Below are 57,671 nucleotides of genomic sequence, written 5' to 3'. Positions count from 1 at the left end.
CGCAGCTCCTGCTTCTCGGTGGCCTGGCCCTTTTTCACCACGCTGGCGTAAAGGTCGTGCGATACCGCCGACGCGCCCGCCAGCGTCAGCCCGGCGACCACCGCCAGAATCGTGGCGAAGGCCACTGCGGAAATAAAGCCCAGGAACAGGCTGCCGCCAACGGCATCGGCCAGATGCACCGCCGCCATATTGTTTCCGCCAATCAGCAGGCCGGTGGCATCCTTAAACGCCGGATTAGCGCCGACCAGCAGAATAGCCCCGAAGCCGATAATAAAGGTCAGGAAGTAGAAGTAGCCCATAAAACCGGTGGCGTAAAACACGCTTTTACGCGCCTCGCGGGCATCGCTGACGGTAAAGAAGCGCATCAGGATATGCGGCAGGCCGGCCGTACCAAACATCAGCCCCAGCCCGAGCGACAGCGCGGAAATCGGGTCGTGCACCAGCCCGCCGGGACGCATGATCGCCACGCCTTTTGGATGCACCGCCATCGCCTGGGTAAAGAGATTATTAAAGCTGAAGCCCACGGTTTTCATCACCATGATTGCCATAAAGCTGGCGCCGAACAGCAGCAGCACCGCCTTGATAATCTGCACCCAGGTGGTCGCCAGCATGCCGCCGAACAGGACGTACAGCACCATCAGGATCCCCACCAGCACCACGGCGACGTGATAGTCCAGGCCAAACAGCAGCTGGATAAGCTTACCCGCGCCGACCATCTGCGCAATCAGATAGAGCGCCACCACCACCAGCGAGCCGCAGGCGGAAAGCGTGCGAATAGGCAGCTGTTTCAGACGATAGGAGGCAACGTCGGCAAAGGTATAGCGTCCCAGGTTGCGCAGCCGTTCGGCGATCAGAAACAGGATAATCGGCCAGCCGACCAGAAAACCCAGCGAATAGATCAGGCCGTCGTAGCCGGAGGTATAAACCAGCGCGGAGATCCCCAGGAATGAGGCGGCGGACATAAAGTCGCCCGCCATCGCCAGGCCGTTCTGAAAACCGGTGATATTGCCGCCTGCGGTATAATAATCGCTGCGCGAACGGGTGCGTTTGGAGGCCCACCAGGTGATACCCAGCGTGGCGGCCACGAAGATCAGGAACATCACGATCGCTTCAACGTTGGTGGGCTGTTTTTCAACCGCGCCGCTAATCGCATCGGCGGCGCGGGAGGAAACAGGCAGCAGCAGGGCGAAATAAAGGAAAAGTTTCATCCTTTCACCTCATCCAGCAGCGCTTTGGTTAAGCGGTCGAATTCGCCATTGGCTCGCCAGACATAAATACCGGTTAAAAGAAAAGAAATAACGATCAGCCCAATGCCAATCGGAATACCACGGGTCACATTGGTATTAGCGTCAAGCGGCGTACCCAGCCAGCCTGGCGCAAAGGCGATTAATAAAATAAAGCCGACGTAGAGAATAAGCATTATTACCGAGAGCAGCGTGGCGAAGGCCTGGCGTTTTCTGACCAGCTCTTTAAAGCGCGCGCTTTTTTCAATCCGCTGATATCTATCGTTCATCACAGAGTCTCCAGAGATAATTGCAAGAGCTGTTATGAGATCCGGCTTGACTGAGCGACCGCGCCGGTAATGCCTCATCATCGGGAAGCTGATAAATAAAGGGCAGCGTGATAATCATTACGCTGCCCGATAAAGCTATACTGCCTTTTGCTTATTTTCAGGGCATGGCAATACCCTGTTTCTCCTCCAGCAGTTTTTCCACCACGCCCGGATCGGCCAGCGTCGAGGTATCGCCTAAATTGGTGGTATCGCCAGCGGCAATTTTGCGCAAAATACGGCGCATAATTTTCCCGGAGCGGGTTTTCGGCAGGGAGTCCGTCCAGTGCAGCACGTCCGGCGTGGCGATAGGGCCGATCTCTTTGCGCACCCAGCTGCGCACCTCGCTGTAAAGCTCGGGCGTCGGCTCTTCGCCGCTGTTCAGCGTGATATAGGCGTAGATGGCCTGGCCTTTAATGGCGTGAGGAATGCCGACCACGGCCGCCTCGGCGATTTTAGGATGGGACACCAGCGCGGATTCTATCTCCGCCGTGCCCAGCCGATGGCCGGAAACGTTCAGGACGTCGTCCACGCGGCCGGTGATCCAGTAATAGCCGTCCTCGTCGCGTCGCGCGCCGTCGCCGCTGAAGTACATGTTTTTAAAGGTAGAGAAGTAGGTCTGTTCAAAGCGCTCGTGATCGCCGAACAGCGTGCGTGCCAGGCCTGGCCAGGCGTCAACGATCACTAGGTTGCCCTCGCAGGCACCTTCCAGCGCGTTGCCTTCGTTATCGACCAGCGCGGGCTGCACGCCGAAAAAGGGTTTGGTGGCCGAACCGGCCTTCAGCTCCGTCGCGCCAGGCAGCGGCGCGATCATAAAGCCGCCCGTTTCCGTCTGCCACCAGGTATCGACAATCGGGCAGCGGCTATTGCCAATTTTCTGGTAATACCACTCCCAGGCTTCCGGGTTAATCGGTTCGCCGACGGAACCCAGAATACGCAGCGTGGAGCGATCGGTGCCGCTAATGGCCTTGTCGCCCTCCGCCATCAGCGCGCGAATTGCCGTAGGCGCGGTATAGAGCAGCGTGACTTTATGTTTATCCACCACTTCCGCCATCCGGCTCGGCTTCGGCCAGTTCGGCACGCCTTCAAACATCAGCGTGGTCGCGCCCAGCGCCAGCGGGCCGTAAAGCAGATAGCTGTGGCCGGTGATCCAGCCGACGTCGGCGGTGCACCAGTAGATATCGTCGGCATGATAATCAAAAACGTATTTGAAGGTGGTCGCCGCGTAAACCAGATAGCCGCCGGTAGTATGCAGCACGCCCTTCGGCTTGCCGGTGGAACCGGAGGTGTAAAGGATAAACAGCGGATCTTCCGCGCCCATCTCTTCCGGCTGGTGGTGCGCGCTGGCCTTGTTCACCAGCTCATGCCACCACAGATCGCGGCTGTGCCAGTCGATATCCGCGCCGGTGCGGCGGAAAACCACCACGTTGCTTACCGTGGTGACACTGGGATTAGCCAGCGCCTCGTCGACGTTTTTCTTCAGCGGGATGGCGCGCCCGGCGCGAATGCCCTCATCGGCAGTCACCACCAGCTTCGCGGCGGAGTCGACGATACGTCCGGCCACGGCTTCCGGCGAGAAACCGCCAAAAATCACCGAGTGCACCGCGCCGATACGCGCGCAGGCCAGCATGGCGACGGCGGCTTCCGGCACCATTGGCATATAGATCGCCACCACGTCGCCTTTACCTATGCCCAGCTCTTTCAGCGAGTTGGCGAAGCGGCAGACTTCGCGATGCAGCTCGCGAAAGGTCAGCGTCTTGCTTTCGCTGGCGTCGTCGCCTTCCCAGATAATCGCCGGATGGTCGCCCCGGCTGTGCAGGTGGCGATCCAGACAGTTGGCTGCCAGATTGAGCGTGCCGTCTTCAAACCAGCGGATATTAATATTGCCCGGCGCAAATGAGGTGTTCTTCACGCGGGTGTACGGTTTTATCCAGTCGAGGATTTTACCCTGTTCGCCCCAGAACGCCTCGGGATCCTGTACGGACTGCTGGTACATCGACTGATACTGCTGGGCAGTGATCAGCGTATTTTCCGCGATATTCGCGGGAACGGGATGTCGGTGTTGTTGGCTCATGGCTACTCTCCTTGAAGATGTTAATAATATGTCAATCAAAGGTTGGATGGAGCGAGCCGCCGGGCTTTGTTTGCTTTTTGCGCCATGGATCACGCCATAACGTCAGGTGATGAAAATGGTCAAAAAGTTGCCGTAATACGGTGGAACTTTCTGCAACCGTCGCCCACTCATTCGCCGCATAACGCAAACGGGCTGTACAAAAGGCGCACAACTAAACCTGGCTGTTCGCCAGGCGTCTGGCGAGCAACTGCATAGCTATGCGCAAGTATGGAGATATATTGCTAATTATAACAAAGAGTTAGTCGTACACGTCGATTCCAGAGCTTTATCCTGTTCGGCGATGATAGTTTAGCCGTATATCACTTAGGGTTGCATTTATACCCGTGAAAATGGTACTGATTACGCGCCTGTAAATCAGGTATCAACCATCCATTATCCGCGCATTCGCCGACATCGGCCTGCTTCCCTTGAGAGTGATCGCTCCGCATTAAAGACGCGGAGAGCGGGTTTTGTTAAGGAAAAAACTATTATGAAAGCTGCAAAATTCAGCCTTGCCTGGCAAATATTGACGGCGTTGGTACTGGGGATCGTCGTTGGCGCGATACTGCATAATCAACCGGAGGATCGTGAATGGTTAATCGCTAACATTCTTAGTCCTGCCGGGGATATCTTTATCCATCTGATCAAGATGATTGTGGTTCCCATCGTGATTTCCACGCTGATCGTCGGTATCGCCGGCGTGGGCGATGCGAAAAAACTGGGGCGGATCGGCGTCAAAACCATCCTCTATTTTGAAGTGATAACCACCATTGCCATTGTGGTAGGGATTACCCTGGCGAATGTGTTTCAACCTGGCTACGGCATTGATATGTCGACGCTGGCAACGGTGGACATCTCTAAGTATGAAGCCACGACGGCGCAGGTTCAGGGCGGCCCGCACAGCCTGGTGACCACTATCCTGTCGCTGATCCCGCAGAATATTTTCGCGGCGATCGCGAAAGGCGAGATGCTGCCGATCATCTTCTTCTCGGTGCTGTTTGGTCTGGGGCTGTCATCGCTGCCTGCGGAACATCGCGAGCCGTTGGTGAAGGTGTTTCGTTCCACCTCGGAAACCATGTTTAAAGTCACCAATATGATTATGCGTTACGCGCCGATTGGCGTGTTTGCCCTGATCTCGGTGACTATCGCCAACTTTGGTTTCGCCTCGCTGTGGCCGCTGGCTAAGCTGGTGATCCTGGTGTACGTTGCCATTCTGTTCTTTGCCTTTGTGGTGCTGGGAACGGTCGCGCGCATCTGTAAGCTGCGCATTACCACGCTGATGCGCATCCTGAAGGATGAGCTGATCCTCTCTTACTCCACCTCCAGCTCCGAAACGGTGCTGCCGAAGATCATGGAGAAAATGGAGGCTTACGGCGCGCCCAAGTCCATCACCAGCTTTGTGGTGCCGACCGGCTATTCGTTTAACCTGGACGGCTCCACGCTCTATCAGAGCATCGCGGCGATCTTTATCGCGCAGCTGTACGGCATTGACCTCTCTATTGGTCAGGAGATCGTGCTGGTGCTGACGCTGATGGTGACCTCAAAGGGGATCGCGGGCGTGCCTGGCGTTTCCTTTGTGGTGCTGCTGGCTACGCTGGGCAGCGTAGGCATTCCGCTGGAAGGCCTGGCGTTTATCGCCGGCGTTGACCGTATCATGGACATGGCACGTACCGCGCTAAACGTGGTCGGCAACGCGCTGGCGGTGCTGGTGATCGCCAAGTGGGAAAACCAGTTCGATGCCGAACAGGCAGTGGCCTACGAGGCGCGTCTGGCATCCGCTTCCTGATCGCTCCGGCGCGGAAGAACAGCAAAAATGAAAATGGCCTTCGGGCCATTTTTTTTGTTTTTTGCAAGGCGCAAACGCAGCGGTTATGCGGTTGCGTAATCATAAATGAGATTATTTAAGTCGCCGCTGAATAACGTTTCATACTGATTTTTAATAGTAAATATTTATGGCGTTGACCGTTAAATTTTATCTTCTCATTTTTTCTCTTATCGCGAGCTGCATCTATTTGGCAAGACTATAATTATATTTTACGTTAAGCCTGAAAAGGCGGCGATTCCTTTTAGCAATCAGGCCTGTAGAGTTTAATAAAGGGCCGGTAATTAATATGATTATTTACGGCACTATTCTTATTTTTTCGGGGATGTCGTTTGCCGCCATAACTTTATATGGATCTTTCTTTTCAGTAGTGATGTGATTGTTATTAACAATTTTTAATTATTCGTCACGCCGCCTGCCGTCTGCAATCGCATTTTTACGGCGAGATGTTTTTTACTTTTTTCTTCAGCTCTGGAGGAAATATCCTTGTTTAAATTACATCCCCTTTTGTTAAGCCTTATTGCGGCACAGGGCGCGATAGCGCCTGCTTTTTACAGCCAGGCGGCGACGCTGAAACCCTTTTCACCCTATGTTAATGATAATAAAGTCGGCGCTTTTTGCGTCTGCAACGGCTCCACGCAAACGCTTAGCGGCAACCAGCAGTTTTCGCCGGGGCTGAGCGGCGAGCAAAGCTTTACGCTGAGAGAGCTACAGGGCCGTGTGAATAACCCTGACCTGTCGCTGGCAGAAAGGCCGGGCCTGGATCCCGGTACAGGCGGTTACACCATTTATGTCCCGGACTGGGAGAACGGCGGCTATCGTCCCTTTGACGTTTTTAATTCCGCCAGCATGGTCGAAATACCGCCGCTCGGGCTGGATACGCCGCTGCCAAACTATGTTGACGTCAAAGGCGGGCAATATATTAACGCCCGCGTGGCGCAGGTCAGTAAAGGCACCATTAACGTGGCAATCGGCCAGGCCGGTGCGGCAACGACGTCAGAAACCAACGGCTGGCGCATGGCGGCCAAACAGAGTCGGCTTTTTGCCGCCACCGGCAGCGGCAACATGAACTGGAATGGCGATAACCGCCTGACCTTTACCGCTGCGCTTCCACCTTCTGGCGGGCCTTATCTGACCCTTCCCGTTGACAGCGTGGCTGATTACAAAGGCGAGTTCAGCGTCGCCACCAGAAATAACGTCATCACGCGATTCAACGTGACCAACTTTGATGATTTTAAAAACTATAACAACTGGCTTATCGGGCAGCTGGAAACGGGCCAGCTCAATCCCGACAGCTACCGTGACGAGCTGGATAAAGCCGTAACTCTCACCAGCGGGCAAATCGTTTACGGCATAGTGGCGCAGGATGCGGATGACGAAGCGGCGCAGCCGATTGGCGAACTGGTGGTGCTCAGCGCAGACGGCGCGCAGGCCAGGGTTACGGTTAATAAAACGCTGGAGGTGGCGAACGCCAGCAGCGCGGTGCTGGCTGCAAACGGCGGCACGGCGATTATCAACGGTAAGGTCGCCAGTACCGGTAACGGCATCACCGATGGCAACGCGCTGGAGCTGCTTAGCGGCAGTACCGGCGTTAATAACGGCGTTATTAATGCCGGCTTCTTCAATAATGCCGATGGCAGCGGCGTGGACAGCAGCACGGTCGGCCAAAGCCGCAATGCGGTACGGCTACAGGACGGCAGCCGTTTCACCAATAACGGCGTCATCAACATCGCAGGCAGCGGCACTGGCCTGGGGATTTTTAGCGGCAGCGCGATCAATAACGGCAACATTAATACAGGCGCGGCGGACGGCGCCAGCGGCGTGTTCGTTAACGGCCCGCAGGCGAGCTTCACCAATGCTGTGGACGGCACGCTCTGGCTGGGGCGATCGCCGCAAAATGCTCTGACGGATGAAGCCTTCGATACCCGGCTGTCCGGCGCCGTCGGCATTAATATGATTGGTGATGGCAGCGCCGTAAATGACGGGCATATCGTACTGGGTGCACAAACTCAGAACAGCACCGCCATGAAGGTGGTGAATGGCCCGAACGCCCGCCTGCAAAATAACGGCGTGATTGACGTTAACGGTCAGGCGGATTTTCGCCCGGAGGAGAATATCGCGCTGCTGGCGATCGACTCCGGCAGCGGCGGGCTGGTCGGCAACGCCGGGACGATCAATCTGAATGGCGATAACGGCACCGGGATCAAAGCGATCGCCAGCAGCGGCAGCTTTGCCAGCGTTTACTCGGACGGGATCGTCAACGTTAACGGCAGCACCGGGCCGTCAGGCGACACCCACAATACGGCGGTGTGGTTAAGAAGCGAGGCGGGCGGCAACGCTTATGCCTACCTCACTGGCCCAATCACTCTGGGGGGAGAAGGCGCCGTCGGCATCCGCGCTGACGGCGCAGGTACATCGGTTTACGATAGCGGCAGCGTTTCTGGCGGTGGCGCTAACGCAACCGCTTTTCAGATAACCAACGGCGCGAGGATAACGCTGGGAGACGCTTCGTTGGTTAAACTAACCGGCGACAACAGCACCGGCGTACGGATACAAAACGGCGGCTCTTTTTTGATGCAGGGCGGTCTGGTCGCTGCTACCGGTATCGCGTTTGATGTGAGCGAAGGCACCGCGCAATTTTTTCCCGAAAGCGCCCAGCTGGAGTCAGGTGGTACGGCAGCGGTACGCGTGGGCCATAACGGTAATTTTGCGCTGTATGGCGACGGCATCTTCCGTAACAGCATTACGGGCAACGGCAGCGCCGACGCCGTTCTGCTGGAAGAAGGCGCCGCCGGGCTGTCGATTGACGGCGCTACGCTGACGGTAAACGGCAGCGGCAGCGCCATCAATAACCTGGCGGAAACCCCCAACATTTCCCTGGCCAACACCTATATCTATGCCAGGGGCAGCGGCAGCGGCATTCGTTCCGCCACCACTTTCGATTCACTGCTTGCCGTTGGTATCGAACCTTCCGACGGCGCAACGGGCTACACCTTTGCTAATGCCGATGGCTCGACCACGCAGGCCGACATGCTGGTGCCACGCGGCATGGTGATCCTTGTCGGCAGCGGCGGGACGGGGATCCGCGCCAATACCACGGGGAAAGTCATCTCAGAGGGAAACATCTATATCACCACTGAAAGCGGCGGTTCGGCAATTGTCAGCCAGACCGCCAGCGAAGTGGTAAACCGGGGCGACATCTTCTCGTGGGGTACGGTGGCGCCCGTTATCGATCTGCGCGGCGGCAGCACGGTATTTGTTAACGAAGGCACGATTGGCGCGCAATATGCCGATACGGTTATCGTGGCGGGCGGCGCGACGGACGATCGGATCGCCCTGATCGGTGGAGCGGTGCAGGGCGATGTGAACACGGGGAACGGCACCGATACGCTGACGCTGACCGGCGGCACCCTCAACGGCAGCCTGACGATGGGCAGCGGCATCGATAACCAGGCCTTTGTGCAGAACGTCAGCCTGGCTAACGTTAGTCATATCACCACGGCGGGCGGCGAAGGCAGCACGCTCAGCCTGAGCGAGATCGCGGCCCGTGGCGGCTCCTTCGCCAGCGACGACGCAGGCCGGGGCGTCAACCTGGGCGCGGGCTGGAGCACCATCAATTTCTACCATACCGACTGGACGTTGACCGACAATCTGCAGCTGGCGCACAGCACCCTGAATATCGATCGCGAGTCCACGCTCTATGCCGGAAACCTTGTAGATCCCGTACTGAGAGGCGGCACCAGCGATTCGCTGGTGGTAAATAACGCCGGTACGCTGGATCTGACCAACGGCTCCGGATCGCCGGGCAACATGCTGACCATCAACGGCACGCTGAACTCGCTGAACGGCACGCTGAAGCTCGCCAGCGCGCTTAACAGCGGCGGCGCGCCCGCCAACCAGCGCAGCGACATCCTGCGCGTAAACGGCGATGTTAACGGCACCACGTTGATTAACGTCACGCCAGCGGCAGGCAGCACCGGCGCGCTGAACGATGCTAATCAAAATGGCGTTATTGAGGCGAACGAAGGCATCTCGCTGGCACAGGTGGCAGGCAGTGCCAGCGCCAACAGCTTTGCGCTCCAGGGCGGCTATCTGGCAGCCGGGCCGTGGCGCTACGATCTCTACAGCTTTGCGCCGGGCAGCAGCGATGCCGCCCAGCGGCAGGTCGACGGCAGCGGCAGCCAGTTTCGCGACTATCGTCTGGCTAACGGCCTCGTCAGGAATAACGGCGTTTCCCGTGCGGCGGTAGTGCCGCAGGTGCCTGCTTATCTCTCCGCTCCGACCGGGCTGGCGTACTATTCCGCAGCCACGCTTAACGATCTGCATAACCGGCTGGGCGAGCTGCGTCAGGGCCAGGGCGAGGCCGGCGGGGAAATGTTCCTGCGCTATACCGGCGCCAACATGCGCTACAGCACCAGCCAGAGCTTCCAGAATTTCGGCTACGACCTGGATATGGATTACAGCGCGCTGCAGGTAGGCGGCAACGTCGTGCAGCTGGATGGGGACAACGGCAGCCTGCGCGGCGGCGTCGCCTGGACACGCGGTAACAGCCGCATCCGTCCGGACGCGGCCGACGGCTACAGCAGCACCACGTTCGACAGCGATACGCTGGCGCTTTATGCCACCTGGCTACAGGAAAGCGGCTTCTACCTGGACGGCACGCTCTCCTACAGCTGGCATCGTGGCGAAACGGATATTGCACGCAGGCAGAACGTGGCAAAGATCAAAGGCAAAGGCTGGAGCGCCTCGCTGGAGAGCGGCTATCCGTTTGCGCTGGGCGGCGGGCTGCGGCTGGAGCCTTCAGCCCAGCTGACTTACCTGCATCTGGGGCTGGATAACTTCAGCGACAGGGATAACCTGACGGTCAGCTACGACGATTCGCACCAGACCATTGGGCGCGTCGGCGCGAAGCTGGATCGACGCTGGAGCGATAACAGCGGCCGCCAGTACACGCCTTATCTGCGCACCAACTATTACAAAGGCTGGGACAGTCAGGCTAAAACCACAATAGGCGCTAAAGGCGTGGACGGCCTTGAGCAGAGCTTCCGCAGCGGTAAGTTCGGTCAGATGTGGGAAGCCGGCGTCGGCGCCACCACCGTCTTTAAAAATAACGTGTCGCTCTATGCGGAAGCGGACTATCGGAAAGAAATCGACGGCAACGGCGGCAAAGGCTGGGGCTATAACGCGGGCGTAAGGTGGCGTTTTTGATCTTTCAGCGGGCGTGATCCGTTCACCATACTAAAACATCTCTGCATAATAATGACTTGTCGTCGACAGGGTTTTGCGGGCGGCTGGAACCGGTTCTTTTCTCGCCAGATGGCTGTCCGTAAGGCTTTGCGGTTTTTTAACCTTTGCATGGAATTTAGCTTTAGCAACTAAAGTTCAGGCGGAACGGGCCGAAAATATAACGAATGATAATTTATCCACTCAAAGCCCAATCCTGGTCACCGCTTCAAGGATTTACGCCATGCGCAGCAATCAACCCGTAACACAGCAGGAATTTGCGTTTGATGAGAACGCCACGCTGATGTCAACCACCGACGCCAGCAGCCATATCACCTACGCGAACGACGTATTCATCAAAGTCAGCGGCTTTACGCCGGAAGAGATCAACGGGCAGCCTCACAATATAGTGCGCCATCCTGATATGCCGCCGGAAGCGTTTGCCGATATGTGGGCGACGCTGCAACAGGGCGAACCCTGGTCCGCGCTGGTGAAAAACCGTCGTAAAAACGGCGATCACTACTGGGTACGCGCCAATGCCGTGCCGATCGTGCGCAACGGTAAGATACAGGGCCATATGTCCGTACGCACCCGTCCCGCCGCGCAGGAGATCGCGCAGGCTGAAAAATTGTATAAAGAATTTCGCGAAGGCAAGCGTAAGGGCTGGCGCTTCCATAAAGGGCTGCTGGTGCGTACCGGGGCGCTGCGCTGGGCCTCGCTGCTGAAAACCATGCCGCTGCGCTGGCGTATTCGCTCTGCGCTGCTGGCGCTGTGGCCGCTCTCCGTGGCGGGCGTCTGGGCGCTGGGGCTGCCGGGCCAGCCGCTGGCGATATTCAGCGCCATCATGGCCGTGCTGCTGCTGCTGGCCACGAGCTGGCTTGAGCAGCAGGTTTCCCGTCCCGTCGAGCGGCTGTGCAAACAGGCGCTGAGCGTGGCGACCGGCGCCTGCCAGCAGGTCGACCAGATGGATCGCGTGGATGAAATCGGCACCACGCTGCGGGCGGTCGGGCAGCTGGGGTTGATGTTCCGCTGGCTGTTGGAAGACGTCAGCGGCCAGGCGGTCAACGTGATGAGCGCCAGCGATGCTATCGCGCACGGCAACAACGAGCTGAGCCGTCGTACGGAGCAGGCGGCGGCCAACGTCCAGCAAACGGCTGCCACCATGAATGAACTGACCGCCACGGTAAAAAGCAATACCGACACGGCGCAGCAGGTTAATACGCTTTCCGCCAGCACTCGCGATGCCGCGACCAAAGGCGGCGTGGTGATGAAGGATATGGTCGGCATGATGGCGGAAATTGCCGACAGTTCAAAGAAGATAGCCAACATCACCAGCGTCATTGATGGGATCGCGTTCCAGACCAATATCCTGGCGCTAAACGCTGCGGTGGAAGCCGCACGCGCGGGCGAGCAGGGCAAAGGCTTCGCCGTGGTGGCCGGAGAAGTGCGCAGCCTGGCGCAGCGCAGTGCCAAAGCCGCCAGCGAAATAAAAAGCCTGGTGGAGAACAGCGCGCTGAAGGTGGAGTCCGGCAGCGTCCACGTTAACGACGCGGGCAAAACCATGGAGGATATCGTTTCTCAGGTGCAGAACGTGACCTCGCTGATTGCGCAGATCAGTTCCGCCACCGCCGAGCAGGCTACGGCGCTGAGCGAAGTCAGCCTGGCGGTAGAAGACCTGGACAATATCACCCATCAGAACGCCGAGCGGGTGGAAGAAGGCGCGCAGGCGGCTGGCCGAATGACGCATCAGGCCACCCGTCTGGTGGAAGCGATCAGCGTGTTCCGCTAACGGTGATGCAGGCTTCGGTCGCGCCGTGTTTTGGCGAGCAGCGGACGGAGCCTGCCTTTTGAGCGGTATACTTTTAAACGGTACAACACAATTCCCGTCCGCTTTCCTTATTCTCCTGCCCAGGTGCCTGGCCGAAAACGCGGTGGCAACGCCTGTTTTACGCTCTCTCCACGGATATAACGCTTTAAGGCGGGCGGCCCCTCCGGGCTTTTTACAGCCAAAACAGCGATAAAAAAGAGCAGGCCTTGCGACCTGCTCCGCATAACGCCCTGGTGGTGGCGTGGTGAAGCTTATCCTGCTACAGAGGGGGATCGTCTGCGTTAAGGGGGGAAAGCGCTGTCGGATAAAAGAAGCTTTCCCGAACGCCGCAGAACGATAACCAAAACTGTATAATAATTGACTGATATACTGCAATCTCAAAACCAGCGCAGAGAAACAATTAGGAATAATGCCGGGGTTTGCAATAATAAATTCTTTAGTAATCATGGTACTTTTTTCGGTTATTCGGAGTTTTCCTGTGGCGGGTACGCAGAGGCCCGACCAGAAGGGCAACGACTCTCCCACGGCAAAAAGTGATAAAAAATATAAAATATTCTGTTGTTTTTCCGTTAGCTTTTACCAACGTTTGTTGCTGAAAAAAGGGAAATCACGTCCATTTTAAGTTACTGCTTTTCTCCTTGCCCTGCCTGTTTCCTGCGCGGCCGCCGCAGGAATTCAACTACAGTTAGTGACTCAGTCCGCTCTTTTCAGCCAGGAGAAAACAGATTTATGAGTCAGTTTTTCATGCATCAAAAAAGCGATTTGGTCAGTGAAGCCATTGAAGGCGCGCTGATCGGCAACCCGTGGCACAGCCTTAGCCTGCTTGACGCCGGCCCCGATATTCGGGTGGTGGTGCGTAACGACTGGGATAAAAAGGACGTAGCGCTGATTTCCGGCGGCGGCTCCGGGCATGAACCGGCCCACGTGGGCTTTGTCGGAAAAGGAATGCTGACCGCGGCCGTCTGTGGCGATATCTTCGCCTCGCCGAGCGTGGAAGCCGTGCTCAGCGCTATCATCAACGTCACGGGTGAAAAAGGCTGCCTGCTGATCGTTAAAAACTACACGGGCGATCGGCTGAACTTCGGCCTGGCGGCGGAAAAAGCCAAAAAGCTGGGCTTTAAGGTCGAGCTGGTGATGGTGACCGATGATATCGCGCTGCCGGATAATCCGCAGCCGCGCGGGATTGCCGGTACGGCGCTGATCCATAAAGTCGCCGGTTACGCCGCCGCCAGCGGAAAATCGCTGGAGGAGGTGATGGCAGCGGCCAACGAAGCCATTGCCGCCACCGCCAGCCTTGGTCTGGCCTTCAGCAGCTGCCATGTGCCCGGCGAAAAGCGGGACGAGCGGGTTAAAGAAGGCCAAAGCGAGTTAGGCATGGGCATTCATGGCGAACCGGGCGCCTCTACGCTGAAAACGCAGGACAGCCGCGAGATCGTTGCACTGATGGCGGCGAAGCTGGCGGAGCACAATCCGGACAATAAAAAAAAGGCGCTGTTAATCAATAACCTGGGCGGATTCTCTTCGCTGGAAATGGCGGTGCTGACGCGTGAGGTGCTGCGTTCGCCGCTGGGAAAACAGGTCGATCTGCTGATTGGCCCGGCGACGCTGGTTAGCGCGCTGGATATGAAAGGCTTTTCGCTGTCGACGCTGCTGCTGACCGACGCGCTGGCGGAAGCGTTGCAGGCGCCGGTTGAGGCCAGCGGCTGGCAGCCCGCGAGCAAGCCTGCGCCGCTTAATACGCGCCAGGGCGAAAAAGTTGCGCGGCAGCAGCATTTTGCGCCTTCGGAAAATGCATCAACGGCCGCCATAGTTGCTACCGTTTGCCGCACGCTGGCAGAGCTGGAGACCGAGCTTAACCAGCTGGATGCCAAAGTGGGCGATGGCGACACCGGCTCGACCTTTGCCGCCGGGGCGAAAAAAATCCTCGCCGAGCTGGAAGCGAACAGGCTGCCGCTGAACGAGCCAGAAAACCTGCTAACGCTGATTGGCGAAGAGCTGGCGGTGGTGATGGGCGGATCCAGCGGCGTGCTGATGTCGATTATGTTTACCGCCGCCGGACAGAAGCTGGAAGAAGGCGAGGCGCTGCCGCAGGCGCTGAGCTACGGGCTGGAACGGATGCAGCACTACGGCGGCGCGCGGCCGGGCGATCGCACCATGATTGACGCGCTGGATCCGGCCTTTGCCGCGCTGACGGCGGGTAAAAGTAGAGAAGAGGCGGCGCAGGCGGCAAAAGCGGGCGCGGAAAAAACGGCGCAGATGAGCAAAGCGCAGGCGGGTCGCTCCTCTTACCTTAACCAGGAAAGCCTGCACGGCGTGAAGGATCCGGGCGCTTACGCGGTAGAGCAGGTCTTCGCCAGGCTGGCCGCGCAACAATAAGCGGCCCTTCCGGGGCGCGGTTCCTTCCGCGCCCTGTTAAAGCTCTCCCTCCGCTTCCCTGTCCAGTACCTGTTCAAACAGCCGCAGACGTTTATAAATAGACAACAGCTCAACCAGCGTGCTCCACGAATAAACCAGATACTGAAAGGCGCCGCGCACCTGTTCAAATACGTTATTGATCTGCTGGAGCAGCCCGAAGGTAATGGCGGCGGTGACAATAGAAGGAAACAGCACCACCAGGCCGAAAACGGCGTCCAGCTGCAAATAGAGCGAGCGGGCGATATTAAAATAGAGATAGTGAAAGTAGAGCCGGAAATAGTTTTTACGGATCAGCCCGAACAAATTTTGCACCGTGGGCGGACTGGCGCGTGCGGGATCGTCTTCGCCATAGACCAGTTCTTTACGGTAGCCCGCCTCCACCCGCTGATTACGAAACGACAGGCCCGGTAGCCTGATGCCGACGGCGGCCAGCAGCCCGGTGCCCAGCAGCGACCAGAGCACCACGGCAATCACCAGCGCGTAGGGCAGGTCACCCAGCAGCGGCACGTTTTTCACATGCACCGATAGCCCAATCAACACCGGCAAAAAAGCGATAAGCGTCATAACAGCGTTAATCAGGCTGACGCCCATATCCTCCAGCGTCGAGGCGAAGCGCATGGTGTCTTCCTGCACGCGCTGCGCCGCGCCTTCAATGCCGCGCAGCCGCGACCAGTGCGCCATATAATAGTTGTTCATCGCCGTGCGCCAGCGGAAAACATAGTGGCTGATAAAGAACATATTCAGCACATCCACCAGCACGGCGATCAGCGCAATGCTGAGAAAGCCGATCAGCTGCTGATAAAGCGTGGCGATCGGTACCGAATTGGGATGGGTCAGCGCACGCTGGATCAGATCGTAAAACGGCTCATACCAGGCGTTGATAGCAACGTTCATCTGCACCGAAAACCAGGTCACAAAAATAATCAGCGCCGAACCGTTTACCGACCAATTTTGCCAGGGATGCGGACTGAACACGCGCCAGAACCCGGCGAACAGGGCGAAAGCCGCAAAATAATAAAGATAAAAAGCGAGGGCGGAAGGCGCGATAAAGCGCAAGGCGTTATTTGGCAGCGGGCCGGCATGGGCGAATGAGGTAAGAAACTGCCTGCCGCCGGCAAACCAGACGAGAATGGCGATCGCGCACCAGACGGCGGCGCTGCTGAAGAACAGCGCGGGGCGGGGGAAAAAGGATTTAAACATAGCGACTCCAGAACGGTAAGGCCACCATCTAACGCGATTACTCGTTAATGGTCTTACCGGTTTTGTATCCGCTGATGTCTGACCGCCGCCTTTGCAACAGGCGAGTGTTTCCGTTACGCCAGTCATTAACGTGAATAGCGGTCGCGAAGCGTTAATAAATTACAGGCCATTATTTTAATATTCTGCAAACATCTTATCCCGGGATTGTAGCGATCGCGGGTTGCAGCCACGCGTTCAACCCTGCATAGTCCTCCCCGCCCTGGCCCGGCAAAATAAATGCTGAATGTTATTTAAACGAGGCCGATAACGATAAGGCACTTTCAGGCAGCGGAGCCTGATGCAGCAAGGTTTTACAGGGAATAGCGGCGCGGGATTGCTTCAGAAAAGGCGGGCCTGCAGCGGAGGGCCGCTTATCTGCAGGCCAGGCCTTCTTCGGGGCAGCGTCCCTCAGGCGGAAAGAAAATGAACGAAAATAATGATGTGATGTACCGACTGCTGGTGCAAAGCGTGGTCGGCTACGCCATTTATATGCTGAAACCTGACGGCACCGTAGCCAACTGGAACGCGGGCGCGGAGCGGGCGAAAGGCTATCTGCCGGATGAAATTATCGGCAGAAATTTTGACTGTTTTTACAGTGCGGAAGACAGAGAAAAAGGTCTGCCGCAGCGCGGCCTGGCCATCGCCCGCGAAAAAGGACGTTTTGAAACCGAAGGCTGGCGCTACCGCAAAGACGGCAGCGCTTTCTGGGCGCATGTGGTGATTGACGCCGTGCACGACGACGACGGCGGGCTAATCGGCTTCGCCAAAATTACCCGCGACTGCACCGAACAGCAGGCTCAGCTTGCCGAACAGCGCGCCCAGGAGCAGAAATTCCGTCTGCTGGTCGAAGGCGTGGTCGATTACGCCATCTACATGCTCGATCCCGACGGCTATGTGGTGAACTGGAACGAAGGCGCAAGGCGTTCCAAAGGCTATACGGCGGAAGAAATCGTCGGCAAACACTTCTCCTGCTTTTACAGCACGCAAGACCGGCTGGCTAAGCTCCCGGAAACCAACCTGAAAACCGCCTACCGTACCGGCCGATTCGAAGAGCAGGGCTGGCGCTATCGTAAAGACGGCACCTCTTTCTGGGCGCACGTGGTCATTGACGCCGTGCACGACGACGATGGCAGGCTAATCGGCTATGCCAAAATCACCCGCGACTGCACTGAACAACAGCGCGTGCTGCAAGAACAGCGCGAAAGAGAACAGGTGTTCCGTCTGCTGGTGGAGGGCGTCACCGACTACGCCATCTATATGCTCGATCCCCAGGGCCATGTGGTGAACTGGAATGCCGGCGCGCATCGCGCCAAAGGCTATACGGCGGAGGAAATCGTCGGCGAACACTTCTCCTGCTTTTACAGCGCGCAGGATCGCTTTGCCTGCCTGCCCGACAAAAACCTGGCGATTGCGCAAAGCGTTGGGCGTTTTGAAGATCAGGGCTGGCGCTATCGCAAAGACGGCAGCGCCTTCTGGGCGCACGTGGTGATCGAAGCGATTCATACTAAAGAAGGCCGCCTGCTTGGCTTTGCCAAAATTACCCGCGACTGCACTGAACTGCGCGAGTACGAACAGCAGATCCTGCGGGCAAAAGATCTGGCAGAGCAGAACAGCAATAAGATGGCCGCGCTGTCGAAGTTTCTCGACACCATTATCGGCAATATTCCCTGCTGCGTGATAGTGGAAGACGTGGTATCGCGCGAGGTGCTGCTGCTGAACAGCAAAGCGGAGCAGCTGCTGGGCGTAAAAATGAAGGAGCTTGCCGGCAAAAGGCTGGACGATTACATGCCCTCAGAGCTGAGCGGCTATTTTTCCCAGCTGGCGACCGCCGCACAGCGCAATGAAGGCGTGCATAAAAACGAGCAGCTGTTGCGTACCCGTGGCGGCGAACGGATCATCAACGCTTCGGCCTCGATTATTAACGGCAACGACGCCCATACTAACTACGTGCTGCTGATTGCTGACGACGTTACCGATCAGCGCGCGGCTGATGCGCGCATTCATCATATGGCGCATCACGATAACCTGACCAGCCTGCCGAACCGCGTGCTGTTCAGCCAGCGGCTGAACGAGGCGCTGCGCTGCGATTTCGATAATGGTAAACAGACGGCGGCGCTCTGTCTGGATCTGGATAACTTCAAGAACGTCAACGACGCGCTGGGCCATCAGGTCGGCGACGATCTGCTGCGCGCCGTCGCCAGCCGTTTGCGCGGCGTGCTGCGTGAACAGGATACGCTGGCGCGCAACGGCGGCGATGAATTCTCTATCGTACTGCCGGGCCTGACGCATTTACAGGAAGCCGAAGCGGTGGCGCAAAGGCTGATTGAGGCGATCCGTCCGACCTTCAACGTCGACGGACATAGCCTGACGGTAGGGCTGAGCATCGGCATTTCTATTGTCGCAGGCGGTCTGACCACCCCCGCCGAGCTGCTGCGCTGTGCCGATATGGCGCTGTACGAAGCCAAACGCAACGGCCGCAACCGCTTTGAGCATTTCTCCAGCGAAATGGGCGAAGCCGCCAGCAAGCGCCGCATGATTGAAACCGATCTGCGCGAGGCAATGACCCATCGCCATCTCAAGCTGTATTACCAGCCGATTACCGATAGTCTGGGCCAGGAGATCATCAGCTACGAAGCGCTGATGCGCTGGCACCATCCGAAACAGGGGCTGATTATGCCGCTGGACTTTATTCCCGTGGCGGAAGAAACCGGGCTGATCCACTCGCTGGGCGCCTTCGCGCTGTACGAAGCCTGCCGCGAGGCAGCGAAGTGGCCGGCGCATCAGAGCGTGGCGGTCAACCTTTCGCCGCTCCAGTTTAAAAACAGTTCGCTGGTGTCGGTAGTGGAAGCGGCGCTGAAGGATTCCGGGCTGGCCCCGCACCGGCTGGAAGTGGAGATCACGGAGTCGGTGCTGCTGGACAACACCCTGGTCAATATCCGCATTCTGCAAAAGCTGAAAAAGCTGGGCGTGCGCATCGCGCTGGATGACTTCGGCACTGGCTACTCGTCGCTCAGCTATCTGCGTTCTTTCCCGTTCGATAAGATCAAAATCGACAAGTCGTTTATCAACGATATGAAAGAGAGCCGCGAGGCGCTGGCCATTATCCGGGCCATTACGGGCATGAGCCGCAGCCTGGATATTCAAATCACGGCGGAAGGGGTGGAGAGCAGCGAGCAGTTCGAGCAGCTGAAAATCGAAGGCTGTACGCTGTTCCAGGGGTATTATTTTGGCCGCCCGCAGCCGTCGGAGACGCGGCTGAAGCTGTTTGGCCTGGACGAAAAGCGCGACGGCCAGGTTCACCCTTAGCGGCCCGATCCTGAACAGCGTTATGGCTACGATCGCCGCGTAGCTTATCCACCAGGGCGTCGTGCTGCGCGCTGGCCTTGCGCGCGCCTTTGGCTAAATCATTCGCGCGCAATGTGACAAGCTGGCCTTCTGCGGCTCATCCATCATAAGGCGCTGGCCTTCTGCGGCCGCGCGTTCTTCAGTAGCTCATCCCTTACAACGTCAGGCTGCATGCTGGTTCTGCTGCCGCGCGCTTTTCTGCGGCTTAACCACCACAACGCCAGGCTGCGTGCTGGTTCTGCTGCGGCCGCGCGTTCTTCAGTAGCTCATCCCTTACAACGCCAGGCTGCACGCTGGCCCTCTCTGGTGACGTGCCTCTCTCTTTCCGCCTGCCTGGTTGTTAATGAAATTGTGCCATTTTGTTTATTTACGCTAATTTTTTGCGCCGATTCCTGTTAAAATCCACAAATTGTTACCGGTAACATTGATTCAGATCACGCTAGCGCCCGATTTTTATAAAAAAACAGGCTAGCGGGTCTCCCATCACGAATGCTTACAGCCGAACAACCAGGCCATTTTAAAAGGCAATGTCATGTCAAAAGAAACGATCGGAAGCTCCCGCAGGGACTTTCTGCTGAGAACCATTACGCTTGCGCCCGCCGTGGCGATTGGCAGCACGGGCCTGGGCGCGTTAACCGCGCCAGCCGCAGCCGTAGCCGCGCCCGAGCCTGCAGGGCCGCAGCAGGCCCGCGATTACCAGCCCACCTGGTTTACCCCGGAAGAGTACGCTTTTATTAAGGCGGCCGTGGCGCGCCTGATCCCTGCCGACGAACGCGGCCCCGGCGCGCTGGAAGCGGGCGTGCCGGAATATATCGATCGTCAGATGAACACGCCTTACGCGACCGGTTCCAACTGGTATATGCAGGGGCCTTTCCATCCCGATGCCGACAAAGAGCTGGGCTATCAGTACCCGCTGATCCCGCGCGATATTTACCGCCTGGGCCTGGCGGACGCGGATGCTTTCGCCAAAGCGCAGCACGGCAAAGCGTTCGCCGACCTGAGCCACGACCAGCAGGACGCATTGCTACAGGCCTTTGAAGCCGGCAAAGCCGAATTCAAACAGGTTCCGGCTAAGGTTTTCTTCTCTTTCCTGTTACAGAACACGCGCGAAGGCTTCTTCAGCGATCCTGTGCATGGCGGCAATCAGAATATGGTCGGCTGGAAGCTGATCGGCTTTCCGGGCGCGCGCGCTGATTTTATGGACTGGGTTGAACGGGGCGAGCGCTATCCGTTCCCGCCGGTGTCGATTCGTGGGGAAAGAGCATAAGCATGGCAAACGTAATGAAAAAAGTAGATGCGGTGATCGTAGGCTTCGGCTGGGCGGGATCGATCATGGCGAAAGAGCTGACCGAAGCGGGCCTGAACGTGGTTGCGCTGGAGCGTGGCCCGCATCGCGACACCTATCCTGACGGCGCGTATCCGCAGGTTATTGATGAGCTGACCTATAACATCCGTAAAAAGCTGTTCCAGGATCTCTCCAAAAGCACCGTGACCATCCGCCATAACTCGGCGCAGACCGCGCAGCCCTATCGCCAGCTTGCCGCGTTTTTACCCGGCACCGGCACCGGCGGCGCGGGCCTGCACTGGTCAGGCGTGCATTTCCGCGTCGATCCGATCGAGCTGCGGATGCGCAGCCACTATGAAGAGCGCTACGGCAAAAAGTTTATTCCTGAGGGCATGACCATTCAGGATTTCGGCGTCACCTATGACGAGCTGGAGCCGTTTTTTGATAAGGCCGAAAAAGTGTTTGGCACCTCCGGCTCGGAATGGCGCGTTAAGGGCAAAGTCGTCGGCCAGCAGGGACGCGGCAACCCGTTCGCGCCGGATCGCTCCGACAAGTTCCCGCTGCCCGCGCAGAAGCGAACCTTCTCCGCGCAGCTGTTCGCGCAGGCCGCTGAATCCGTTGGCTATCATCCTTACGATCTGCCTTCCGCCAATACTTCCGGCCCGTACACCAACACCTACGGCGCGCAGATGGGGCCGTGTAACTTCTGCGGCTATTGCAGCGGCTACGCCTGCTATATGTATTCCAAAGCGTCGCCGAACGTTAACGTGCTGCCTGCGCTACGCCAGGAAGCGAAGTTTGAGCTGCGCGAAAACGCCAACGTGCTGCGCGTCAACCTGACCGACGACAAAAAGCGCGCCACCGGCGTGACCTATGTCGATGCGCTTGGCCGCCAGATCGAGCAGCCCGCCGACCTGGTGATCCTGTCCGCCTTCCAGTTCCATAACGTGCACCTGATGCTGCTGTCCGGCATCGGCAAGCCTTACGATCCGGTCACTAACGAAGGCACCGTAGGCCGTAACTTTGCCTATCAGAATATTTCCACCATCAAGGCCTTCTTTGATAAAGACGTCTTTACCAACAACTTTATCGGCGCGGGCGGCGCGGGCGTGGGCGTGGACGACTTCAACGCGGATAACTTCGACCACGGCAAATATGGCTTTGTCGGCGGCTCGCCGTTCTGGGTTAACCAGGCGGGCGTGAAGCCGATCTCCGGCCTGCCGACGCCGCCGGGCACGCCAGGCTGGGGCAGCAAGTGGAAAGCGGCGGTCGCCGATCACTATACGCATCATGTCTCGATGGACGCGCACGGCGCGCACCAGTCCTATCGCAACAACTATCTGGATCTGGATCCGAACTACAAGGATGCCTTCGGCCAGCCGCTGCTGCGTATGACCTTCGACTGGCAGGAAAACGACATCAAAATGTCGCAGTTTATGCATGGCCGGATGCACAAAATCGCCGAAGCGATGAACCCGAAACTGATCAGCGGCGCGCCGAAAATGCCGGGCACGCATTTCGACACCACCGTGTATCAGACCACGCATATGAACGGCGGCGCGATCATGGGCGAAGATCCGAAAACCAGCGCGGTTAACCGCTATCTGCAAAGCTGGGATGTGCCGAACGTGTTTGTTCCGGGCGCGTCCGCCTTCCCGCAGGGGCTGGGCTACAACCCGACCGGCATGGTGGCGGCGTTGACCTACTGGTCAGCGAAAGCGATTCGTGAACAGTACCTTCCAAGTCCAGGTCCGTTGGTGCAGGCGTAAGGATGACCATGATGAAAATGCTGATCCCGGCTCTGATGCTGGGTATGACCACCTTTGTTGCGGCGGCGGAGGATAACGGCGCCGATCTGATCAAGCGCGGCGAGTATCTGGCGCGCGCGGGCGACTGCGTGGCCTGCCATACTAAAATGGGTGGCGAATCTTTTGCTGGCGGGCTGGCGATGGCGACGCCCATCGGCAAGATTTACTCCACCAACATCACGCCCGATAAGAAAACCGGCATTGGCGATTACAGCTATGACGACTTTCAGAAAGCGGTACGCCACGGCGTAGCGAAGAACGGCGACACGCTCTACCCGGCGATGCCTTATCCTTCCTATGCCGTGGTTAACGATGAGGATATGCACGCGCTTTACGCCTACTTTATGCATGGCGTGAAGCCGGTTGAGGCCGAAAACAGGAAAAGCGACATTCCTTGGCCGCTGTCGATGCGCTGGCCGCTGTCGATCTGGCGCGGGCTGTTTGCACCGGACGTAAAAGCTTTCCAGGCGATTAAAGGGCAGGATGCGGTGCTGGCTCGCGGTCAGTATCTGGTGGAAGGCCTGGGCCACTGCGGCGCCTGTCATACCCCGCGTAGCCTGACCATGCAGGAAAAAGCGCTGAACGACGGCGAAGGCAGCGACTACCTTTCCGGCAGCAGCTCGCCGATTGACGGCTTTACCGCCAACAACCTGCGCGGCGACAGCCGTGACGGACTGGGCCGCTGGAGCGAAGACGATCTGACGCAGTTCCTGCGCTATGGCCGCAACGATCGTACCGCGGCCTTTGGCGGCATGACCGAAGTGGTGCAGCACAGTTTGCAGCATTTAAGCGACGAAGATATCACCGCCATTGCGCGCTATCTGAAATCCCTGGGCGCGAAAGACTTAAATCAGGTCGGCTTTACGCCGGATGACAAGGTAGCGAAGGCGCTGTGGAAGGGCGACGACAGCAAACCGGGCGCGTCGGTGTACGTCGACAGCTGCGCGGCCTGCCATAAAACGGACGGCAGCGGCTATAAGCGCTTCTTCCCGCAGCTGAGCGGCAATCCTGTGGTGCTGGCGGAAGATCCAACCTCGCTTATCCATATCGTTATCAGCGGCGCGACGCTACCGGGCGTGAAGGGTGCCCCTTCTGCCATCACCATGCCGGCTTTCGGCTGGCGGCTGAACGACCAGCAGGTCGCCGACGTGGTGAACTTTATCCGCACCAGCTGGGGCAATACGGCCAAAGAGCAGGTTAGCGCCAGCGACGTGGCGAAAGTGCGTAAAAACGACGCTGAACAGCAGGGCAGCGTGGATATTGAGAAGCTGACTGAAGTGAAATAAGCGACTTTACGATCGAAAACGGCCAGCAAACTGGCCGTTTTTTTTTGCTTTATTTTTTAGTCCTCCCGCTATTTTTAGCGTGCTGCTTCAGGAGGTGTCTGTTATTTCAGAAAAGATGTGCCTCTTAATTTTTGCGTCAGATTAGATGCAATCTGATTAGTTGCACGGTGTAATAATTTCCCTGGTGTCGGCATTGACTGAAAATTAAATGACTACTTATTTTATAATTTATTTCCGTATAATAAAGACGAACCCGCATTGAATAACACGGTAGAAAATCCTCTTGAATTACTATCGTCAAAATGTTATTGGCTGCGGACTGGACGTTAATTTACAACGGGAGAAATAATGGAAATCGTTGTCACGGATAATCCTTCTTTACCGGATGAAGAGTTCGTTATTGATAATTTATGGAAACATAACAGCCAGTTTGACGAAGTGGATATTACACCGCTTTTCCTTACGCTGCGGGACGAGCAAAACCAGATCCTCGGCGGCCTGGTGGCGCGGACGTGGTGGCAGGGCTTAGAAGTGCAGTATCTCTGGGTTGGCGAAGCCGCACGCGGGCAGGGTAAGGGCCGGGAGCTGATGATAAAAGCGGAAGAGGTCGCCAGAAATCGCGGTTGTCGCATGTCCTATGTGGATACCTTTGATTTTCAGGCGAAAGGCTTTTATGAGAAACTGGGCTACAACGTCTATGGCAGCATGGAAGGCTACCTGGGCAAATATACGCGGTTCTATTTACAGAAAATGTTCTGATAATACGGAAAAAGCTATGCCGCCCACTAATGCGAAAATTAGCGCTTTTCGGAGCTTTATCGCTATGATGGAGCATCTGAACGAGCCCTGGGGTATTAAAGACCTTGATTCCAGACATCTTTATATGAACAAGGCCGCTTACCTTTATACCAATACGCCTGCATCATTCACGGTTGAAGGTGCCTGGGATGATGAGTTCCCGGCTGGTTGGGCGGAATGTTCGGCAGCGTTGCGGGAGCACGATCGTCGGACAGAAGAGCATTTGGGAAGAGTCGCGGTCATTGAAACGCATTATTGGTATGGCCGGGAAACGCTTTCACCTTATATCAGCGAAAAACTGCCGGTATTCGATGAACAGGGAAACTGTATCGGCACTATCTGGAATGCAAGACCGCTCGATACGCTGACGCCGCTGAAGTTTATTAATCACAAAAAGCCTGGCGTACTGACGACCGCTACGGAAAATAAATTATTTACGCCGTCCGAGCTGGATATTATCTTTCTGATGCTGCAAAGGTATACGGCAAAAGAGATCGCTAGTATCTTTAACGTCAGCGTAAAAACAATTGAAAATCGGGTATATACGATATATCAGAAAGCTGACGTGCATTCGTTGAAGCAATTTGAAGAATATTGTATCGCTCATAATCTGGAAAACTATATCCCTGCCCGTTTGATGAAGAAAGGGATTAACTTTATTTAACACGGAATCTTCTATGCAACACAATGATTTTCCTCTGGAACGCGTGCCACAACACAACCGCGTCTCTTTTCTGAGCGTGGCTATCGTCCATATGGGAATGCTTACCGCGTTGGATCAATTTATGTTAGGCGCGGTATTGGGCGACAGCATGAGCCTGTCGGCGGCGCTGACGGCCATTCTGGTAGGCAGCCTGTTATTTGGCCTGGTCACCTTTGGTTTTGGCTATATCGGTATGAAAGAAGGGTTGTCCGGCAGCTTGCTGGCGCGCTGGTGCGGATTTGGCCGAACGGGGTCGGCACTGATCGGCGTCGTGGTGGCGATCAGTTTATTAGGCTGGTTTGGTATACAGAATGCGATTTTTGCTAAATCGCTGAGCGCTGCGTTTTCCGATACGCTTAGCTTCCGGACAGCAGCAACGATCTCCGGCCTGTTTCTTACCGTGCTGGTGGCGTTTGGTTTCAAAGCGCTGCGCTTTACGGCACGCATCGCCGTACCGGTTTTTATTGCGCTGATCGCCTGGATTGCCTGGCAGACGCTGGCTACCGATCATGTGCAGGCAATGGCCGTTTCCCTGGCAGGTAAAGAGGTGCTGTCGGTGAACGCGGGCATCACGCTGGTGGTAGGCGGCGCCATTCTTGCCAGCCTGATGACGCCCGACCTGACGCGCTACTCGCGAAAAGGCAGCCACGTTTTCGGCGTCACGCTGGCGACCATTGTTCTGGGCGAGTTCATTATCAACGGCCTGGCGATCTTTATTGCGCGTAAGCTGAATACAGGCGACGTGATGTCTATCATCACGCTGGCTTCCGGCACGGCTGGCCTGTTTGCCGTTATTTTTTCTACGCTAAGGGTCAACGATTTGAATCTTTACTCCTCGGCGCTTGGCGTGATTAATGCCGTAGAAAGCCTTAGCGGCATAAAATTAAATTATCGACCCGTCACGCTGGCCTTGGGCGTGCTGGGCACTACGCTGTCGGTGCTGGGCATTCTGGATCACTTTGTCGATTTTCTGAATTTGCTCGGCGTTATTGTGCCGCCAGCGTTGGGCGTGATGCTGACGGAGTATTTCCTGCTGAAGAAGTACAGCCTTGCCTTACGGCGTTCCGGTCACGACGGCAGTTTGCCTGCGGAAACGACATTTACCGGCTGGCCCGCGATCCTGGCCACGCTGCTGGGCGGTTATATTGGACTGAATATGGCATGGGGCGTGTCTACCATTAATTCTTTTGTGGCGGCGTGCGCCGGCTATCTGTTGCTGGAACTGCTGACGGAAAAAGTTATCGTCCGTCGGACAAGAAAAGCCTGAGGCCACGACGACAAAGCGCCGTGACGCGCTTTGTCGTCCCTTTCCAACTACTGTTACTGTGCTGCTTTAAGGCATTCATAAACCGTTTATCCTTTGTCTTCTTTGCATATGTTATTAACCTGTAACATGTAATAAGCGCCAGATCTCAGTCGCCTGCTACACTTTCTTCGAGCTTGTTCTTCAGCACATACCTCAAACGAAGGAGATGTTATGCAACTTTCGCCTTATTTATACTTTTCGGGAAACTGTGAAGAGGCTATCGCTTTTTATCAGCAGGCCACGGGAGCCGAACTGACGGTTAAAATGACCTGGGGTGACGTGCCTGCGGAGAAAAAACAGCAGCCGCAGAAACAGAACAGCCCAAGCGCGGAACAGCCAGCGGATGATAAAATCATGCACGCGCTGCTGCATATCGGCGACGGCGAGCTGCAAATGAGCGACAGCGCGGAAGCGGTAAGCTATAACGGTTTTGCCGTCAGCCTGTCGAGCAACGATCCTGCCGAAGGCAAACGCTGGTTCGATAATCTTTCCGCTGGCGGTAAGGTCACGCTGGAATGGGAAGAAACCTTCTGGGCGGCCGGTTTCGGTACGCTGATCGATAAGTTCGGCGTGCCGTGGCGCATCAACGTAAATAAACCCGCTACTGACTGATTTTCAGCCGATCCAGCGTGGCAAGCAGCGCGTCGACCTTCGGCAGCAGCTGCTTTCTGCGCGGCCAGACGATAAACAGCGGCAGACCTTCTACCGCCAGCTCTGGCAGGATCGGTACCAGCGCGCCGCTGGCCAACTCTTTTTCCAGTAGCCAGGTCGCCATTTGCGCCACGCCGAGTCCGGCTACTACGGCGGCGACCTGGGCTTCGCCATCCCCTAACGCCATCCGATACGGCAGGGTTCGGGTTATCGTTCGTCCATCCGGCGAACGGATATGCCACGGACTGGTGCTGCCATCTACCCGATCGTAAACAATGGCTCGCCTTTCGGTCAGCGCCTGCAAAGAGTCGGGCACGCCGTGCTGCGCCAGATAGTCCGGCGAAGCGCAGAAGATCAGCCTTTCATTACCCAAAAAGCGGCAGCCCAGCGAGGGCGGAAAATCTGTCGAGCCGCCAATACGTATCGCGATATCCACGCCTTCCTCAAACAGATCGACAAAGCGATCGGAGAAAGAGAGGGCAATCTGCATCTCCGGGTTCTGCTGGCAAAATTCGTTGATAAGCGGCATCACCCGCATCCGGCCAAAGGTGTTGGGCACGGCAATCCGCAGCCGTCCGACCGGAATGGCGCGCTGGGCGGCCAGTACGGATTCCGCTTCCGCCAGCTCGCTCAGCACACGCGTACAGGTTTCATAAAAGGCCTGACCGGCATCCGTCAGCGCCAGTCGTCGCGTGGTGCGTTCAAACAGCCGCGAGCCGAGCCGGGCTTCCAGCCTTGCCACGCTTTTGCTGATGGCTGAACTGGTCAGATGCAACGAATCGGCGGCGGCGGTAAAACTGCCGTGCTCCACGCTGGCGACAAAGGGGGTGATATCTTTAAGGCGATCCCGACCGATCATTATTCATGACTCATATTCTCAAATAATATGAATTTATACCTCCAATAGGATTTTAATTCTCTATTAAGCTTAATGAATTAGCAATCAGGAGGAAAATTTATGCAACAACGCGCACTTATTGTCGGCGTCAGCGGCGTTATCGGTACTGCACTGGCAGAGCAGCTGACCGGCGACGGTTGGGAAGTTTATGGCCTTTCACGCGGCCGCACGGCGGTGCCGGCGGGCTGCACGGCATTGACCGCCGACCTTACCGATGCTGAATCCGTTAAGAAAGCGCTGGCTGACCTGAAGGTTGATAAGGTCTTCTTCAGCGTCTGGTCGCGTCAGGCCAATGAAAAAGAGAATATCCGCGTAAACGGCGCGATGGTGCGTAACGTGATCGACGCGCTGGGCGACGGCCTGAAAGGCGGCCACGTGGCGCTGGTCACCGGCCTTAAACACTATCTGGGGCCGTTTGACGCCTATGGCAAAGGCGCGGTGCCAATGACGCCGTTCCGCGAAGAGCAGGGCCGCCAGCCTGTCGATAACTTCTATTACGCGCAGGAAGATGAAGTCTTTGCGGGCGCGAAGAAGTATGGCTTCACCTGGAGCGTGCACCGTCCGCATACCATTATCGGCTTTGCGCTGGGCAACGCGATGAACATGGGCCAGACGCTGGCCGTTTATGCCAGCCTCTGCAAGCAGACCGGCCAGCCGTTTATCTTCCCCGGCTCGAAAGCGCAGTGGGAAGGCGTGACCGATATGACCAGCGCAAGCGTGCTGGCGCAGCAGCTGGAATGGGCCGCGACCACGCCGTCGGCGCAGAATGAAGATTACAACGTGGTCAACGGCGACGTGTTCCGCTGGAAATGGATGTGGGGCCAGATCGCCGACTATTTTGGCGTGGAAGCCGCGCCTTACCCGGACGAGATGCAGCCGCTGGAAGGGCGGATGGATGCGGCGGCAGAGCAGTGGAAAGCCATCGCGCAGCAGTTCGACCTCAAGGAAGCGGATATCAACCGGCTGGTTTCCTGGTGGCATACCGACGCCGATCTGGGCCGCCCGATGGAGGTCTTTACCGACGTCAGCAAAAGCCGCAAGGCGGGCTTTACCGGTTATCAGCCCACGCGCGATGCGTTTTTCGCGCTGTTTGACAGGCTGAAGGCGGAAAAACTTATCCCGGCCTGATGCTACAGGCGCCGCGCGTGACGGCCATTACGCGCGGCGCGCTGCTTCAGGCTGCACATATTCCTGACGCAGCATGCCATAGAGCGCGCAGTCCCAGCGCGCTTCTCCTACCGCCACGCCCTGCCGCTGTACGCCTTCCCGCACAAAACCCAGCTTCTCGTAGGTACGTATCGCCGCCTGATTAAAGGTGTAGACGCGTAGCTCAATACGCTCGATGCCTTCCTGCTGAAAAGCCGTCGCAATCAGTTGGCGCAGCATGTGCTCCGCCAGATTTTGTCCCCGCATCGCTGGATTGACCACCACGCGACAGAGGCAGGCCAGATGGTTGTTCCAGTCAAAGCCTGTCTGCGCCACGGCAGCCAGTTCGCCCGCCTGTTTTCCGGCAAAAGTAAGCAGGCTGGCAGGCTGCTGGCTGGCGGAATCCAGCAGCGTGGCGAGAAACGACTCTTCCAGCGGCCAGGCGACGCCCGGCCCGGCCCACTGCGTAACGTCGGCCTGCGACGTAAACCAACTGCTTAAGGCAAGCCGATCTTGCTCGGCGAAAAAGGCAATCTGCATAGGGTGCTCGCTCAGGCTAAAAAAGGTGAGTGGCGAAAATCCGCGAAGGGTTCAACTTTCTTTGTTCCGCAGGTCTGGCGGCGCTATCCGGCCTCATTCTGCAACAATTGTTTCCTGGTGGAAACAATAGCCGAAAGAGGCGCCTGACTGTTGCGAAAAAAGCCGCCTGCGTTAGGATGAAGTTATCCGGGCAGGCCAAAAAGGCGCTGACCCCCACATGACTCTTATACTGGCAGGGGCAATCATGAGCAATAAAACCATTCACTGGAACGGCGGCTTGCAGCCGGAAGCGGTAAATATCCTGTCTGCCGACGGCGGCATGATCGTCTGCCCGACCAAAGTGGGCTACATCATCATGACTTCCGATGCGAAAGGCCTGGAGCGCAAGTTCGACGCCAAGCAGCGCAACCGCAATAAGCCGGGCGTGGTGCTGTGTGGCTCGCTGGAGCAGCTGAAAGAGCTGGCGCAGCTGAACCCGGAAATTGAATCGCTGTATCAGCAGCACTGGGACAAAGACGTGCTGCTGGGCTGCATCCTGCCGTGGAAAGAAGAGGCGGTGGCGCGTATCCCGGAAGACGGTTCAAAAGATCTGATGATGGATCGCCGTCAGACCAGCTGCTTCGTGATTAAATTCGGCGTGCCCGGCGAGAAACTGGCGAAAGAGCTGTGGGAAAACCACGGTAAATTCTCCTTCGCCAGCTCGGCTAACCCATCAGGCAAAGGCAACCGTGGCCTGGTCGAAGGCATCGGCGAGCGTATCGAATCCCAGGCGGATCTGATTATCGAAGCCAACGACTATGTGAAGTCTATCCAGCCTAACGAATCGGAGAAAACCCGCTACGAGCAGGGCGTGATGGTGGCGATGGTGGATGAAAACGGCAAGCTGGTGCCGGAGCAGAAGGGTGAGCGCAACATTACGCCTTGTCCGGTGCTGATCCGTAAAGGGCTGGACGTGGATAAAATCATGTCGATGCTGTCAGACACCTTTACCACCTGGGATTACCGCCACGGCAACTACTACTGATTATGCAGGGCGGAGCTTCGGTTCCGCCTTACCTCAGTGCTTTCTGCAGCGCGGCGATAAACAGCCTGACGCGCGGCGAGATCAGGCCGTTCTCTTTGGTCAGGATCCAGGATTTATAAAGATCCATTTCCCATTCCGGCAGTACCCGACAGAGTTTTCCTTCCTCCACCGCCTGTAGGGCGACGTAATCCGGCAGATAGGCTATCCCCGTTTGCGCCACCGCTGAATTAACCAGCGCGGTACTGTTATTGGCGCGAAACCGGCTGCGCACCTCGATATCCCGCTTCTGCTTCTCTTTGCGAAAGGGCAGCGAGATAGTATGGGCCGGGCCACGAAACAGGATAAAGTCGTGGCGCGTCAGATCTTCCGGCCGCTGGATAGCGCTAAAACGCTCAAGGTAGGCTGGCGCGGCGTAAAGCCCCCAGCTGATATCCATCAGCGGCAGGCAGTGCGGATGTTCCGGCCTGTCGCGGCGGATGACAATAGCCAGATCGAGATTATCGTCCACCAGATTCACCGGCCTGTCGGTAAGGTCGAGATCCACGCTGACGTGCAAATTGCCCGCCACGAACTGGTTCAGCACCGGCACGATGCACTGGCAGCCGAAGGTAACCGGCGCGACGACGCGCAGGCTGCCGGTCGGCTCCTCGTGGAAGCGGCGAATAAAAAGTTCGGCGCTTTTTACCTCGCTGAGAATGCGCGCGCAGTAGTGATACCAGGTCATGCCGACCTCGGTCACGGCGATCTTGCGCGTGGTGCGCAGCAGCAGCTTTGCGCCCAGGCGTATTTCCAGCGCGGCGATCTCTTTGCTGACCGCCGACTTGGATATCCCCAGCTGTTTTGCCGCTTCGGTATAGCTCAGCGTTTCTACCACGCGGGCAAAAATCACCATCGCGTGCAGGTTTTCGACGTCGCTCATTAGCGGGCGGAGACTGCCAGCGCGCTGCCCGCAAAGACAAACAGGCTGCCGACGGCACGATTAAGCAGGCGCAGGCGCGACGGGTTGGCAAATACGCCAGAAAGGCGGCGACCGGCGCAGGCGTAAGCGAACATCAGGCCGCAGTCCGTGACGGCCCAGGTGACGGCCAGCGTGGCGAACTGGACAGCGTGCGGCTGGCTGGCTTCCACAAAGTTAGGAAACAGCGCGGCGAAAAACAGCAGGTCTTTGGGATTGCTGATGCCGACCATATAGCCTTTACGAAACAGTTTAAGCAGGCCGGGCATCGCCTGCGGCTGGCCGCTGATAACGATGCTTTCTGCCGGCGCGCTGTTGCGCCAGGCGCTGATGCCCAGCCAGATCAGATAGGCGGCGCCGACCACTTTCAGCACGGTAAAGGCGGTAGTGGAGGCCGCCAGGATCGCGCCCAGCCCCAGCGCCGATGCGGTCATCAGCGTCATGGCCGCCATCACGCCGCCGATCACCGTCGCCAGCGCGCGGCGTCGGCCGTAGCGCAGCCCGTGCGTCATGCTGACCAACGCAGAAGGGCCGGGAACGGCGATAAGAACGGCAATAATACCGGCATAGGCAAGCCAGAGGTGGAGCGACATAACACTATTCCTTGAACAATGAGCGACAGGAACCTTTCGGGTGGCCGTAGCTTAATGGCTGCGCAGGGGGAAGTAAATTAAGCAGAAGCGGTTCGGGGCGGAGAATGCGAGCCGCCCCGTAAAACTAACGGACTTTTTTCACCAGCACGGGAATTTGGCGCAGTTTGTTAGCCAGCCATAGCCCGCCCAGCAGCATCACGGCGATAAATGCGGAGACGCCAGCCCAGCCGTAGCCGTGCCAGAACACGCCGCCCAGCGTCCCCGCCACGCTCGATCCCAGGTAATAAAAGAAAAGGTAGAGCGAAGAAGCCTGGCCTCTGGCGCGACGGGCGCGGTGACCGACCCAGCTGCTGGCGACCGAATGCGCGGCGAAAAAACCGGCGGCGAACAGCATCAGGCCTGGCAGCACCAGCAACAGCGTGGTGAACTGGGTAGCGATCAGGCCGGCCAGCATCAACAGCAGCGAAGCCATCAGCACCACGCCGCGCCCGTAGCGAGCGGTCATCACGCCCGCCTTCGGCGAGCTGTAAGTGCCGGTCAGATAGACGACGGAGAGCAGACCGACCACCGTCTGGCTGAGGGAAAAAGGCGCGGCCAGAAAGCGAAAGCTGACATAGTTAAACAGCGTCACGAAGCTGCCCATCAGAATAAAGCCGACCAGGAACAGCATCGGTAATCCCATATCCCGCCACTGGAACATAAAGTTGACCAGCAGCTGGTGCGGCCGCAGCGAAGTGGCGCGGAAGTGCTGCGAAGGGGGCAACAGGCGGAAAAACAGCCCGGCGGCCGTCAGCGCGAACAGGCCGACCACGAACAGCGAAACGTTCCAGGAAAAGTGATCGGCCAGCATGCCGGTAGAGAGCCGCCCAACCAGGCCGCCAATCGAATTACCGCTGATATAAAGGCCCATAGAGAAAGAGAGGAAAACCGGGTGCAGCTCCTCACTCAGCCAGGTCATTGCCACCGCCGCGACGCCGCTTAGCGCCAGCCCGGTCAACGCGCGCATCGCCAGCACGCCTTCCCAGCTGCTCATGGTGGCGCAGATCAGCGTAAAGCAGGCGGCCAGCAGCAGCGAAACGGACATCACCGATTTACGGCCGATGGCGTCCGACAGCGGCCCGGTCACCAGCAGCCCCAGCGCCATCATGATGGTGGTGACCGACAGCGACAGGCTGCTTTGCGCAGGCGTCAGATGAAAGCTTTGCGAAAAAACAGGTAGCACAGGCTGCACGCAGTACAGTACGGCGAAGGTGGACAGGCCGGCGCAGAACAGCGCCAGCGTGGCGTGCATAAATCTGCGCGTGCCGCGAATAATATAGGTTTTATTTATATCAGGAGAATTAACGGGAGAAACTAAACTGTCGTCTTCATCTGTAAGACTTTCCGAGTGCAACGCTGCGGATTTATTTACTACCGGTGCCACGAGATTTCCTTAATCGTATTTGAAAGGGCTGGTTTGCTATCAGATAAACTTATCGCTGCCATCGCCATAACAGCATTTGACCCGCATTAGTATTCGGCCGTTTAAATTTAATGTAAATGAGAAATTTAAATAATTTTTCAAAGAATGAAAAAGCATCGCTTTAATTTTCGATTGAAGCTGCTTTGTACCGACTGCGGGCAAGCAGAAAGAAGCAACAGGCGGAAGCCCGAAAGATGGGGCAAGGTGGGCCTGAACCTGCTAAAGAGAGGGCGGCTGCTTTATTTCATTTTTTTCAGAAAATGTAAGAGGGGTTTCACCTCTTGCTATTCCTTTAATCAAGGAGGGAAATAGCGATTATTCTTTGTTTGTTTATTTTTTGAAATATTATCTTAACTTCTGTCATATTCGCGCTTATTTGCACTATGAGACACGAGTACTATACTTAACCTTATACATAATTAACCGTACACCACATTGTCAATCATCGACATCAGGAGGTTTTTATCGCTTTTAATCATAACGACCTGACCATTGACAATAACCTGGCAGATTACGAAGCTTATTATCACGATTATGAAGCGCTGGATATGCTGGCCGAACCGCAGCCTGAACCCATTCAGGGACTGCCCGCGCCGGATATTCTGACGCCTTCCGATCGCTACCAGGAACTCTTTGAAGCCGTGCAGAGCGCAAGGATCTTTGCCGACAGCAAAACCTTTGCAGACTGCGCGCCGAAAATCGAACCGGAGATGATCCTCTACCGCTACTTTATTCAGCGCGAGCGAGAGGATTTTAACCTGCTGGCCTTTGTGCTGGAGAATTTCGACCTGCCGAAAATTAACGACAGCCGCTACGTGGCCGATCCGGCAAAAAGCATGGGCGAGCATATTGACTCGTTGTGGCCGGTACTGACGCGCAAGCCGGAAAAGCATTCTGAATTTTCTTCGCTGCTGCCGCTGCCGGAACCTTATGTCGTGCCGGGCGGCCGCTTTGGCGAAACCTACTATTGGGATTCGTACTTCAGCATGCTGGGCTTCGCGGCTGGCGGACAAACCGATCTGCTGCGCCAGATGGCGGATAACTTTGCGTGGATGATCGACACCTATGGCCATATTCCAAACGGCAACCGCACCTATTATTTGAGCCGCTCGCAGCCGCCGGTGTTTGCGCTGATGGTCGAACTGTTTGAAAAAGATGGCGTTAGCCAGGCGCAGCGTTATCTTCGTCAGCTGAAGCGTGAATATGCTTTCTGGATGGACGGCACGGAGTCGCTGACGCCCGGCGAAGCATGGCGTCATGTGGTGATGATGCCGGACGGATCGGTACTGAATCGCTACTGGGACGATCGCGATACGCCGCGCGACGAATCCTGGATTGAAGACGTGGAAACTGCCAGAAACTCGGCGCGGCCTTCCAGCGAGGTTTATCGCGATCTACGGGCGGGTGCGGCTTCCGGCTGGGACTTTTCCTCCCGCTGGCTGAGCGAAGCAGGACGGCTGGAAAGCATCCAGACCACCAGCATTGTGCCGATCGATTTAAACGCGTTTCTCTACAAGCTGGAAACCACGATCGCTCGCCTGTCTGCCCGTAAAAACGATCGTGCGACCGCAGAACTGTTTCAGCAAAAAGCGGTGCGCCGCCGTGAAGCAGTCGATGCCTGGTTATGGGACGCACAGGCCGAGCTGTACCGCGACTACAACTGGCGGGAACGCGAAAAAGGCGCTTTCTCGGCGGCTGGCGTGACGCCGCTTTACGTAGGAATGGCCAGCCTGGAGCAGGCGGCTGCCACCGCTGCGGCGGTACGCTCGCATCTGCTGGCGCCGGGTGGCGTGCTGACTACGGTAGAAGAAACCGGCGAGCAGTGGGACAAACCCAACGGCTGGGCGCCGATGCAGTGGATGGCGATCAAGGGTTTTAATAACTACGGTGAAGAGCTGTTGGCGAAAGAAATAGCCGCACGCTGGCTTCAGGTAACGGGCGCTACCTATCATCGTCACCATAAGATGGTGGAGAAATATAACGTTGCCGGCCGCGCGCCGGTATTAGCGGGCGGCGGCGAATATCCGTTGCAGGATGGATTCGGCTGGACAAACGGCGTTACGCGTCGCCTGCTGGCGATGTATCCGGATGCGGCGCCGAAGCGATAAATGGCGCGCTTAATTATTAAAGGCCTTCATTATGAAGGCCTTTTTTATTTAGGGTCGGCGAAAATAATATGCCATCACTGGGTAAGGTGAACTTTATCAACCGTTTTGCCGGGAAGGGAAAAGGAGCAAACCAGCGGCATGGCGTTGGCCGCCGCCGAATACAGATTTATTCCTCTGCTGAAAACTGGCGGCGGTTATCAATAATCTGATGCAGATTAACCTCGATCCAGTCGGCCAGGCCCGTAATGCGGTCGCGCGCTTCATGACCCAGCACGGTAAGTTTGTATTCAACGTGCGGCGGGATCACTTCATAAGCAATACGCTCCACAAAGCCGTCTTCCTCCATAAAACGCAGCGTTTGCGCCAGCATTCTTTCACTGACGCCGCCTATTTTGCGCCGCAGTTCGCCAAAGCGCAGCGTGTCGTTCTCCAGCGCAATCAGCACCAGCAAACTCCAGCGGCTGGTCAGGCGTTTTAATACTTCGCGCGACGGACAGTCGCGGTTCAATAATTCGCCGCGTTGCAGCCTGTCGCGAGGCGAAACGATTGAGGAACTATTTTTTTCCATACTAACAAACCTGTAAGTACTTACTTTTGGTTAGTGTATGACATAGGCTGATTGAACACAACGCTTCCGGGGCTAATCCGGATGCGCTTTTATCACCGCTAAGGAGAACATTATGATTGCAGTAACCGGAGCAACCGGCCAGCTTGGCCGCCTGGTGATTGATGCTTTACTGAAAAGAACGTCTACCGAAGAGCTGGTCGCCGTGGTGCGTTCGCCGGCGAAAGCGGCCGACCTCGCCGCGCTGGGCGTTCAGGTACGCCAGGGCGATTATAACCAACCGCAGACGCTGGCCGACGCTTTTCGCGGCGTGGATAAAGTGCTGCTGATTTCCTCCAGCGAGATCGGCCAGCGTGAGGCGCAGCATAAAGCGGCCATCGAGGCGGCCAAAGCAGCAGGCGTTAAGCTGCTGGCCTATACCAGCCTGCTTCATGCCGACAGCTCGCCGATGGGGCTGGCCGATGAACACCGGGCAACCGAGCAGGCGCTGATTGCATCCGGCGTGCCTTACGTTATTCTTCGCAACGGCTGGTACAGCGAAAACTATGCCGCCAGCATTGCGCCAGCGCTGACGCACGGCGTGTTTATTGGTGCGGCCGACGAGGGCAAAATCGCTTCTGCTACCCGTCAGGATTATGCTGAAGCGGCGGCTGCTGTACTGACCAGCGACGCGCCTGTTGATAAAGTTTACGAGCTGGCGGGCGACGAGGCCTATACGCTGACGCAGTTCGCAGCGGAAATCGCCCAGGCCAGCGGTAAAGCCGTACGTTATCAAAATTTGCCTCAGGACGACTTTGCCGCCGCGTTAAAAGCGGCCGGTTTGCCTGACGGGCTGGCAGAGATGCTGGCGGATTCGGATGCCAATGCGGCCAAAGGCGCGCTGTATGATGACAGCCATACTTTAAGCCGCCTGATCGGCCGGGCGACCACGCCGTGGCAGGATGTGGTAAAAGCGTTTGTGGCCAAAGCTTAAAGCCGCGCTTTTCGCACGGGACGCGGTGATAGCTGTTAAAGCATTGCTGCGTCCGGATAATCTTGCAAAAGGGATCCCCGGTCGTCCCGCTCGATCGCCAGGATCCTTTGCTGTTGGCTAATCTTTTTGACAAAGCCGGTCAAATATCTTCACTATCGGGCAAACCGTTAATGCTGCACTATCCTTAAACATTCCTGGTGAAAATAAGGACAACCGGCATGACGTTAATCAAGAAAGTCGCTTTACCGTTATTAATCAGCTCCGCGCTCTGGTCACAATTTTCTGCCGCCGCGCCCGTTAATTACGCAATGGACAGCGGGCATACCTCCGTTGTTGTTTCGTGGACTCACTTCGGTTTTTCCCATCCAACGGCCGATCTGTCTGATGTTACTGGCAATATTGATTTTGATGCCGCTAAAGTCAGCGATTCTAAAGTGGACGTGACTATTCCGGTCAACAGCATTGATACGCACGTAGACAAGCTGACCGAAGAGTTTAAAGGCCCGGAATATTTCGACGTGACCAAATACCCGAATGCGACCTTTAAAAGCACAAAAGTGGTCAGCACAGGTAAAAATACCCTGGATGTACACGGCGACCTGACCATCAAGGGCATCACCAAACCTGTCGTGCTGCATGCGGTGCTGAACAAGCAGGGCATGCACCCGATGGTGAAGAAGGAAGCGGTTGGCTTTGATGCCACCACCACTTTTAAACGCTCCGACTTTAAGCTGGATAAATATGTGCCGGCCGTCAGCGACGACGTGAAGCTGACCATCACCACCGAAGCCTACGCGAAGTAATTCCGTATCGGCTGCTCTGAAGCCCGCTTTTCAGCGGGCTTTAAATCGGGCCGCTATAGCTCAATTACGCGATCGGCAGAGGCGATGGTGGAAGGGCGGTGGGCCACGATAATGCGGGTGATTTTAAGCGAGGAGATGGCGTTGTTAATGGCCTTTTCATTCTCGATATCAAGATGGCTGGTTGCTTCATCCATAAACAGGATGCTGGGACGCCGGTAAAGCGCCCGGGCAATAAACAGCCGCTGTTTTTGACCGCCGGAAATGCCTGCGCCTAACTCGCCAATCAGGGTTTCATAGCCCATCGGCATACTCATTATTTCGTGGTGAATATTGCTGTAAACCGCACACGCCATAATCAGCTCCCGGTTAGCATCCGGGGAAAAACCGCAGATATTGTCCGCGATAGATCCTGAAAAAAGCCGGTCATCCTGCAGCACGCAGGCAATGCTTTGCCGGAAATTATTCAACCCGATTTTATGAATATCCAGGCCTCCGGCCAGAATTTCGCCGCTGGTGGGCATAAGGAGGCCGCTCATGACTTTAAGCAAGGTCGTTTTCCCGACGCCGGAAGGGCCGACGATAGCAACGCTTTCCCCGGGCTGAACAGCAATATTCAGATCGGTAAAAATCGGTTTTGATAACGCATCATATTGATAGCTGACTTGTTTGACGTTAAGCGCAATACCTTCTCCGGGCCTGAAAATAGCCCGTTGCGCGACGGCTTCTTCTGCCTCGGTGAAAATAAGGTCGGAAATCCTTTCATTATGAAGCGAGAGCATTCGCAGACTCAGCGCCAGATCGATCAGGCTGCCAGCGCGCTGGGAAAATTGTCCCCGGTAGGAGTTAAAAGCCATAAACATCCCCAGGGTCATATTATTATCAATCACCATGGAAGCCCCCAGCCAGAGTATGGCCACCTGATCCAGCGTGCTGACCAGGGTATTGATGCCGCCAAACATCATATTAAACCGGGTAATTTTAATGCCGGTATTGGTGGCGTCGATATTCAGATTAAGCCAGTGGCTGGAGCGAATATTATCGATACCAAGGGATTTTACGGTGGAAATACCGTAAAGCGTTTCCATAAAGTGTGAGCTGGATTTGGCGCCTTTGACAATCTGTTCTTCTGACAGCTGGCGATACAGGCGATAAGTAACCAGCCGCATCAGTGCATAACAAAGGGTAAAGCCCATCACGACCCAGACCAGCCAGCCGCCGTAAACCATCATCATCGCAAAAAGCCCGATAGTCATAATGGTATCGATAATCCCGGTAACGATGCTGTTGGTAAATGTTGTTCTGATGGCGTCCAGCGAGGAGAAACGGGACTGAATATCGCCAAGATGTCTCTTTTCGAAAAAGGATAAAGGCAGCTTCATCAGATGATCGAACAGCGTGGTCTTCCACTGCACATCCGTCAACGTGCCCAGCGCGATCGAGGTCCATGCCCGTATTACGCTGACAAAGGCTTTAAACAGGGTAAAGATAATCAGGCCGAGACAGATCACGGTTAGCAGATCGTAATCATGCGCCTGAATAACATGGTCAGTCACCAGCTGAGTTCCTACCGGCAGGAGCAGATTAATCGACTCAATGACGACTGACAGCGCGAATATTTTTAACAGCGCGCCGGGCAGACCATTGATATTTTTCATCAGATCCAGCAGGCGCAGCCGGGTTTTTACCGTCTCTTTGTGGAATTCCTTATCCGGCCACAGCTCCAGCGCCACGCCGGTAAAGTGGTTGGACATATCCTTCATACCCACCACCCGCCGCCCGAAGGCCGGATCGTGGATCACAAATGAGTTGTGGCGCACTTTTACCAGGACAACAAAATGGTTCATATCCCAGTGCAAAATGCAGGGCGTTCTCAGCTTACCGACCTCATTGATATCCAGCGAAAGCGCGCGGGTTTTCAGCTGAAGCTGCGAGGCGATGCCGGCCACAAGATTTAAGGTCGCGCCTTTGGTTGATACGCCGAATTTCTGACGAAGGTTAAATAAATCGACGTTCAGACCGTAGTAAGAAGAGACCATCGCCAGGCAAGCCAGCCCGCACTCTGAGGACTCCGACTGCAAAATTTTCGGAACTTTACGGCGCAGTGAAAAATTTATTTTGCTGTTAATTTTTTCAAAAAGCGACTCACCTGTCATTGACAACTCCACTCACGCTATTTTTTATTTTATTTATAGGCGCAATCGCCCATTGATATAACGGCTTTTTCTCAAGGAAGACGATGACCCTGGCCTGAAGGCCGCCAGATATTTGCAGTTTTTTTCCCTTATCACTGAATTCTGTATCGTTAATGGCAACCAGAACTTTGTAATAAGAGCCTTTCTCCTGGCGGGCACCGCTGCTATAGGTGCTCATCTCCTGCGGCGAGGCAGGGACAGAGGAAATCGAGATGATTTTCCCGGGGAATTGCCCAAACTTATCAGCAGGGAAAGCGTTGTAGCGGATATTAATGCCGTCCTGCACTTTTACATAGGGCAGGCTGTTATCCGGAAGCCAGAGCAATAAAAAATAGTGCACGTTATCCACCGGCTTAATCTGCGCCAGGCTGGCGCCGGTCTCCACCATCTGGCCCGGCGTCACGCTAAGCGATTCGATAATACCGTCAAGCTTTGCACTAATAATGATACTGTTATTCGCTTTATATTCTGCCAGCTGTCGTTCCAGATCGCTTAGCTGAGATTTATTTTGAATAATCTGGTTATCAAAATCTGCGGCACGCGTAAATTTATCGCTGCGTAATTGCGAAAGCTGTATTTTTTCCTGAATACTCTGACTGTTCAGCGCCTGATAGGCGCTCTGCTGGGAAAGCGACTGCGCGCGCTGATAATTAAGCTGATCCTGAGTGATTAACCCTTTTTTTAAATACTTTTCATAGTTATTCAGGCTTTCATTCATTTTCTTTACGCCTTCGCGGGCGCTGTTAACCATCTTCTCGGTTTCTTTATGGGCCTTTGCATAGCTGTCTATCTGCGACTGCAGGTTTTCCAGCGTAGACGCTTTATTACTTTCTAATTTAGCAATCATTGCATGAAGATTAGCCGTCTGAATTTTAATGGATTCGACGGCGGCGCTGCTGACGTTTCCTGAAGAGGTAATACGGGCAACGTCCAGTTCATACAGCGGATCGCCTTTTTTAACGCGATCGCCAACCTTAACAAAGGTGGTGGTGATATAACCCTGCTGTGGTGAATTAATATTGATAGCATGAGGAAGGGTAATCACTTCACCATCAACATCAATACGTCTGCTGTAATCAAAGAAGACCATAGCCAGTATAACTACGATAAGAAAAAGCAGGCAAAATCCTGTAATAACAGATGCTGGTATCTTAGAAATAAGCAGCGCCTTTCCTGTCCACTTCTGGCGCTGATAATCCAACGCGTCGCTGCGGAACAGGCTTTTATTTTTATTGTTATCCATAGGAGTTTCCAGAGAGAAAAAAAGAGCCACCGGAGTGGCTCTTGAGTAAAAATTAAGCGACGGTACCGTTCAGGAAAGAATTATAAACGTCGTTAACAAAACTTTGAGTTGAATCCCAGCCGGTAGCAGCGCAGTAAGTCGCGCTGGAGATACCAGCAAGGATGCCACCAGCCACCATGCCGATACCTTCAGCAATAATGCCAAAACCGAGCAGGCCGCCGCCATCGCCGCCGTGACGGCCACCAACATAGGCGCCTGTCATAGCACCAGTCGCACCACCCACTACAGCTGAAATAGCAAGCTCACCGATATTAGAAATAGCGCTCAGGGCGAAACTACCAAAGTTGCTGAAGTCCCAGCCGTATGCTCCAGAAACTTCGTTCATTTCAATCACTGAAAGTTCTTTCATTGTATGCATTCCTTTTTTTTAAAAATAGCCTTATTCAGGTAAGGCATCCTTTTTTAATGCCCCGATTATTGCCGGGCACATTAATCCTATCGATATGCTGTTAAAAATAAAACTGAATTATCTTTGATTTTTTCTGAATAAATGGGGTTTTTTTCTTAATTTAATGTCGTCTGGCTTTCTCAATTCCCCAACGAGTAATTTTTTTCTGAATCCCTTCTGCATTTTGTGAATTCCTACATCTGAACCATTTCATCACAGGCTGAATCAGTTCTGAGTGATGGTGAACGTCATTGCGGCATTTGCCGCGCCAGGGGCAATTTCGCCGGTTTGTTTATAGTGAGCAATCAGGGGGATTTCTATCCTCTGCTCTGCGGCACTATGGTAAGTTGTGGCCGTGGTAAAACTAAGGGGCGTTCTGTTTTTATCCATTACCTCAACTGCAACGCCTGACGCCGCATCATTTTCATCATTGATAGTTAGAATACCCTCTCCGTCAGAACTGCCTACGGGTTCGAAAGTAACCTGAACAGGGATATTATCTGATTCACATTGCAATATAATGGAAAAGTTTCGCTCTGAAGAGGTTGCCGTACTGCCGATGCCATTAAATTCGCTACGGCTCGGACTGCCCAGATTGACTGTCTGATTTTTTGAACTGGTATCTGCCAGACAGCTTTTCTGGATAATGGTCAGGCTATTTACGGTCAGCGTGGCAAATGAGGTCGAGTTCAGGTAATAATTACTGTAAAGTTTACTGCCGGTGCTCCCGGGAGTAATTGGGCCTGTTTTGACAAAAGTGAGTTTAACCTCATTTTTATTTATCCAGGGTGTTAACGCATTTTGTGATATTGTGGTTGAATAAGGAACGTTCATGCCGGGCTTATATATGTCTCCAATAATCACACCTACGCCCGGAATCCCGGTTTCATAAGCGCCTGTAACCGTAGTACTTGCCGTAAGAAGTGACGCTGAGCGATAAGAACTGGTTCCGGTACACCCGACAATGAGCGTCTGCCCATAAAAGCCTTTACTGAATCGAATGCCAAGCTGTTCTCCCACAGTAATATTAGGATCAACCGCAAGCGTAAGGGCACCGGTAGTGGCTTTTGGCGTGCTCCCTGAAACACAGCTTGCTGCATGGCTGTAAAAAGGCAACATCAATATTAACGGTAAACACTTTATTATGAATGGTGAGCTGAATACGGACATCTTGTCGTTACTCCAGATAACAGTCTAATTTTCAATAATTATCACTACCGGCAAATGCCGTTCAGAAGTCGAATGCCATTTTCTGGTTTGTTTTCCGGAAGCGTGTAGTTAATCCGACATTGTTTGCTATCACTCTTACCCCACTGCACCAGCAATGTCCCTGAAGGTTTAAGGCCATTGAGATAAACCTGACCGCTCTCGCCGACAATATATCCCTGCTTATTCTGTTCATTAGCCTCCACCACCATTGCGCCAAAAGGAACCGGCTGGCCGTTATGCGTCAGCGTCATGATCCCTCTGCCGCCTACCCGGGCGGAAAAACGGGCATGAACAATCGCACCTCGTGTGGGCACTACACTTTGAGTGCTTAACGCCAGATCGACATCTTCAGGCAGCGTGGTGGTATCAAGCGCAATATCTGAGCGACGATAAGGAGCAACGTTCGGTACAACGGTATAACCACGGAAATCCGTTTTAACGCCGGTCTGGTTAATTAACTGTACGCCGCTGGCGCCTTCCGCCTCCACTAACGCTGCCGTATTGCCAAAGGGCTGGCTCAAAGTAACGCCTTTACTATGGATAATCACGCCGCCCTCGGCACCATAGCTCACTCTTTTCATCGTCTGGTCATAGCCATAACCGGCGGTGACCTCACCGTAAGTACCGCGATAATCGGCGTCAAGATTGCCACTGTTGCCCGTCCCCTGGCTGGCATACCCCTGGCGCAGGTTCCAGGCAAGGTTGTTGTTTTCCAGCGCCGTACCGCTCAGGCCAGCGCTGTGGCTGACGCTTCCCGGTTTGCTGCTGGTCACCGTATAGTTCGCCCAGCTGTTGGGCAGCCAGCGACTCAGCGGCATGGAAACGTTGAAGGAAAAGATCCGATCTTTGGCGTCAGTGCGATTGCCGGAGAAATCAGACGAATTACGGTTAAAGCTGTAGCTTACGCCGTAGCTGATGCCGTTATAACTGTTGTTGTAGCTGGTAGAAACCGACTCCATCCGGCGGTTAGTACGCCAGTAGTCTTCCCGTAACAGGCTGAGGCTCAGGGCGCCTGCGGACTGGCCCAGATGCTGGTTCAGCGTCAGCTCCGTGCGGTTACGCGCCTGTTCCCGGTACAATGAGCTGTAGCCTGAACGCCAGGTATCCATCAGCTCGGGCAGAGAATAGTAATCACGGGTCGAATAGCGGTAACCGGCAATGGCAAAGTTAGTCCCCGTTTCATAAAAGTTTTTACTGTAGCGGAGTCGTACGGACTGGCCGTCGGTTTTGCCCTGGTCTTTTACCGTTGACCAGGCATTAATCACGTCGGCAGAGAACGCGCCCAGGCCGCCAAAATTTTTACCGATGCCGAAGGCGAGCGACTGGTAGTTTGCGGCAGCCTGTAAGCCGCCAAACAGCGTAATATTCCAGGGCAGGCCGTAGATAACCGTCGCCTGGCTGAAATATCTTTCATCAACGGCGCTGTCGTAAGGACGATAGTTACCCGTGGTGAAGCTGTATTTAAGATAGCCTTCACGCGCCAGTACCGGCAGGGAAGCATAAGGCACAACCAGATTCTGCTCACTGCCATCGGCTTCTTTGATGGTGACGTATAAATCACCGCTGCCGCCGGTAGCGTACAGGTCGGCGATCTCAAAAGCGCCCGGCGCAACATAGCTTTGATAGATGATATAGCCGTTCTGGCGAATAATAACCTGAGCATTTGTCCGGGCCGTTCCTCGGACTACCGGAGCGTAACCGCGCAAGCTCTCCGGTAGCATTTCATCATCCGTAACCAGCTGCGCGCCAAGAAAAGGCACGCTTTCGAAGATATCGGCAGGCGAGGTGCTTTCGCCTACGGTAAGCTGCGCTTTCAGCGGAATAATATTACGTTGCAGATAGGTATAGACGGCATCCCATTTGCCTTTATCTTTTGAGGTGCTGCTGCGGTTCCAGGCGGTGTAATTGCGTAGCCGCCATGCTCCCATGTTCAATCCGGGGCGCAGATTAAGGTACTGGCTGTCGCTGTCGTGAGCATGAATGTCACGGGCATAATTATTAGCCGCAGAAAATCGGTAGTTCAGGAAAAGCGCCGTCAGCCCTTCATCATACTGCTCTGGCGAAATAAATCCCCTGACGCTGGTGCGCAGTGCTGCTTGCGGAATACTTAACATCAGTCGCTGAGTATTAAAATTGAAGGTGACAGAGGCCTGCGGTATCGCGGTAACCGCAACGCATCCCGCCGCGTTCTCTTTTAAATCCGGAAAGGCCGTGGTGCGCACGCCGTAGGAAGCCAGCAGTTGCAGGCTTAAACAGGGCTGTAGAACCTTCTCGCTTGCTGACCGCTCGTGGCTAAAAAAGGTGATTTTTTTAGTTTCGACAAAGCTATCGTTAATAAAAATATCGACTACATAATCGCCCGGCGCCTGAGACTGCGGATTCTCGAATACCGACAGATCGGTTATCTCCGTACTTCCGCTGCTGGTTTGGAGAAAATTGGGGTTGAACATCTCCCTCGCATTAGCCTGCTTTTCAATCAGACCAGCCAGCAGGGCTGGCAGCATCAGTGGCCAAAGGCAACGGCTAATTTTTTTCTTACATCTGGCAGATGAGGTTCCATACATAATCACATTCCATTGCGTAAGTACAGGTGGGTCGAAAGTTGCAAAAGTTAAAAAAACTTTCGTGATTCATCCTTTAAAATTAAAGTGAAGCATGGTGTAGCTCGCCGATACCGCCATAATCATTTATTAACTTCCAGCTGATGCTGCCAGCAACATTGCTGGCCGGAAGTTTAAAGGTTGCGGATGAGCGTGGCGCGACCAGTCCACCTTCGGTAATACTGTTATTATTAATTTTTATAAACATAAAATTCATATAGTAATCAGAAGGGTTGGTAACGGTTAACGTTGTTCCTTCTGTTTTCCAGACCAGCTCATCAGTATGCTTTTCCGCTGTTTCTCCCGAAAGGGCATCTGGCCTGTAAATCAGTTTGAGTCGGGAGCGCACGGCTATTTGCAGCGTGTTTCTGTTCTCTTCTGATGATGAGGGAATAGACTTGATATTGAGCCAATAAAGAGACTCTTTATCCTGAGGCAATGCACGTGCTCCCCGAATAATGCGCAGCAGGTTCTTTTGACCGCCATCCATTCTGAATAAAGGCGGCGTGACAATAAAAGGGGGCGTATCTTTAATGGTATTTCCCTGTTCATCTTCGACCCATGACTGGATTAAATAAGGAGAGGTATCCGGGTTTTCTATACCGATCACTTTTTCTTTTTTGTTTCCTTCGTAAATCAGCCGGCTACCCCCAATAATGACGCCAGCGTTGGCGCCTGAGATACTTAACATCCCGATAAGAAACAGGAAAATATGGAAATGTCGCATGTTTTATCCTCCTGGGAGCGATGAAAAACACCATCCGTAACGGATGGTGTTAACGTTCAGCAAATTAATAATTAACGGTAAAAGTCGCTACGGAGTTAGCCGGGCCAGCAGTGACGGTAGCCGCTTTCTGGATATAGCGAGCATAGAAGTCCAGGGTATTGGAGGTGGTACCAGAAGTCAGCGGATAGGAAGCTGACTCGGTATATAAAGGCAGAACGCCACTGCTGTCGGAGAGCTGAATACCTACGCCTGTTGCAACGCCTGCTTCATCAGTCAAAGCCAGCACGGTGTTATCACCTGCATAGGCGATACCATCAAATTTTATTTTTGCCGTGGCTGCGGTTGCCGGACAGTCCTTCAGGGTAAGAGTAAATTTAGTGGCGCTGGCACTGCCGCCAGCCGTTGATCCTACGCCGCTAAACGCGGATTTATGAACATTTCCCATGATAACATCCATGGTTGTCGCGCCAGCACCGTCGAGGTCAACAGTACAGGCAGTATCGATAATGCTGCCTTTAAAGTTAATTGTCCCGTCTGCGGCAGCTGCGGAAGTGGTAGAGAAAATGGTTAATAGAGCCAGCGCTGACAGCGCGTTATACATTTTCATAGTGCTATTCCTTGTTAATAATAATCCTGATAATGCAATTTAAATAAGCCATTCCCGGTAATCTATAGCCGATATGCTAAAAGCAACGGGAATTATCTGTTGCCTGCAAGCTGATGCAGCGCCGATAATATAATCGTAAGATTTGGAAGTAGTCTATATGAAGCATTGTGAATTTATGTTGTTGATGAGATTCATCTGAACAAACTAAGGTTGGGGGACTTGTGAATCACAGCGTGATTTTGTGAAAGAGAGAACCTTCTGTTCATTAAAACAATTTCAGAACAGTCGGTGTTTTGTTTTGCAAAACAAAAAGGTAATTCGCTTTTTTGCTCTTTCGTGGTGGGGGTGATCCCTTTGGCATTTACAGCATAACTGTTAATCAATGTTATGATGACAGAGATTATCAAAGCGATAAGGATCATCGAGAAGATGTGCCTGCATTCATCTCCGTCCGTGAAAAAAAATCGGATTTCCCCTCGATTAAAAAAAGGAAGGGCCTTCCGGGAGCTCTCCTTTTTCTCCGCTTGTGGTGCTATTTTCATATTATGGATTTTATTGTATGACATTTTAATAACATCATTCTCCGGATCCGTTTCTCTGATTTTTTGGTGTGTTATCGTAATGTTCTGGCATAAGGTTAGCCCCTTATGAGGAACGGTAACAATAAATTCACCACTTAATCCGGCCTGCTTTAAAGTTTTGCGCAATATTGATATGTTCTGGTAATAAGTGTTTTGTGAGACGACAACGCCGTTTTTTTGCCAAACCTCTTCAAGGAAATGCTCCCTGGATATCACGGAATGCGGATTCATTAACAGCAGAGTAAGACAACGGCTGGCAGGCATATTCAGCCTGATTTCCTGGTTATGCATGATATTCCTTATAATGCATTTATCAGGATCAAACGTGATCTCTTCATTGATAATGAAGATCACGCCATTTTTTTTACCGATAAGATTTTTTCCCATAGTTATCACTGATGCCTCCTGCATCTGTCAAAGTCATTGCTGCTCAGTCCACTGTTTAAGATCCATCGCGCCATTTAATGATAAAAATAAGTGAAGCAGGCGCCTGAAGTGGTCTGGCCTATCGCTATTCTTATAGTAACAAGATAGTGAAGTCTACAGCAGGGCTGTTGAATTATATCTTATTCACAGGAGATTTTTTCAGAACGGCGTTCGCCGATCTTCCTTCTTATCTGCTATATGCAACAGCAGAAAAGATGGCCGCCCATCCACGCATTAAAGAGTGTGAAGCTTTCCTTCTTCTTATGGTGTTTTGTCCTTTTTGATCCGAATGGATAAAATCCATCCGGAACTGTTAATTAATATTTATGGTAGGTGTTTAAGGGAAAACTTTGATGGTTATAATAAAATCAAAAAAGAATAAAAGCGTGAATAAGAAAGATGTTTTATATCGTTTCCAGCCTGCATGGGGGAACTTCAGCATTGCTTTTTTTCTCTGCGTTCCTTGTATCAATGCACATGGCTTAACCCCTGGCGAATCGGAGAAAGGTTGTTCTGCCGCGGGCTTAATGCCCGGCGAAGCGACTTCAGTCGGGGCGTTTCCGATGGTAGGTTCAGGCTGGCTGCAGGCCGCCAGCCTGCCTTCCATATGATTAAGCGGGTCTGCTGAAGCTACGGGCAGGATTTTGATTTCAACGGATCGTGGCAGCATCAGTCCTTTACGGGGCACCGTGACAATAGTGTTCTCGTCCAGCCCGGTTTTTTTTAAACATTTACGTAGCAGGCAAATATTTTGATAGTAAGTATTGGCTGTTACATATTTTCCATTTTTATGCCATATCTCATTCATAAAATCCTGCTGAGTGATTATCTCACCCTGTTTTCTTATTAATTCAAGAAAACACAGGCTGGCCGGGTGGTTAAGAGTAATGGCATCAGCTGTACCGTTTAAAAAAAATAGCTTATTATCAGCCGGGCTAAACTTTATAGCATTATTGATAACATAAGAATTGTTCATGTTCCCTCTGAATATTCTCTTCATATCCCTTTGTATGAATAAAAATACCACATTTCTTTTATTCAGCAATAGAGATTTAAGAATTTTCCTAATCGTTGCCAATTAAGCTTATGTCAGAGCGATTAAATGGGTAGGTGGGCACCACCTCGCGGATTACTACCCCCAGTATGATCGCTTCCTGTAGCTGATTACCCTCAATCGTTTGCCCGCAATCGGTGACGATTCGTTGTGGATTATTTCCGATACGCGCCCATTCGCAGCGGCCTGCCACATCAATCAGCACGCGGCTGCCCGCTACGGCAGGCCGGTAACGATCGATAATGCAAAAGCTGCCGTTGCAGGCGCAGAGATAGCAATCATTATTAGTCGGCACCAGCTCGTGCAGCCGACTGAACAAAAACTTAACCTGATGCGGCGGCGAAGTCTGAACGTCAGAGGCGCAGGCGCGGTAAACCCGATTTTTCAACATGGCTTACTCCATCGCCTTAATGGTGAAGGTCACCACGCCAAAAATATCCAGCTGCTCTTCTTCCGCCAGCACTATCGGCGGCCAGGCCTTGTTCATCGCCAGCAGCCGCACGTCCGGGCGCAGCTGCAGCTTTTTTACCGTGAACTCGCCGTTTACCGCCGCGACCACGATATCGCCGTGATCGGCGGCAATACCGTTATCGACCACCAGCAGGTCGCCGTCATCGATCCCGGCATCCTTCATTGAGTCGCCGCTGACGCGAATGTAATAGGTGCTCTCCGGCCGCTGCACCAGCAGATCGTTTAAGTCCAGACGTTGTTCAACATGGTCGTGCGCGCTGGCAGGTGAGCCGCAGGGCACGCGGCTCATAAAGAGCGGCAGCCGCAGAAGCGCGCGGACTTCGACCGGACGAAGTAAATTCATGGGGTTATCCCGAAATAAGCTGTATATAAACACAGTATTATCATTTACGGGAAACGATCAAGCCTGACGATGGTTTTTTTGCTTCTGGCGACAGAAGGAAAGGCGCCGGAACAGGCTTACAGCGGGTGAAATAAGGGGAGCGGCCGCAAGGCTGGCGATTGTCTGAAAAGTGACAGGGCCGCTGGTAAAACGGCGTCAGGCGGGACGTTGTCTCTGATGCCAGAGCGCTAAAATCGTCTCGGCGAAGGCGTCATCAATCGTATAAAAATAGCATTCCGGCACGTTGAGCACTTTTGCAAAGGCGCACATCGTTTCAAACGTTGGACGATGGATCCCGCCTTCGTATTGCGAAACGCGCGAGCGCGCCGTTTCCTCTTCAATGCCCGCCAGAACGCCCAGCTTTTCCTGAGTCAGACGAGCATGGAGACGGGCGGCTTTCAAACGAGCTGGGATCATCAGTAACACCATCAACAATCATACATTGACTTACTGTTTAGCATTACTTAACATCGTAGTTGTTTAGTGATACTCAACAAGCAACGTCTGATGGAAGCTGACAAGGATGACAGAGATAACCGATAAGGACTGGCACCCGGCAGATATCATTGCCGAGCTGAAGAAGAGAGGCACGACGCTGTCTGCCGTTTCCCGCGAGGCTGGGCTGGCCTCGTCCACGCTGGCCAATGCGCTGAACCGCCACTGGCCAAGAGGGGAAAGGCTGATTGCCATAGCCCTGGATACCGAGCCGGAGCGCATCTGGCCTTCGCGATATAATAAATTCAGGTAAGAATGGCGGCGTTAAAATGATTATCCGAATGTGTAACCGGTGAGCGTATCGCCTGTGATATTTCTGCGCTTACGCAACCCTTTTTTCATCAAATGGCTTCTTTATCAGCATCGACTTCGTCCCTCCGGATCGACAAATCTTTATCACATACCCCAGCAAGATAAATTTATTGCTGTAGCTGCCGGTCAGAACATTATGTTCAGACATACCGCACAGCGTCAGGTGACCAAACCGGCATAGCTAATAAAGAAGTTATACCGGAGCAGAATGCGGAGAAAGTTGAACAGGCACTGATGAGAATAAGAACTAAGCCCGAGGCATGAACAGACAACAAAGCGTTAAAAGCAAACGTTGCTAACATTCATTTGCGTTAATGAAATCGAAGCTGTTTTTGCAGTATAGAGTCCAGCCAAAAGCCTGACTGGCCATAGTTATTATCTGTTGGCGTAAGGATCAAATAGCGCAGCTGACGATGATTAACCGCTTAGCCTTGTAACAAGCTCTTTTGCAACGTCTGAAGGGCTGGCTTGTGCAGCCATTTCCACAGCAACCTGTGCCGAAGCTTCGCGCAATGCTCTATTGCCCAAAAAGGTATTGATCCCTTCGCTTGTTATGCCATTTTTGCCGGGTATGATCCCACAGCCTCGCTCAACAACAGCTCTGGCGTTAACAGGCCGGTCGGCACCTTCGCCAAACACTATCTGAGGGATGCCGCTGCGTAGGGCTGTCAGGGTGTTGCCTGCGCCGCCGTGATGAATAAATCCATCTGCGCCGTTGAGAAATACGCCCATCGGGATCCAGTCGACCAGTCTTACATTTGGCGGAAGCTGACGTAGGCCAACGCGTGCATTGGCCGCCAGCTGAAGAATAATGTCAGCATCCACGTCATCTGCCGAGTCCATGACCCACGAAATCAAATCCAGACCATCGACCATGGGTTTGACGGTGCCAAGACTAACCAATAAACGCTTTCGTGTCGGGGTTCTCTCCCACCATTTTTGCCAGACGGCGCCTCCATTATAGGGAACGTACTGCATAGAAATGACGGGTTCGCCTTCATTTTTCAGGATGCTCATGCTCGGCGGTGTAACATCAATCCAGGCAAGATCGCGCGGCGGTGCAGTAACGCCATGACGAGCATAGGCATCGGCTAACGATTGCGTCACCATTTTTATATGCCATGACGTATGGGCAAAACCCACCGACTGCATCACAACAGGAATACGGTATTTGGCCGCGATCAGAGGGCCGACCACGCCAAGCGGAGGATAGACGATCAGGTCGGGCCGCCATTTGCCGGCCAGCTCTATAAGCCGATCGGCCATTTGGTCACTGTAAAAAGAGAAGTTTCCTGTTTTATTGCTTTTTTTTCGTTTCTCTTCCTGACGTCGGTATTCGGATTCGGAATCAAGTCCTGGCGCAGCATCAAACGTCACCAGACCTGCTTCGGCAGCCTTCTGTGCAAACTTTCCGGCGCTGGCGATTAGCACTTCATGTCCGTTAGCGCGAAATCCCTGAGCCAGAGATAGCACGGGAAATAGCAGGCCATATAAAGGAGGGCCGATAAAAAGAACGCGCATGGGAAAACCCTTCTCTACAAGAAATAATGATCAGCGTTTTGTCTGTCAGGTACGCCTCAGATTGAGACTATTTAGTCGCATCTTCAGAAGGTGCGCCGGCATTAAGCTGCTTAATAACTTTCTTCAGGATGTTATAGGGACCGGTAATCACCAGGGTTTCGTTTTTTCTGTTGAGATAAATCCGCTGAGATTTAAATTTCATATAGCGATGCGCCGGGATGTCGTAATAGCCCAAACCATTTTTTTTATATTTGTAACGCTCCAGGATTACTGCCAGCTTGTCCACATAATCGACAGAATCAATACGCAGGCGGCCTATACAAGTCAGCCAGAAATTAACGGAAAGTCCGCACAACATTCCGACAAAACCGTTCTGTACATTGCCATGACCAAACAAAGGCAGAACCCAGTAAATCACGGCGGAAAAAATAAGCACGACGGCGATGCAAAAGAGCAGGCGAAAACGGTCAAAACGCCACTGGTCAAGCAGGCTCAGTCGATGAAGCGTATAGCGAGTATTCACTTACTCATTTCCTTTCAATACAGAGCAGCCGCCCGCAGGTAAAACAGGTTAAGCGCCTGAAGACGATGAAGAAGAGGCTGAATCGCCGCCAAAATAGCTACCGACGGCATCGTAACCGGCAGAGATAGCCGAGCCAATGGCATCACCGCCAAAGTAACCAACGCCTGCACCTACACCGCTACCAATAATGGCACCGGCAGGCCCGCCCATGCCGGCACCGATTAAGGCTCCTTCTTCTGCTCCTGCATAGGCGCCAGCGGTGCCACCAACGGCAGAACCGATAGTCTGAGCAGCGCTCACAATATCCGCAGCCCCGCTGGCTAACTGCATTTCTTCAATACTTAAATTGCGCATTTTATTCTCCTTTGATGTTGTCTGATTGTACATTTTTGTAAAGTATAATAACGCTATCTTTACAGTAAGCAATAAAAAATTAGTTTCATCTGTTCGTGATTATAAGTTCTACAAACCTTACCTTTTAATTGGTCGCTATTTTCCCAGCGGGATTGAGAGGTAATGAAAATGATACCGCAGTCTATTTTTGTCTGGCTAAATTATGCTCGGGTAGTTTATGTATACATGGTCCTAAAAAATAACGCAGTTAAATTATATTAAATGAAATTATCATTAGCTGGCACTAGCGTAATCATTGACGCAATACTGACGCTTTGATAACTTTAAAAAAAATTTAATTTTATTCCTGTGGTGTCTAAAGGCTCTTTATTATAAATTCTGTACCCTTTTTATCTTCTGCTATTTCTTTTTGGATAAGAAAATGCTCAATAAAATACCCGCTGCTTATTATGTATCTTATGACCCTATTTAAGCGCGTTGGAAATTACCCGCCTAAAAAGAAGCAAAACGCATATCATCAAAACACGTTGGAGAATGCCAGCAAATGAGTCATTCCTCTTTGCTTTCAGGCCTGGCAGAAAATCTGGTGCCTTTTTATGCCCAACAAGTGTCATCCTCGTTGCTGTGGTGCGCTGCGGACGTTGAAGATCCAGAAGCACTACGCAACGCCTGTAGCTATCTGATCGATCCAGCCCGTTCCGCTGCGACCAAAAAGTTTTATGCGGAGCGTTATGGCGGTAGCGGCATTCAGCGCAACGGCGGCGGTGCCCGCTGCGGTTTTGACGGGCATTATCAGGTGAAAGGAATGGGGGCTAATCCCTTGGTGGGTAAGGGCTCAGACGAACGTCACTCAAATGGTACATTGAGCGCCGTTCATGCGCTTTATGAAGCTTTATGGAGCGAAGTGCTGGGGCAAATTCTCCCTTATGGCGCGGTGCAAACGCGCGCAGTTTTACTTATCGACAATGATATTGCCAACGCCGGTGAACTTGCGGCAGGCTCTTCGCGGCGGGCGCTGCTGATCCGTGAGCCTGTAGTGCGTCCGGCTCATTTCGAACGGGCACCCTATTTTCGGCCGCAGCCTGACTATGCCGGGCAACTATTGCATGATGCCCGACGGGTGAGTTCTGTCATCCGCCAGTTGCCGATAAGTTTGCCGATGCCGCCAGATGGCTTTAGCGAGCGGGCTTATCGCGATCTGCAGCGTTACTGCATCGAAGGATTATGTGAGCTTGCCAGACGCCAGGCACGGCAAATGGCATTTTGCCGGACACGTTTTTTGAGGTTAACGACGTCGCCATCCAATATCTCAATGGACGGCAAGCTGCTGGATTTTAATGGCCTGAACTGTCTGTTCCCGGACGAAAGTAGCGATAGCTTTGAATACCATCTCAGGCTTATGGCGCTGATGAAAGAGCCAGCAACGTTGCAAAAGGGGCTATCCAATCTTTGCCTGTACGCAGGTAAATATCTGTTCGATCCGGGATTCACGGTGACTGCCCGTCAGCAGACAGAAGACGTCTTTCAACAGGCTTTCCAGGACGCTTGCTACCGTGGCTATTTGGAATTGTTGGGTATAACCATTCCCTTACAGAAACCAGTGCCTGAAACGCTAAAACCTTTAGTTAAAAACTTTGTGGCATTTATTGCCAGGCCTGGCAACATGCCGTATCGCGTTGAAAAGAATAGATTTTCACTGGAAAACATTGTTACAGGTTTAATCCAGCGCTGCCAGGGACAAAGAGGTTTACATGATAATGACCTGGAGGAGGATAACCGCTTTCCGGAACTGTTGCGAAGTTATACCGACGCCATAGGCTGGCTGACCAGCACTTGCCATGAGCAGGGAGTTGATAACGCCGCAATGATAAAAGAAGTGGAGCAGAGCGCGCGACAAAAACTGCTGCCCCGAGCCTGTTTAGGCAAAGTGCAAATGTTTGAAGAAATAGCGCATCTGCTAAAAACGCATGAAAAAGATATTGTGTCTCTGAGGCAGGCATTCGTCGCAATGGGGATCAAAATGCAGACATTTGCTAACGACGTATTAGGCAGTAGCGCATTAGCCATTCACGGGCACCAGGCGAGAAAACAATGACATTGTATATACAGGAAACCGTAGATGGCCAGGATACATGGTCAGCCCAGGAACAGATTGGTTTTGCCGTTAGCTGTATGCTCCATAACCGTAATTACAGCCTCTATCCGGTTTTAACTATTCAGCTCTGGACCGAATACGCGATACAGCACCACCAAATAAAATTTCTTTTCGACGTGCAGGGTTTTCCACTGGCCTATATCACCTGGGCATACCTGGCTGCAGATACGGAAAAGAGATTGCTTGACGATCCAAAATTCCGACTGCACCCTTCTGAATGGAATGAAGACGGCAGGGTTTGGATCCTCGATTTTTGCTGCAAACCCGGTTTTGGCCGCAAGGCTATTGAGCGTTTTTCCCAACTACGACCTTGGGGTGAAGAACCAGTGCGCTGGTTAAGCCGTAGGAAGAAAATTAGAGTCGAAACATTCCGAGGAAGAAAATTTGTTTCGTAAGGAAGCAATAGAAAACAGGAAAATGCAATGGCATGGGCGTGCGATCTTATTGCCGGGCATTCCGCTCTGGTTGGTTATATTAGTCTCTGTCACTTTCATGGTGGCTTTTCTGGTATTTATTACGGAAGGAACCTATACGCGTCGAGTTAATGTCAGCGGAGAAATTACTACCTGGCCACGGGCGATTAATATTTACTCCAGCGTACAAGGGATCGTGGTGAAGCAGTTTGTCCATGAAGGGGATATCATAAAAAAAGGTGACCCTGTTTATCAACTGGACGTTAGCAAAAGCACGCCAGGCGGCGTCGTCAGTGAAAATCGTCGGAGGGATATTGAAAGCCAGCTGGTTCGCGTAAGGAATATTATCTCCCACCTGAAAGAAAATAAAAAAGTCACACTGGCTATGTTAGAACAACAACATATGCAATACAGTGATGCATTCCGACGCTCATCAGATATTATCAGACGAGCTGAAGAGGGCATAAATATCATGAAAGGTAATATGGAGAACTACCGGAAATACCAATCAAAAGGACTGATCACCAAAGATCAGTTGACTAATCAGGTGGCACTGTATTATCAGCAGCAAAATAATCTTCTTAACCTGAGCGGGCAGAATGAACAAAATGCGTTACAGGTAACCAATCTTGCAAGCCAGGTTCAGACGCAGGCGGCAGAATTTGATAATCGCATTTATCAGATGGAACTACAGCAATTCGACTTACAAAAAGAGTTGGTTGACACCGACGAGGGCGAAGAAATCGTTATTCGTGCTCTTTCTGACGGAAAAATAGATTCAATGAGCGTCACGCCAGGGCAAATGGTAAATGCTGGGGACAGTCTGCTACAGCTTCTCCCTCAGGTCATTGATCATTATTATCTCATTATTTGGGTGCCTAATGATGCTGTACCTTATATTTCACCGGGAGATAAAGTTAATATCCGTTATGAGGCTTTTCCGGCAGAAAAATTCGGCCAGTTTTCCGCAACGGTGACGACCATCACCAGGACGCCAGCCACAGCAAAAGAGATGCTCACTTATCAGGGATCTCCTGGGTATTCATCAGGCACCTCTGGCCCCTGGTATAAGGTAATCGTTAAACCTGAAAAGCAGATTATTACTTATGACGGGAAATTTCTGCCTTTGGAAAATGGTATGAAAGCGCAAAGCACATTATTTCTGGAAAAAAGAAAAATTTACCAGTGGATGCTTTCACCACTCTATGACATGAAGCACAGCGCCACAGGACAGGTAGATGAGTAGCACTGCTTTTAAAAAGATTGTGAATCAACTGGATTTGCGGTGGCAACGGCGAGTTCCGGTTATTCATCAGACAGAGACTTCAGAATGTGGACTCGCCTGTTTGGCGATGGTATGCGGACACTACGGCAAAAACATTGATTTGATATCGTTGCGACAGCGGTTCAATTTATCGACGCGCGGTGCCAATCTTGCTGGTCTCAACGGTATTGCAGAACAGCTGGGGATGGCGACCCGTCCTCTGTCATTGGCCCTAAGCGAGCTGGGCGCGCTGAAA

At 53.8% G+C, this 57,671-nt stretch carries 47 protein-coding genes (2 of these 47 only partly in view); 22 read left to right on the top strand and 25 right to left on the bottom strand.

The genetic code is table 11. From position 1 onward, the window contains the following. The 3 genes from actP to acs all read right to left on the bottom strand — a co-directional run. Positions 1-1,208: the 5' portion of a cation/acetate symporter ActP gene (gene actP / locus ACA373_RS16235; RefSeq protein ID WP_370734811.1), read on the bottom strand. The gene continues 442 nt to the left of window position 1, outside the view; 1,208 of the gene's 1,650 nt are visible here — the first part of the coding sequence; the start codon lies at positions 1,206-1,208; its stop codon lies beyond the left edge, outside the window. Further along, positions 1,205-1,513, bottom strand: a complete 309-nt coding sequence (locus tag ACA373_RS16230; protein ID WP_125290228.1) for a DUF485 domain-containing protein — start codon at positions 1,511-1,513, stop codon at positions 1,205-1,207. Before ACA373_RS16230 ends, actP begins: the two co-directional genes overlap by 4 nt. Before the next feature lie 157 nt (positions 1,514-1,670). Next, a complete protein-coding gene (gene acs / locus ACA373_RS16225; RefSeq protein WP_301730338.1) occupies positions 1,671-3,623 on the bottom strand; it encodes an acetate--CoA ligase in 1,953 nt (650 codons plus the stop codon). Positions 3,624-4,152: 529 nt separating this feature from the next. On the opposite strand from acs, the gene gltP reads away from it, so the two are divergent. From gltP to ACA373_RS16205, 4 genes are all read left to right on the top strand, one after another. Further along, on the top strand, positions 4,153-5,448 hold the full coding sequence (gltP, locus tag ACA373_RS16220) for a glutamate/aspartate:proton symporter GltP (protein WP_253456061.1): 1,296 nt from the start codon (positions 4,153-4,155) through the stop codon (positions 5,446-5,448). A 522-nt stretch (positions 5,449-5,970) separates the two neighbouring features. Continuing rightward, the gene (locus ACA373_RS16215) at positions 5,971-10,692 is read left to right on the top strand and encodes an autotransporter outer membrane beta-barrel domain-containing protein (protein ID WP_370734810.1); all 4,722 of its coding nucleotides are present in this window, start codon (positions 5,971-5,973) and stop codon (positions 10,690-10,692) included. Positions 10,693-10,951: 259 nt separating this feature from the next. Next, positions 10,952-12,496, top strand: a complete 1,545-nt coding sequence (locus ACA373_RS16210; RefSeq protein ID WP_301252133.1) for a PAS domain-containing methyl-accepting chemotaxis protein — start codon at positions 10,952-10,954, stop codon at positions 12,494-12,496. Between the two features lie 768 nt (positions 12,497-13,264). Further along, positions 13,265-14,911: a dihydroxyacetone kinase subunit DhaK gene (locus tag ACA373_RS16205; RefSeq protein ID WP_370734809.1), complete on the top strand. Its 1,647-nt coding sequence runs from the start codon at positions 13,265-13,267 to the stop codon at positions 14,909-14,911. A 36-nt stretch (positions 14,912-14,947) separates the two neighbouring features. Here the strand turns inward: ACA373_RS16205 and sbmA are convergent, their stop codons facing one another. Next, positions 14,948-16,150, bottom strand: coding sequence for a peptide antibiotic transporter SbmA (gene sbmA / locus ACA373_RS16200; protein WP_253456047.1), 1,203 nt, complete (start codon positions 16,148-16,150; stop codon positions 14,948-14,950). 462 nt (positions 16,151-16,612) lie between these two features. Between sbmA and ACA373_RS16195 the strand changes: the two genes are divergently transcribed. From ACA373_RS16195 to yjdN, 8 genes are all read left to right on the top strand, one after another. Next, positions 16,613-19,495 carry an EAL domain-containing protein gene (locus tag ACA373_RS16195; protein WP_301252137.1) on the top strand — a complete coding sequence of 961 codons (2,883 nt, stop codon included), beginning with the start codon at positions 16,613-16,615 and terminating at the stop codon, positions 19,493-19,495. 571 nt (positions 19,496-20,066) lie between these two features. After that, entirely contained in the window at positions 20,067-20,801 is a 735-nt protein-coding gene (locus ACA373_RS16190; protein ID WP_125290235.1) for a gluconate 2-dehydrogenase subunit 3 family protein, read from the top strand. Positions 20,802-20,803: 2 nt separating this feature from the next. Next, entirely contained in the window at positions 20,804-22,588 is a 1,785-nt protein-coding gene (locus tag ACA373_RS16185; RefSeq protein WP_253456038.1) for a GMC family oxidoreductase, read from the top strand. Between the two features lie 11 nt (positions 22,589-22,599). After that, a complete protein-coding gene (locus tag ACA373_RS16180) occupies positions 22,600-23,913 on the top strand; it encodes a cytochrome c (protein WP_370734837.1) in 1,314 nt (437 codons plus the stop codon). A gap of 348 nt (positions 23,914-24,261) precedes the next feature. After that, positions 24,262-24,672, top strand: a complete 411-nt coding sequence (locus ACA373_RS16175) for a GNAT family N-acetyltransferase (protein ID WP_301730334.1) — start codon at positions 24,262-24,264, stop codon at positions 24,670-24,672. Positions 24,673-24,688: 16 nt separating this feature from the next. Continuing rightward, positions 24,689-25,375: a PAS and helix-turn-helix domain-containing protein gene (locus ACA373_RS16170; RefSeq protein WP_301730377.1), complete on the top strand. Its 687-nt coding sequence runs from the start codon at positions 24,689-24,691 to the stop codon at positions 25,373-25,375. Positions 25,376-25,388: 13 nt separating this feature from the next. Beyond that, a complete protein-coding gene (locus ACA373_RS16165) occupies positions 25,389-26,681 on the top strand; it encodes a cytosine permease (RefSeq protein WP_370734808.1) in 1,293 nt (430 codons plus the stop codon). 210 nt (positions 26,682-26,891) lie between these two features. Continuing rightward, positions 26,892-27,332, top strand: coding sequence for a VOC family metalloprotein YjdN (gene yjdN / locus ACA373_RS16160; RefSeq protein ID WP_125290238.1), 441 nt, complete (start codon positions 26,892-26,894; stop codon positions 27,330-27,332). Here the strand turns inward: yjdN and ACA373_RS16155 are convergent. Beyond that, on the bottom strand, positions 27,322-28,230 hold the full coding sequence (locus ACA373_RS16155; RefSeq protein ID WP_301289639.1) for a LysR family transcriptional regulator: 909 nt from the start codon (positions 28,228-28,230) through the stop codon (positions 27,322-27,324). The two genes, yjdN and ACA373_RS16155, sit on opposite strands and share 11 nt — an antisense overlap. A gap of 99 nt (positions 28,231-28,329) precedes the next feature. Here ACA373_RS16155 and ACA373_RS16150 point away from each other — a divergent pair, with 99 nt between their 5' ends. Next, positions 28,330-29,397, top strand: a complete 1,068-nt coding sequence (locus ACA373_RS16150) for an SDR family oxidoreductase (protein WP_253456026.1) — start codon at positions 28,330-28,332, stop codon at positions 29,395-29,397. Between the two features lie 27 nt (positions 29,398-29,424). Here ACA373_RS16150 and ACA373_RS16145 read toward each other — a convergent pair whose 3' ends face one another. After that, positions 29,425-29,955, bottom strand: a complete 531-nt coding sequence (locus tag ACA373_RS16145; RefSeq protein ID WP_253456023.1) for a GNAT family N-acetyltransferase — start codon at positions 29,953-29,955, stop codon at positions 29,425-29,427. Between the two features lie 244 nt (positions 29,956-30,199). On the opposite strand from ACA373_RS16145, the gene ACA373_RS16140 reads away from it, so the two are divergent. Beyond that, on the top strand, positions 30,200-30,979 hold the full coding sequence (locus tag ACA373_RS16140) for an L-threonylcarbamoyladenylate synthase (RefSeq protein WP_125290242.1): 780 nt from the start codon (positions 30,200-30,202) through the stop codon (positions 30,977-30,979). Positions 30,980-31,007: 28 nt separating this feature from the next. On the opposite strand, the gene ACA373_RS16135 is transcribed toward ACA373_RS16140, so the two are convergent. The 3 genes from ACA373_RS16135 to ACA373_RS16125 all read right to left on the bottom strand — a co-directional run bounded on the left by ACA373_RS16135 (position 31,008) and on the right by ACA373_RS16125 (position 33,950). Beyond that, positions 31,008-31,898: a LysR family transcriptional regulator gene (locus ACA373_RS16135; RefSeq protein WP_301730330.1), complete on the bottom strand. Its 891-nt coding sequence runs from the start codon at positions 31,896-31,898 to the stop codon at positions 31,008-31,010. Then, positions 31,898-32,527: a LysE family transporter gene (locus tag ACA373_RS16130; RefSeq protein WP_370734807.1), complete on the bottom strand. Its 630-nt coding sequence runs from the start codon at positions 32,525-32,527 to the stop codon at positions 31,898-31,900. The genes ACA373_RS16135 and ACA373_RS16130 overlap by 1 nt, the downstream gene beginning before the upstream one ends. 124 nt (positions 32,528-32,651) lie before the next feature. After that, complete coding sequence (locus ACA373_RS16125; RefSeq protein ID WP_253456016.1) at positions 32,652-33,950, bottom strand: MFS transporter; 1,299 nt, start codon at positions 33,948-33,950, stop codon at positions 32,652-32,654. A gap of 503 nt (positions 33,951-34,453) precedes the next feature. On the opposite strand from ACA373_RS16125, the gene treF reads away from it, so the two are divergent. Then, on the top strand, positions 34,454-36,097 hold the full coding sequence (treF, locus tag ACA373_RS16120) for an alpha,alpha-trehalase TreF (protein WP_370734836.1): 1,644 nt from the start codon (positions 34,454-34,456) through the stop codon (positions 36,095-36,097). A 166-nt stretch (positions 36,098-36,263) separates the two neighbouring features. Here treF and ACA373_RS16115 read toward each other — a convergent pair whose 3' ends face one another. Next, positions 36,264-36,665 (bottom strand): winged helix-turn-helix transcriptional regulator, encoded by a 402-nt coding sequence (locus tag ACA373_RS16115; RefSeq protein ID WP_370734806.1) that lies wholly within the window; start codon positions 36,663-36,665, stop codon positions 36,264-36,266. Positions 36,666-36,777: 112 nt separating this feature from the next. Between ACA373_RS16115 and ACA373_RS16110 the strand changes: the two genes are divergently transcribed. After that, positions 36,778-37,635 carry an SDR family oxidoreductase gene (locus ACA373_RS16110; RefSeq protein WP_370734805.1) on the top strand — a complete coding sequence of 286 codons (858 nt, stop codon included), beginning with the start codon at positions 36,778-36,780 and terminating at the stop codon, positions 37,633-37,635. Positions 37,636-37,853: 218 nt separating this feature from the next. Beyond that, positions 37,854-38,438, top strand: a complete 585-nt coding sequence (locus ACA373_RS16105) for a YceI family protein (protein ID WP_253456007.1) — start codon at positions 37,854-37,856, stop codon at positions 38,436-38,438. Positions 38,439-38,491: 53 nt separating this feature from the next. On the opposite strand, the gene ACA373_RS16100 is transcribed toward ACA373_RS16105, so the two are convergent. The 12 genes from ACA373_RS16100 to ACA373_RS16045 all read right to left on the bottom strand — a co-directional run bounded on the left by ACA373_RS16100 (position 38,492) and on the right by ACA373_RS16045 (position 50,795). Then, positions 38,492-40,591 carry a peptidase domain-containing ABC transporter gene (locus tag ACA373_RS16100; RefSeq protein WP_370734804.1) on the bottom strand — a complete coding sequence of 700 codons (2,100 nt, stop codon included), beginning with the start codon at positions 40,589-40,591 and terminating at the stop codon, positions 38,492-38,494. Then, on the bottom strand, positions 40,581-41,873 hold the full coding sequence (locus ACA373_RS16095; RefSeq protein ID WP_253456002.1) for an HlyD family secretion protein: 1,293 nt from the start codon (positions 41,871-41,873) through the stop codon (positions 40,581-40,583). The genes ACA373_RS16100 and ACA373_RS16095 overlap by 11 nt, the downstream gene beginning before the upstream one ends. Positions 41,874-41,925: 52 nt before the next feature. Beyond that, entirely contained in the window at positions 41,926-42,282 is a 357-nt protein-coding gene (locus ACA373_RS16090) for a hypothetical protein (RefSeq protein WP_253455999.1), read from the bottom strand. 264 nt (positions 42,283-42,546) lie between these two features. Then, the gene (locus ACA373_RS16085) at positions 42,547-43,491 is read right to left on the bottom strand and encodes a fimbrial protein (RefSeq protein ID WP_370734803.1); all 945 of its coding nucleotides are present in this window, start codon (positions 43,489-43,491) and stop codon (positions 42,547-42,549) included. A gap of 44 nt (positions 43,492-43,535) precedes the next feature. Further along, positions 43,536-45,980 carry a fimbria/pilus outer membrane usher protein gene (locus ACA373_RS16080; protein ID WP_370734802.1) on the bottom strand — a complete coding sequence of 815 codons (2,445 nt, stop codon included), beginning with the start codon at positions 45,978-45,980 and terminating at the stop codon, positions 43,536-43,538. A 193-nt stretch (positions 45,981-46,173) separates the two neighbouring features. Beyond that, positions 46,174-46,857 carry a molecular chaperone gene (locus ACA373_RS16075; RefSeq protein ID WP_370734801.1) on the bottom strand — a complete coding sequence of 228 codons (684 nt, stop codon included), beginning with the start codon at positions 46,855-46,857 and terminating at the stop codon, positions 46,174-46,176. A 64-nt stretch (positions 46,858-46,921) separates the two neighbouring features. Next, positions 46,922-47,464 carry a fimbrial protein gene (locus ACA373_RS16070; protein ID WP_253455989.1) on the bottom strand — a complete coding sequence of 181 codons (543 nt, stop codon included), beginning with the start codon at positions 47,462-47,464 and terminating at the stop codon, positions 46,922-46,924. A gap of 191 nt (positions 47,465-47,655) precedes the next feature. Then, complete coding sequence (locus ACA373_RS16065) at positions 47,656-48,432, bottom strand: transcriptional regulator (RefSeq protein WP_253461144.1); 777 nt, start codon at positions 48,430-48,432, stop codon at positions 47,656-47,658. 376 nt (positions 48,433-48,808) lie between these two features. Beyond that, positions 48,809-49,447 (bottom strand): transcriptional regulator, encoded by a 639-nt coding sequence (locus ACA373_RS16060; RefSeq protein ID WP_253455986.1) that lies wholly within the window; start codon positions 49,445-49,447, stop codon positions 48,809-48,811. 88 nt (positions 49,448-49,535) lie between these two features. Continuing rightward, positions 49,536-49,916 (bottom strand): hypothetical protein, encoded by a 381-nt coding sequence (locus ACA373_RS16055; protein WP_253455983.1) that lies wholly within the window; start codon positions 49,914-49,916, stop codon positions 49,536-49,538. Positions 49,917-49,919: 3 nt separating this feature from the next. Beyond that, entirely contained in the window at positions 49,920-50,339 is a 420-nt protein-coding gene (umuD, locus tag ACA373_RS16050; RefSeq protein ID WP_253455981.1) for a translesion error-prone DNA polymerase V autoproteolytic subunit, read from the bottom strand. A gap of 195 nt (positions 50,340-50,534) precedes the next feature. Continuing rightward, complete coding sequence (locus tag ACA373_RS16045; protein WP_253455977.1) at positions 50,535-50,795, bottom strand: helix-turn-helix domain-containing protein; 261 nt, start codon at positions 50,793-50,795, stop codon at positions 50,535-50,537. A 115-nt stretch (positions 50,796-50,910) separates the two neighbouring features. Between ACA373_RS16045 and ACA373_RS16040 the strand changes: the two genes are divergently transcribed. Next, positions 50,911-51,126 carry a helix-turn-helix transcriptional regulator gene (locus ACA373_RS16040; RefSeq protein WP_253461142.1) on the top strand — a complete coding sequence of 72 codons (216 nt, stop codon included), beginning with the start codon at positions 50,911-50,913 and terminating at the stop codon, positions 51,124-51,126. Positions 51,127-51,602: 476 nt separating this feature from the next. On the opposite strand, the gene ACA373_RS16035 is transcribed toward ACA373_RS16040, so the two are convergent. The 3 genes from ACA373_RS16035 to ACA373_RS16025 all read right to left on the bottom strand — a co-directional run bounded on the left by ACA373_RS16035 (position 51,603) and on the right by ACA373_RS16025 (position 53,583). Further along, complete coding sequence (locus tag ACA373_RS16035) at positions 51,603-52,706, bottom strand: nucleotide disphospho-sugar-binding domain-containing protein (protein WP_369895106.1); 1,104 nt, start codon at positions 52,704-52,706, stop codon at positions 51,603-51,605. Between the two features lie 67 nt (positions 52,707-52,773). Continuing rightward, a complete protein-coding gene (locus tag ACA373_RS16030; RefSeq protein ID WP_253455971.1) occupies positions 52,774-53,229 on the bottom strand; it encodes a hypothetical protein in 456 nt (151 codons plus the stop codon). Positions 53,230-53,277: 48 nt separating this feature from the next. Beyond that, a complete protein-coding gene (locus ACA373_RS16025; RefSeq protein WP_369895108.1) occupies positions 53,278-53,583 on the bottom strand; it encodes a hypothetical protein in 306 nt (101 codons plus the stop codon). Between the two features lie 544 nt (positions 53,584-54,127). Here ACA373_RS16025 and ACA373_RS16020 point away from each other — a divergent pair. The 4 genes in view from ACA373_RS16020 to ACA373_RS16005 are tightly spaced (each overlapping or abutting the next) and all read left to right on the top strand, a layout consistent with a single transcriptional unit that may run on beyond the window. Continuing rightward, the gene (locus ACA373_RS16020) at positions 54,128-55,678 is read left to right on the top strand and encodes an MchC protein (protein ID WP_370734800.1); all 1,551 of its coding nucleotides are present in this window, start codon (positions 54,128-54,130) and stop codon (positions 55,676-55,678) included. After that, entirely contained in the window at positions 55,675-56,133 is a 459-nt protein-coding gene (locus ACA373_RS16015; RefSeq protein WP_253455963.1) for a toxin-activating lysine-acyltransferase, read from the top strand. Before ACA373_RS16020 ends, ACA373_RS16015 begins: the two co-directional genes overlap by 4 nt. Continuing rightward, on the top strand, positions 56,123-57,397 hold the full coding sequence (locus tag ACA373_RS16010; RefSeq protein ID WP_253455960.1) for an HlyD family secretion protein: 1,275 nt from the start codon (positions 56,123-56,125) through the stop codon (positions 57,395-57,397). Before ACA373_RS16015 ends, ACA373_RS16010 begins: the two co-directional genes overlap by 11 nt. Next, positions 57,390-57,671: the beginning of a peptidase domain-containing ABC transporter gene (locus tag ACA373_RS16005; protein ID WP_253455958.1), read on the top strand. The gene runs 1,818 nt beyond the window's last position; the window shows 282 of its 2,100 coding nt (coding positions 1-282); it begins with the start codon at positions 57,390-57,392; its stop codon lies beyond the right edge, outside the window. The genes ACA373_RS16010 and ACA373_RS16005 overlap by 8 nt, the downstream gene beginning before the upstream one ends.

Origin of the sequence: Erwinia sp. STN24 (assembly GCF_041320675.1) — a bacterium.
In the GTDB taxonomy this organism is placed as follows: Bacteria; Pseudomonadota; Gammaproteobacteria; order Enterobacterales; family Enterobacteriaceae; genus Erwinia; species Erwinia aeris.
The sequence above is the reverse complement of the archived record's forward strand: the minus strand, read 5'-3'. Positions and strand labels throughout refer to the sequence as shown.

Excerpts from the sequence above, each read along its gene's own strand:
- ACA373_RS16230 (WP_125290228.1), bottom strand. The coding sequence starts at position 1,513 with ATGAACGATAGATATCAGCGGATTGAAAAAAGCGCGCGCTTTAAAGAG.
- acs (WP_301730338.1), bottom strand. The coding sequence starts at position 3,623 with ATGAGCCAACAACACCGACATCCCGTTCCCGCGAATATCGCGGAAAAT.
- gltP (WP_253456061.1), top strand. The coding sequence starts at position 4,153 with ATGAAAGCTGCAAAATTCAGCCTTGCCTGGCAAATATTGACGGCGTTG.
- ACA373_RS16210 (WP_301252133.1), top strand. The coding sequence starts at position 10,952 with ATGCGCAGCAATCAACCCGTAACACAGCAGGAATTTGCGTTTGATGAG.
- ACA373_RS16205 (WP_370734809.1), top strand. The coding sequence starts at position 13,265 with ATGAGTCAGTTTTTCATGCATCAAAAAAGCGATTTGGTCAGTGAAGCC.
- sbmA (WP_253456047.1), bottom strand. The coding sequence starts at position 16,150 with ATGTTTAAATCCTTTTTCCCCCGCCCCGCGCTGTTCTTCAGCAGCGCC.
- ACA373_RS16195 (WP_301252137.1), top strand. The coding sequence starts at position 16,613 with ATGAACGAAAATAATGATGTGATGTACCGACTGCTGGTGCAAAGCGTG.
- ACA373_RS16190 (WP_125290235.1), top strand. The coding sequence starts at position 20,067 with ATGTCAAAAGAAACGATCGGAAGCTCCCGCAGGGACTTTCTGCTGAGA.
- ACA373_RS16185 (WP_253456038.1), top strand. The coding sequence starts at position 20,804 with ATGGCAAACGTAATGAAAAAAGTAGATGCGGTGATCGTAGGCTTCGGC.
- ACA373_RS16180 (WP_370734837.1), top strand. The coding sequence starts at position 22,600 with ATGAAAATGCTGATCCCGGCTCTGATGCTGGGTATGACCACCTTTGTT.
- ACA373_RS16175 (WP_301730334.1), top strand. The coding sequence starts at position 24,262 with ATGGAAATCGTTGTCACGGATAATCCTTCTTTACCGGATGAAGAGTTC.
- ACA373_RS16170 (WP_301730377.1), top strand. The coding sequence starts at position 24,689 with ATGCCGCCCACTAATGCGAAAATTAGCGCTTTTCGGAGCTTTATCGCT.
- ACA373_RS16165 (WP_370734808.1), top strand. The coding sequence starts at position 25,389 with ATGCAACACAATGATTTTCCTCTGGAACGCGTGCCACAACACAACCGC.
- yjdN (WP_125290238.1), top strand. The coding sequence starts at position 26,892 with ATGCAACTTTCGCCTTATTTATACTTTTCGGGAAACTGTGAAGAGGCT.
- ACA373_RS16155 (WP_301289639.1), bottom strand. The coding sequence starts at position 28,230 with ATGATCGGTCGGGATCGCCTTAAAGATATCACCCCCTTTGTCGCCAGC.
- ACA373_RS16150 (WP_253456026.1), top strand. The coding sequence starts at position 28,330 with ATGCAACAACGCGCACTTATTGTCGGCGTCAGCGGCGTTATCGGTACT.
- ACA373_RS16145 (WP_253456023.1), bottom strand. The coding sequence starts at position 29,955 with ATGCAGATTGCCTTTTTCGCCGAGCAAGATCGGCTTGCCTTAAGCAGT.
- ACA373_RS16140 (WP_125290242.1), top strand. The coding sequence starts at position 30,200 with ATGAGCAATAAAACCATTCACTGGAACGGCGGCTTGCAGCCGGAAGCG.
- ACA373_RS16135 (WP_301730330.1), bottom strand. The coding sequence starts at position 31,898 with ATGAGCGACGTCGAAAACCTGCACGCGATGGTGATTTTTGCCCGCGTG.
- ACA373_RS16130 (WP_370734807.1), bottom strand. The coding sequence starts at position 32,527 with ATGTCGCTCCACCTCTGGCTTGCCTATGCCGGTATTATTGCCGTTCTT.
- ACA373_RS16115 (WP_370734806.1), bottom strand. The coding sequence starts at position 36,665 with ATGGAAAAAAATAGTTCCTCAATCGTTTCGCCTCGCGACAGGCTGCAA.
- ACA373_RS16110 (WP_370734805.1), top strand. The coding sequence starts at position 36,778 with ATGATTGCAGTAACCGGAGCAACCGGCCAGCTTGGCCGCCTGGTGATT.
- ACA373_RS16105 (WP_253456007.1), top strand. The coding sequence starts at position 37,854 with ATGACGTTAATCAAGAAAGTCGCTTTACCGTTATTAATCAGCTCCGCG.
- ACA373_RS16100 (WP_370734804.1), bottom strand. The coding sequence starts at position 40,591 with ATGACAGGTGAGTCGCTTTTTGAAAAAATTAACAGCAAAATAAATTTT.
- ACA373_RS16095 (WP_253456002.1), bottom strand. The coding sequence starts at position 41,873 with ATGGATAACAATAAAAATAAAAGCCTGTTCCGCAGCGACGCGTTGGAT.
- ACA373_RS16090 (WP_253455999.1), bottom strand. The coding sequence starts at position 42,282 with ATGAAAGAACTTTCAGTGATTGAAATGAACGAAGTTTCTGGAGCATAC.
- ACA373_RS16085 (WP_370734803.1), bottom strand. The coding sequence starts at position 43,491 with ATGTCCGTATTCAGCTCACCATTCATAATAAAGTGTTTACCGTTAATA.
- ACA373_RS16080 (WP_370734802.1), bottom strand. The coding sequence starts at position 45,980 with ATGTTCAACCCCAATTTTCTCCAAACCAGCAGCGGAAGTACGGAGATA.
- ACA373_RS16075 (WP_370734801.1), bottom strand. The coding sequence starts at position 46,857 with ATGCGACATTTCCATATTTTCCTGTTTCTTATCGGGATGTTAAGTATC.
- ACA373_RS16070 (WP_253455989.1), bottom strand. The coding sequence starts at position 47,464 with ATGAAAATGTATAACGCGCTGTCAGCGCTGGCTCTATTAACCATTTTC.
- ACA373_RS16065 (WP_253461144.1), bottom strand. The coding sequence starts at position 48,432 with ATGGGAAAAAATCTTATCGGTAAAAAAAATGGCGTGATCTTCATTATC.
- ACA373_RS16060 (WP_253455986.1), bottom strand. The coding sequence starts at position 49,447 with ATGAACAATTCTTATGTTATCAATAATGCTATAAAGTTTAGCCCGGCT.
- ACA373_RS16055 (WP_253455983.1), bottom strand. The coding sequence starts at position 49,916 with ATGTTGAAAAATCGGGTTTACCGCGCCTGCGCCTCTGACGTTCAGACT.
- umuD (WP_253455981.1), bottom strand. The coding sequence starts at position 50,339 with ATGAATTTACTTCGTCCGGTCGAAGTCCGCGCGCTTCTGCGGCTGCCG.
- ACA373_RS16045 (WP_253455977.1), bottom strand. The coding sequence starts at position 50,795 with ATGATCCCAGCTCGTTTGAAAGCCGCCCGTCTCCATGCTCGTCTGACT.
- ACA373_RS16035 (WP_369895106.1), bottom strand. The coding sequence starts at position 52,706 with ATGCGCGTTCTTTTTATCGGCCCTCCTTTATATGGCCTGCTATTTCCC.
- ACA373_RS16025 (WP_369895108.1), bottom strand. The coding sequence starts at position 53,583 with ATGCGCAATTTAAGTATTGAAGAAATGCAGTTAGCCAGCGGGGCTGCG.
- ACA373_RS16020 (WP_370734800.1), top strand. The coding sequence starts at position 54,128 with ATGAGTCATTCCTCTTTGCTTTCAGGCCTGGCAGAAAATCTGGTGCCT.
- ACA373_RS16015 (WP_253455963.1), top strand. The coding sequence starts at position 55,675 with ATGACATTGTATATACAGGAAACCGTAGATGGCCAGGATACATGGTCA.